The 57,671-nt window shown below is 65.0% G+C and carries 45 protein-coding genes, 1 other RNA gene and 1 pseudogene (1 of these 47 only partly in view); 25 read left to right on the forward strand and 22 right to left on the reverse strand.

What is annotated here, in order from left to right:
- Nucleotides 1–30 precede the first annotated feature (30 nt).
- The 5 genes from E1742_RS10625 (at nucleotide 31) to E1742_RS10645 (ending at nucleotide 5,585) form a co-directional block, all read left to right on the forward strand.
- Nucleotides 31–2,109: a M3 family metallopeptidase gene (locus E1742_RS10625; RefSeq protein ID WP_134384844.1), complete on the forward strand. Its 2,079-nt coding sequence runs from the start codon at nucleotides 31–33 to the stop codon at nucleotides 2,107–2,109.
- Nucleotides 2,110–2,244: 135 nt separating this feature from the next.
- Nucleotides 2,245–2,670, forward strand: coding sequence for a DNA polymerase III subunit chi (locus tag E1742_RS10630; protein WP_134384845.1), 426 nt, complete (start codon nucleotides 2,245–2,247; stop codon nucleotides 2,668–2,670).
- On the forward strand, nucleotides 2,667–3,017 hold the full coding sequence (locus E1742_RS10635; protein WP_134384846.1) for a DUF2486 family protein: 351 nt from the start codon (nucleotides 2,667–2,669) through the stop codon (nucleotides 3,015–3,017). Before E1742_RS10630 ends, E1742_RS10635 begins: the two co-directional genes overlap by 4 nt.
- A gap of 161 nt (nucleotides 3,018–3,178) precedes the next feature.
- Nucleotides 3,179–4,315 carry a branched-chain amino acid ABC transporter substrate-binding protein gene (locus E1742_RS10640; protein ID WP_134384847.1) on the forward strand — a complete coding sequence of 379 codons (1,137 nt, stop codon included), beginning with the start codon at nucleotides 3,179–3,181 and terminating at the stop codon, nucleotides 4,313–4,315.
- Nucleotides 4,316–4,439: 124 nt separating this feature from the next.
- Nucleotides 4,440–5,585 carry a branched-chain amino acid ABC transporter substrate-binding protein gene (locus E1742_RS10645; protein WP_134384848.1) on the forward strand — a complete coding sequence of 382 codons (1,146 nt, stop codon included), beginning with the start codon at nucleotides 4,440–4,442 and terminating at the stop codon, nucleotides 5,583–5,585.
- Nucleotides 5,586–5,722: 137 nt separating this feature from the next.
- Here E1742_RS10645 and E1742_RS10650 read toward each other — a convergent pair whose 3' ends face one another.
- The gene (locus E1742_RS10650; protein WP_134384849.1) at nucleotides 5,723–6,034 is read right to left on the reverse strand and encodes a c-type cytochrome; all 312 of its coding nucleotides are present in this window, start codon (nucleotides 6,032–6,034) and stop codon (nucleotides 5,723–5,725) included.
- 162 nt (nucleotides 6,035–6,196) lie between these two features.
- On the opposite strand from E1742_RS10650, the gene E1742_RS10655 reads away from it, so the two are divergent.
- The 3 genes from E1742_RS10655 to E1742_RS10665 all read left to right on the forward strand — a co-directional run bounded on the left by E1742_RS10655 (nucleotide 6,197) and on the right by E1742_RS10665 (nucleotide 7,161).
- Complete coding sequence (locus E1742_RS10655) at nucleotides 6,197–6,424, forward strand: TIGR04438 family Trp-rich protein (RefSeq protein ID WP_134384850.1); 228 nt, start codon at nucleotides 6,197–6,199, stop codon at nucleotides 6,422–6,424.
- A gap of 106 nt (nucleotides 6,425–6,530) precedes the next feature.
- Nucleotides 6,531–6,749: a hypothetical protein gene (locus E1742_RS10660; RefSeq protein WP_134384851.1), complete on the forward strand. Its 219-nt coding sequence runs from the start codon at nucleotides 6,531–6,533 to the stop codon at nucleotides 6,747–6,749.
- Between the two features lie 16 nt (nucleotides 6,750–6,765).
- On the forward strand, nucleotides 6,766–7,161 hold the full coding sequence (locus E1742_RS10665) for a hypothetical protein (RefSeq protein ID WP_134384852.1): 396 nt from the start codon (nucleotides 6,766–6,768) through the stop codon (nucleotides 7,159–7,161).
- 49 nt (nucleotides 7,162–7,210) lie between these two features.
- Here the strand turns inward: E1742_RS10665 and ilvD are convergent, their stop codons facing one another.
- Nucleotides 7,211–9,073, reverse strand: coding sequence for a dihydroxy-acid dehydratase (ilvD, locus tag E1742_RS10670; protein WP_134384853.1), 1,863 nt, complete (start codon nucleotides 9,071–9,073; stop codon nucleotides 7,211–7,213).
- 118 nt (nucleotides 9,074–9,191) lie between these two features.
- Here ilvD and E1742_RS10675 point away from each other — a divergent pair, with 118 nt between their 5' ends.
- Together E1742_RS10675 and lgt are read left to right on the forward strand one after the other, a co-directional pair.
- Entirely contained in the window at nucleotides 9,192–10,094 is a 903-nt protein-coding gene (locus E1742_RS10675) for a LysR family transcriptional regulator (RefSeq protein ID WP_134384854.1), read from the forward strand.
- Nucleotides 10,094–10,909, forward strand: a complete 816-nt coding sequence (gene lgt, locus E1742_RS10680; protein ID WP_134384855.1) for a prolipoprotein diacylglyceryl transferase — start codon at nucleotides 10,094–10,096, stop codon at nucleotides 10,907–10,909. Before E1742_RS10675 ends, lgt begins: the two co-directional genes overlap by 1 nt.
- Before the next feature lie 21 nt (nucleotides 10,910–10,930).
- Here the strand turns inward: lgt and curA are convergent, their stop codons facing one another.
- The 6 genes from curA to E1742_RS27050 all read right to left on the reverse strand — a co-directional run bounded on the left by curA (nucleotide 10,931) and on the right by E1742_RS27050 (nucleotide 14,015).
- Nucleotides 10,931–11,962, reverse strand: a complete 1,032-nt coding sequence (curA, locus tag E1742_RS10685; RefSeq protein ID WP_134384856.1) for an NADPH-dependent curcumin/dihydrocurcumin reductase — start codon at nucleotides 11,960–11,962, stop codon at nucleotides 10,931–10,933.
- Nucleotides 11,963–12,170: 208 nt separating this feature from the next.
- Entirely contained in the window at nucleotides 12,171–12,635 is a 465-nt protein-coding gene (locus tag E1742_RS10690) for an EVE domain-containing protein (RefSeq protein WP_134384857.1), read from the reverse strand.
- A gap of 108 nt (nucleotides 12,636–12,743) precedes the next feature.
- Nucleotides 12,744–12,923: non-coding RNA, 6S RNA (gene ssrS / locus E1742_RS10695), on the reverse strand.
- A 170-nt stretch (nucleotides 12,924–13,093) separates the two neighbouring features.
- A complete protein-coding gene (locus E1742_RS10700) occupies nucleotides 13,094–13,405 on the reverse strand; it encodes a cell division protein ZapA (RefSeq protein WP_134384858.1) in 312 nt (103 codons plus the stop codon).
- Nucleotides 13,402–13,653 (reverse strand): hypothetical protein, encoded by a 252-nt coding sequence (locus tag E1742_RS10705; protein WP_134384859.1) that lies wholly within the window; start codon nucleotides 13,651–13,653, stop codon nucleotides 13,402–13,404. Before E1742_RS10705 ends, E1742_RS10700 begins: the two co-directional genes overlap by 4 nt.
- Nucleotides 13,654–13,880: 227 nt before the next feature.
- Nucleotides 13,881–14,015 (reverse strand): hypothetical protein, encoded by a 135-nt coding sequence (locus E1742_RS27050; RefSeq protein WP_259772443.1) that lies wholly within the window; start codon nucleotides 14,013–14,015, stop codon nucleotides 13,881–13,883.
- Nucleotides 14,016–14,312: 297 nt separating this feature from the next.
- Between E1742_RS27050 and groES the strand changes: the two genes are divergently transcribed.
- Together groES and groL are read left to right on the forward strand one after the other, a co-directional pair.
- A complete protein-coding gene (groES, locus tag E1742_RS10710) occupies nucleotides 14,313–14,603 on the forward strand; it encodes a co-chaperone GroES (protein ID WP_134384860.1) in 291 nt (96 codons plus the stop codon).
- Nucleotides 14,604–14,638: 35 nt separating this feature from the next.
- The gene (gene groL, locus E1742_RS10715; protein WP_134384861.1) at nucleotides 14,639–16,285 is read left to right on the forward strand and encodes a chaperonin GroEL; all 1,647 of its coding nucleotides are present in this window, start codon (nucleotides 14,639–14,641) and stop codon (nucleotides 16,283–16,285) included.
- Between the two features lie 89 nt (nucleotides 16,286–16,374).
- Here groL and E1742_RS26395 read toward each other — a convergent pair whose 3' ends face one another.
- Nucleotides 16,375–16,791 carry a glycine zipper domain-containing protein gene (locus tag E1742_RS26395; RefSeq protein WP_206076784.1) on the reverse strand — a complete coding sequence of 139 codons (417 nt, stop codon included), beginning with the start codon at nucleotides 16,789–16,791 and terminating at the stop codon, nucleotides 16,375–16,377.
- 25 nt (nucleotides 16,792–16,816) lie between these two features.
- Between E1742_RS26395 and E1742_RS10725 the strand changes: the two genes are divergently transcribed.
- Nucleotides 16,817–18,604: a thiamine pyrophosphate-requiring protein gene (locus E1742_RS10725; protein ID WP_134384862.1), complete on the forward strand. Its 1,788-nt coding sequence runs from the start codon at nucleotides 16,817–16,819 to the stop codon at nucleotides 18,602–18,604.
- A 9-nt stretch (nucleotides 18,605–18,613) separates the two neighbouring features.
- Here the strand turns inward: E1742_RS10725 and E1742_RS10730 are convergent, their stop codons facing one another.
- Nucleotides 18,614–19,081: a GyrI-like domain-containing protein gene (locus tag E1742_RS10730; protein WP_134384863.1), complete on the reverse strand. Its 468-nt coding sequence runs from the start codon at nucleotides 19,079–19,081 to the stop codon at nucleotides 18,614–18,616.
- Between the two features lie 174 nt (nucleotides 19,082–19,255).
- Between E1742_RS10730 and E1742_RS10735 the strand changes: the two genes are divergently transcribed.
- Both E1742_RS10735 and E1742_RS10740 read left to right on the forward strand, forming a co-directional pair.
- Complete coding sequence (locus E1742_RS10735; protein ID WP_134384864.1) at nucleotides 19,256–19,750, forward strand: hypothetical protein; 495 nt, start codon at nucleotides 19,256–19,258, stop codon at nucleotides 19,748–19,750.
- A gap of 23 nt (nucleotides 19,751–19,773) precedes the next feature.
- The gene (locus E1742_RS10740) at nucleotides 19,774–20,433 is read left to right on the forward strand and encodes a hypothetical protein (protein ID WP_134384865.1); all 660 of its coding nucleotides are present in this window, start codon (nucleotides 19,774–19,776) and stop codon (nucleotides 20,431–20,433) included.
- Here E1742_RS10740 and E1742_RS10745 read toward each other — a convergent pair.
- From E1742_RS10745 to E1742_RS10760, 4 genes are all read right to left on the reverse strand, one after another.
- Nucleotides 20,405–21,637 carry an MFS transporter gene (locus tag E1742_RS10745; RefSeq protein ID WP_134384866.1) on the reverse strand — a complete coding sequence of 411 codons (1,233 nt, stop codon included), beginning with the start codon at nucleotides 21,635–21,637 and terminating at the stop codon, nucleotides 20,405–20,407. The two genes, E1742_RS10740 and E1742_RS10745, sit on opposite strands and share 29 nt — an antisense overlap.
- Nucleotides 21,638–21,696: 59 nt before the next feature.
- Nucleotides 21,697–22,248: a PadR family transcriptional regulator gene (locus tag E1742_RS10750; protein WP_229466700.1), complete on the reverse strand. Its 552-nt coding sequence runs from the start codon at nucleotides 22,246–22,248 to the stop codon at nucleotides 21,697–21,699.
- Nucleotides 22,249–22,670: 422 nt separating this feature from the next.
- On the reverse strand, nucleotides 22,671–24,539 hold the full coding sequence (locus E1742_RS10755) for a glucokinase (RefSeq protein WP_134384867.1): 1,869 nt from the start codon (nucleotides 24,537–24,539) through the stop codon (nucleotides 22,671–22,673).
- A gap of 123 nt (nucleotides 24,540–24,662) precedes the next feature.
- Nucleotides 24,663–26,282, reverse strand: a complete 1,620-nt coding sequence (locus E1742_RS10760) for an alpha-glucosidase family protein (protein ID WP_134384868.1) — start codon at nucleotides 26,280–26,282, stop codon at nucleotides 24,663–24,665.
- Nucleotides 26,283–26,613: 331 nt separating this feature from the next.
- On the opposite strand from E1742_RS10760, the gene E1742_RS10765 reads away from it, so the two are divergent.
- The 3 genes from E1742_RS10765 to pulA all read left to right on the forward strand — a co-directional run bounded on the left by E1742_RS10765 (nucleotide 26,614) and on the right by pulA (nucleotide 33,095).
- Complete coding sequence (locus E1742_RS10765; protein WP_134384869.1) at nucleotides 26,614–28,221, forward strand: POT-type proton-dependent oligopeptide transporter; 1,608 nt, start codon at nucleotides 26,614–26,616, stop codon at nucleotides 28,219–28,221.
- 296 nt (nucleotides 28,222–28,517) lie between these two features.
- A complete protein-coding gene (locus tag E1742_RS10770; RefSeq protein ID WP_134384870.1) occupies nucleotides 28,518–30,254 on the forward strand; it encodes a methyl-accepting chemotaxis protein in 1,737 nt (578 codons plus the stop codon).
- A 99-nt stretch (nucleotides 30,255–30,353) separates the two neighbouring features.
- Complete coding sequence (pulA, locus tag E1742_RS10775; protein ID WP_134384871.1) at nucleotides 30,354–33,095, forward strand: pullulanase-type alpha-1,6-glucosidase; 2,742 nt, start codon at nucleotides 30,354–30,356, stop codon at nucleotides 33,093–33,095.
- 178 nt (nucleotides 33,096–33,273) lie between these two features.
- On the opposite strand, the gene E1742_RS10780 is transcribed toward pulA, so the two are convergent.
- The 4 genes from E1742_RS10780 to E1742_RS10795 all read right to left on the reverse strand — a co-directional run bounded on the left by E1742_RS10780 (nucleotide 33,274) and on the right by E1742_RS10795 (nucleotide 40,523).
- Nucleotides 33,274–34,923, reverse strand: coding sequence for an alpha-amylase family glycosyl hydrolase (locus tag E1742_RS10780; protein ID WP_134384872.1), 1,650 nt, complete (start codon nucleotides 34,921–34,923; stop codon nucleotides 33,274–33,276).
- A gap of 20 nt (nucleotides 34,924–34,943) precedes the next feature.
- Entirely contained in the window at nucleotides 34,944–36,575 is a 1,632-nt protein-coding gene (locus E1742_RS10785) for an alpha-D-glucose phosphate-specific phosphoglucomutase (RefSeq protein WP_134384873.1), read from the reverse strand.
- Nucleotides 36,576–36,670: 95 nt separating this feature from the next.
- Nucleotides 36,671–37,990, reverse strand: coding sequence for an MFS transporter (locus E1742_RS10790; protein WP_134384874.1), 1,320 nt, complete (start codon nucleotides 37,988–37,990; stop codon nucleotides 36,671–36,673).
- Nucleotides 37,991–38,132: 142 nt separating this feature from the next.
- Nucleotides 38,133–40,523, reverse strand: a complete 2,391-nt coding sequence (locus E1742_RS10795; RefSeq protein WP_134384875.1) for a glycoside hydrolase family 31 protein — start codon at nucleotides 40,521–40,523, stop codon at nucleotides 38,133–38,135.
- Between the two features lie 122 nt (nucleotides 40,524–40,645).
- On the opposite strand from E1742_RS10795, the gene E1742_RS10800 reads away from it, so the two are divergent.
- Both E1742_RS10800 and E1742_RS10805 read left to right on the forward strand, forming a co-directional pair.
- Nucleotides 40,646–42,487, forward strand: coding sequence for a M2 family metallopeptidase (locus E1742_RS10800; protein ID WP_229466702.1), 1,842 nt, complete (start codon nucleotides 40,646–40,648; stop codon nucleotides 42,485–42,487).
- Between the two features lie 183 nt (nucleotides 42,488–42,670).
- Nucleotides 42,671–44,833 carry a TonB-dependent siderophore receptor gene (locus E1742_RS10805; protein ID WP_134384877.1) on the forward strand — a complete coding sequence of 721 codons (2,163 nt, stop codon included), beginning with the start codon at nucleotides 42,671–42,673 and terminating at the stop codon, nucleotides 44,831–44,833.
- 55 nt (nucleotides 44,834–44,888) lie between these two features.
- On the opposite strand, the gene E1742_RS10810 is transcribed toward E1742_RS10805, so the two are convergent.
- Nucleotides 44,889–45,278 (reverse strand): hypothetical protein, encoded by a 390-nt coding sequence (locus E1742_RS10810; protein ID WP_134384878.1) that lies wholly within the window; start codon nucleotides 45,276–45,278, stop codon nucleotides 44,889–44,891.
- Nucleotides 45,279–45,484: 206 nt separating this feature from the next.
- The gene (locus tag E1742_RS10815) at nucleotides 45,485–48,220 is read right to left on the reverse strand and encodes a TonB-dependent receptor (protein ID WP_134384879.1); all 2,736 of its coding nucleotides are present in this window, start codon (nucleotides 48,218–48,220) and stop codon (nucleotides 45,485–45,487) included.
- A 504-nt stretch (nucleotides 48,221–48,724) separates the two neighbouring features.
- Between E1742_RS10815 and E1742_RS10820 the strand changes: the two genes are divergently transcribed.
- Complete coding sequence (locus E1742_RS10820; protein ID WP_134384880.1) at nucleotides 48,725–48,940, forward strand: hypothetical protein; 216 nt, start codon at nucleotides 48,725–48,727, stop codon at nucleotides 48,938–48,940.
- Nucleotides 48,937–51,426, forward strand: coding sequence for an MGH1-like glycoside hydrolase domain-containing protein (locus E1742_RS10825; protein WP_134384881.1), 2,490 nt, complete (start codon nucleotides 48,937–48,939; stop codon nucleotides 51,424–51,426). Before E1742_RS10820 ends, E1742_RS10825 begins: the two co-directional genes overlap by 4 nt.
- A 16-nt stretch (nucleotides 51,427–51,442) precedes the next feature.
- Here E1742_RS10825 and E1742_RS10830 read toward each other — a convergent pair whose 3' ends face one another.
- Nucleotides 51,443–51,991, reverse strand: coding sequence for a GNAT family N-acetyltransferase (locus tag E1742_RS10830; protein WP_134384882.1), 549 nt, complete (start codon nucleotides 51,989–51,991; stop codon nucleotides 51,443–51,445).
- On the reverse strand, nucleotides 51,988–53,331 hold the full coding sequence (locus E1742_RS10835; RefSeq protein ID WP_134384883.1) for an amidohydrolase family protein: 1,344 nt from the start codon (nucleotides 53,329–53,331) through the stop codon (nucleotides 51,988–51,990). Before E1742_RS10835 ends, E1742_RS10830 begins: the two co-directional genes overlap by 4 nt.
- A 265-nt stretch (nucleotides 53,332–53,596) precedes the next feature.
- Here E1742_RS10835 and E1742_RS10840 point away from each other — a divergent pair, with 265 nt between their 5' ends.
- The 3 genes and pseudogenes from E1742_RS10840 to E1742_RS10850 form a co-directional block, all read left to right on the forward strand.
- On the forward strand, nucleotides 53,597–54,565 hold the full coding sequence (locus E1742_RS10840) for a phasin family protein (RefSeq protein ID WP_134384884.1): 969 nt from the start codon (nucleotides 53,597–53,599) through the stop codon (nucleotides 54,563–54,565).
- A 151-nt stretch (nucleotides 54,566–54,716) separates the two neighbouring features.
- Nucleotides 54,717–56,467: pseudogene (locus E1742_RS10845) on the forward strand (ABC transporter ATP-binding protein).
- Nucleotides 56,457–57,671: the 5' portion of an ABC transporter ATP-binding protein gene (locus E1742_RS10850; RefSeq protein ID WP_134384885.1), read on the forward strand. It continues 600 nt past the right edge of the window; 1,215 of the gene's 1,815 nt are visible here — the first part of the coding sequence; the start codon lies at nucleotides 56,457–56,459; the stop codon falls past the right edge of the window. Before E1742_RS10845 ends, E1742_RS10850 begins: the two are co-directional and overlap by 11 nt.

Here is a 57,671-nt window from a genome sequence, read left to right on the forward strand (position 1 = left end):
CGCCGGTTCGACCAAACAACTGGAAAGACTATGACGACGACCGAAAACCCCCTGCTGGACTTTACCGGCCTGCCCCGTTTCGATGCGATCCGGCCGGAACACGTGACGCCGGCCATCGACGAGCTGCTGGCACACAACCGCGCCGTGGTGGCGCAGCTGGAAGCGCCGAGCGAGGACGTCACGTGGCAGAACTTCGTCACGCCGCTGGAAAACGCCACGGAGCAGCTGGGGCGGGCATGGGGGATCGTCGGTCACCTGAACAGCGTCGTCGATACGCCGGAGCTGCGCGCCGTCTACAACGAGAACCAACCCAAGGTCACAGAGTTCTGGACCGAGCTGTCGCAGAACGAGGCGCTGTTCGCCAAGTACAAGGCCTTGAAGGACAGCCCCGAATTCGCGACGTTGTCGCCGGCGCGCCAGCGCATCATCGACAACGCCATCCGCGACTTCCGCATGGGCGGCGCCGAGCTGCCGCCGGAGCAGAAGGAACGCTTCGGCGCGATCCAGGAGCAGCATGCGGCCGTGTCCACGCGCTTCTCCGAGAACGTGCTGGACGCCACCAACGACTGGACGATGGTCGTCGAAAACGAAGCGGATCTGGCGGGCCTGCCGGACGATGTGAAGCACGCCGCGAAGTCGCTGGCGGAGAAGAACGGCAAGCAGGGCTGGCAGTTCACGCTGCACTTCCCGTCGTACTACCCGATCCTGCAGTTCGCAGACAACCGCGCGCTGCGCGAGAAGGTCTATCGCGCCAACGCGACCAAGGCGTCCGAGCTGGGCGACGTGTTCAGCGAAAAGGACAAGTGGGACAACGGCGGCAATATCGTCACCCTGCTGAAGCTGCGCGCGGAAGAGGCGCGGCTGCTCGGCTACAAGAATTTCGCCGAAGTGTCGCTGGTGCCGAAGATGGCGCAAAGCCCGGAGCACGTCATCGAGTTCCTGGAAGACCTGGCAAAACGCGCGCGTCCCTATGCCGAGAAGGATCTGCAGGAGCTGCAGGCGTTCGCGCGCGAAAACCTCGGCATGGACAGGCTGGAAGCGTGGGACCTGCCCTACGCGTCCGAAAAGCTGCAGCAGCACCGCTATTCGTTCTCCGCGCACGAGGTCAAGCAGTACTTCCCCGAGCACAAGGTGATCGACGGCCTGTTCAAGCTGATCCAGAATCTGTTCTCCGTCGAGATCAAGCCGGACGAAGCGCCCGTGTGGCACAAGGACGTGCGCTTCTTCCGCATCGAACGCAACGGCGAGCTGGTGGGCCAGTTCTACCTGGACCTGTATGCCCGCCCCGGCAAGAACAGCGGCGCGTGGATGGACGACGCGCGCAGCCGCCGCGTCGAGGGCGGCCGCCTGCAGACGCCTGTCGCCTACCTGACGTGTAACTTCACCGAGCCTTCCGTCGTCAACGGCCAGCCGCAGCCGGCCCTGTTCACGCACGACGAAGTAATCACGCTGTTCCATGAGTTCGGCCACGGCCTGCACCACATGCTGACGGCCGTCGAGGAACTGGGCGTGTCCGGCATCTCGGGCGTCGAATGGGATGCCGTGGAACTGCCGTCGCAGTTCATGGAGAACTTCTGCTGGGAGTGGGACGTGCTGTCGCACATGACGGCGCACGTGAAGACAGGCGAGCCGCTGCCGCGCGCGCTGTTCGACAAGATGACGGCGGCGAAAAACTTCCAGTCCGGCCTGCAGACCTTGCGCCAGGTCGAGTTCTCGCTGCTGGACATGCATTTGCACTACGACTACGACCCTGAAGGCGGCAAGTCGGTGCAGGACGTCATCGACGAAGTGCGGAGCCGATTCGCCGTGATCGTGCCGCCGGCCTTCAACCGCTTCCAGAATTCGTTCGGCCACATCTTCGCCGGCGGTTACGCGGCGGGCTACTACAGCTACAAATGGGCCGAGGTGCTGTCCGCCGACGCCTATGCCGCGTTCGAAGAGGCGGCCGAGCTGGAAGGCGGCAAGCTGCCCGTGCAGACCGGCGAGAAGTTCCTGCGCGAGATCCTGCAGGTGGGCGGCTCGCGCCCGGCGCTGGAGTCGTTCACGGCCTTCCGCGGCCGCGAGCCAATGATCGACGCGCTGCTGCGCCACAGCGGCATGGCCGCCTGACGCGGTCCCGCTTCACTTACCCGCTTTATGCGGCGCCATGCCGGCCCCGAAGGTCGGCATGGCGCCGTTTTTACATGTGCCGCCAGATCTTCAGTCAAGCACCGGACCGCGGCGAAATGAATTTACAATAGCGCCATGACCCGAATCGACTTCCACACCAACGTGCCCGACAAGATCGCCTACTGCTGCCGGCTCGTGCGCAAGGCGTACGGCGCGCGCAACCGCATCGTCGTCATGACGGAGGACGCGGCGCAGCAGGCCGCGCTCGATGCCGCGCTGTGGACTTTTTCCGGCCCGGACTTCCTGCCGCACGTGGCGTTCGACGATCCGCTGGCGCCGGACACCCCCATCGTGCTGACGCACAGCGACGCGGCCGAGCTGCCCGAGGCGGACCTGCTGGTGAACCTGGCGCGCCGTGCGCCGGCGCAGTTCGAGAGTTTCCCGCGCCTGATCGAAGTCGTCTCGACCGACGAAGCCGATGCCGCCGCCGGGCGCCAGCGCTTTGTCGCATACAAGCGGCAGGACTACCAGCCCACTCACCTCAGCATAGGAAAATCATGAGCCAGGACGTTCCGTTTGACGCCGGCATTCCCGTGCTGACGGAAGTCGTCAGCATGCCGCCCGGCGCCGCCGCTCCCGCGCCGGCAGCGCTGCCCGCCACTGGCGCGCTGGACGCCGCCGAATGGGAAGCGCTGGAGCGCCGCCTCAACGAACGGATCCTGCAGCAACTGACGTCGCGCGTGGATTTCATGCTGGAGCAGCGCGTCAGGGACGGCATGGCCGCCGTGCTGACCCACGTGCTGCATGACGTGACGACGGAACTGCGGGAAGGCTTGCACGAGACGATCGGCCGAATCGTCACCCGCGCCGTGCAGCAGGAAATCGCCGATCTGCAGGCACGCAAGTAGGGAATCCGTGCATAGGGACAGTGCATCCTGCCCCGCACCGGTGCATGCGTGAAAAAAGCGCGTTCTGCGTCTTTGCCAATTGAAAATTTTGCTGTACCTTCTCGCATTGCAGGCGGCGTTCGCGAGGCGCCGCCGACTTAAAAATCATTGGAGAACGAGACATGCAAACGAAGTTCGTCGCCATCGCAGTTGCCCTTGCCGCCGCCTTTGGCGGTTCCGCATCGGCCCAGGAAGTGATCAAGATCGGCCACGTCGGCCCCGTCTCGGGCCCCCAGGCGCACCTCGGCAAGGATAACGAGAACGGCGCCAACATGGCGATCGCGGACCTGAACGCCAAGGGTATCAAGATCGGCGGCAAGCCCGTCAAGTTCACGCTCGTGCTGGAAGACGACGGCGCCGACCCCAAGCAGGGCACGACGGTCGCCCAGAAGCTGGTCGATGCGAAAGTGAACGGCGTGGTCGGCCACCTCAATTCGGGCACCACGGTGCCGGCGTCGCGTATCTACTATAATGCCGGTATCCCGCAGATTTCGCCGGCCTCGACGATCCCCACGTACACGAAGCAGAAGTTCAACACGGCCTTCCGCATTGTTGCCAATGACAACAAGCTGGGCGGCACGCTGGGCAAATACGCCGTGACCAAGCTGGGCGCGAAGAAGATCGCCGTCATCGACGACCGCACCGCTTACGGCCAGGGCGTCGCTTCGGAGTTCATCAAGGGCGCCAAGGCGCCGGGCGTGCAGATCGTCGACAAGCAGTTCACCAACGACAAGGCAACCGACTTCAACGCCATCCTGACCAGCATCAAGGCGAAGAATCCGGACCTCGTCTTCTTCGGTGGCATGGACGCCGTGGGCGGCCCGCTGCTGCGCCAGATGAAGGCGCTGGGCATCAATGCGAAATTCATGGGTGGCGACGGCGTCTGCACGGATGCGCTGCCGCGCCTGGCCGGTACCGCGGCCGCGGACGGCGTTGTCACCTGCGCCGAAGCGGGCGGCGTGCCGCCGGAGCTGCAGAAGAATATGGACGACTTCCGCGCCCGCTACAAGAAGCAGTTCAACCAGGAAGTGCAGCTGTACGCGCCGTATGTGTACGACTCGGTGATGACGATGGCGCAGGCGATGCAGGATGCCGGGTCAAGCGATCCGAAGAAGTACCTGCCGTTCCTGGCGAAAGTGAAGTATCAGGGCGTGACGGGCCTGATCACGTTCGACCAGTTCGGCGACATCCAGGATGGCGCGCTGACCCTGTTCACGTACAAGGGCGGCAAGAAGACCAGGATGGAAGTCGTGAAGTAACGACTTGAAGTAACAAGGATAACAAGCGCGGAGACAACGCGAGCGGGCCGTCCGGTGAGGACGGCCCTTGTTTTTTCTGCGGCCCCTTATGCGGTGGCCGCATACCGATCGGAGTAAACCAACTATGAACACCAAACTGATTCCCCTTGCCGCCGTGGCCCTCGCCTTCGCGGGCACGCACGTCCAGGCGCAGGAAGTCGTCAAGATCGGCTACGTCGGCCCGATGTCCGGCCAGTCCGCCCATCTGGGCACGGACACCCAGAACGGCACGCGCCTGGCCATCGAGGACCTGAATGCCAAAGGCTTCAAGATCGGCGGCAAGCCGGTGAAGTTCGTGCTGCAGGCGGAAGACGACGCGGCCGATCCGAAACAGGCCACCTCCGCCGCGCAGAAGCTGGCCGATGCGAAGATCAACGGCGTCATCGGTCACCAGACGTCCGGCACTTCCATCCCCGCTTCGCGCATTTACTATAACGCCGGCATCCCGCAGATTTCCGCCTCTGCCACGAGCCCGGTCTACACGCACCAGAAGTTCAACACCACGTTCCGCGTGGTCGCCAACGACAACAAGCTGGGCGCCACCCTAGGCCAGTACGCCGTGCAGAAGCTTGGCGCGAAGAAGATCGCCGTCATCGACGACCGCACGGCCTACGGGCAAGGCGTGGCGGACGAATTCGGCAAGGGCGCGCGCAAGGCCGGTGCCGGCGCCGTGCAGATCGTCGCGCGTGAATTCACCAACGACAAGGCCACCGACTTCAACGCCATCCTGACCAATATCCGCGCCAAGAATCCGGACCTGGTCTTCTTCGGCGGCATGGACTCCGTAGGCGGCCCGCTGCTGCGCCAGATGAAGGCGCTGGGCATCAAGGCCCGCCTGATGGGCGGCGACGGCATCTGCACGGAAGCCATGCCGCGTCTGGCCGGCGCCACCGCGGGCGAAGCACCGATCGTGTGCGCGGAAGCGGGCGGCGTGGCGGCGGGACAGCAGCAGAAGATGGAAGAATTTGCGGCGCGCTACAAGAAGCGCTACAACCAGAACCTGCAGATCTACGCGCCGTACGCCTATGACGCCACGATGGCAATGGTGCAGGCGATGGCGGACGCGAAATCGGCCGATCCGAAGAAGTACCTGCCGTTCCTCGCGAAGGTGAAGTATGCCGGCGTCACCGGCGAGATCGCATTCGATGCATTCGGCGACATCAAGGACGGCGCGCTGACCTTGTACACGTTCAAGGACGGCAAGCGCACGCTGATCGAAGTGGTGAAGTAAAGGGATCGGGGCTGGGCTGGCACCTGTCGCGGCCCCCTGCCACAGGCGTCTGCCCCTGGCCTCGAGACCATCCACGTCGCAACCGTGGAACAAAAGAACAAAGCCGGGCAATGCCCGGCTTTTTTATGACCCGGCGCTTATTTCTGCGCCAGCACCCATTTTGCCAAGGTGCGCGCCTCGGCCTCGCTGACCTGCGGATTGGCCGGCATCGGAATCGCGCCCCAGACGCCGGAGCCGCCTTTCATGATCTTCCCGACCAGCTTGTTTTCGGCATCCTTCTGCCCCGCGTACTTGGCGGCCACATCCTTGTAGGCAGGACCGACCAGCTTGTTCGCTACAGCGTGGCACGCCATGCAATTCTTGGCCTTGGCCAGGTCCGCACTTGCCATCGCCGCCTGCGACACAAGCGCCGAGGCAAACACCGCTGCAACCATCATGGAACGTTTCATCGATTTCTCCAAAGTAATCTGCCGATGATTCTACTCTTTCTGTGAGGCAGAGCAACCGCGGGCAGTCCTCTCCACAACGGCCCGGATCCAAGCCCGTTGACCGTTAAGATGTTACTGCATGTAAAGCTGGAGTTTTGTAAGATGGACGCAAAGGAGCCCACCATGCCCATCATTGTTGTCATCGCTGCATTGTGCGCGCTGCGCTTTTTCGAAGTGTGGCGCTTCGCCGACGTCTCCTGGTGGTGGATCGTGGGCCTGATGGTGTTCGCGTTCGTGTGGTTCCAGTTCGTCGAGCCGCTCCTGGGCCTCGACAAGCGCAAGGCCCACAACGAGGACGACAGACGGCGCAGGGAGCGCGCCAGGAAGAGCCTGGAGAGACCGCGCAAGTAAGGCATACGCGGCTCTTGCCCCACGTCACACAGGCCCACGCAAGGCCTACCTTACGTAAAAAATGCGGGTAATATACACAGTGCTTGTTTATTTTTGAGGTGACATCATGGCAACAAACGCGAAAGTACGTCTGAATGCCGACCTTTCCCCCGCCGTCGCGTCGGCGTTGAAGGATCTGGCAAAGTCACAGAACATATCGTTGACGGAAGCCTTGAGCCGTGCCATCAGCACCGAGTCCGTCCTTGCCCAGCGCCGCAGCCAGGGTGCGAAGGTCGTGATCGACGACGGCAACGGCAAGCTGTCCGAGCTGATTTTCACCCGCTAGTCCCACAGGCAAGACCGTGCCCGAAGACGATGAGGTAGCGGATCCCCGGCAGTCCGCCCCGCCCGCCGGATCCGTGGATCGGCACGAAAACGCCGAGATCCAGGAGACGCTCGACGCAACGGTTGGCGCCGGAAAGCCGGCACCAGGACTGAGCACGCCAGAGGTCACGGGCAATTACGATCCCGGGCGATACCAGGATGCCACCCGATCCTATATCGCCTATTGGCTGCTCGGACTACTGACGCTGATGGTCGTGGGCGGATTCGGCATGCTCCTCGTGGTCCCCCAGGTCACATTCGACGACCTCAAGAGTATTCTGGAGCTGGTCTTTGGACCCATCGTTGCACTGGTTTCCGCAGCCACGGGCTTTTACTTTGGTGCCCAGCAGCCCGGAGCAGGCAAGAAGCCATAGCGGCCGGCGAGTGCTACCCAGCCGGCCGCCGTTGTGCTGTCGAAGCAGGTCAGCGCTTCAGCTGCGACAGGTCGCGCACGGCGCCGCGGTCGGCCGACGTCGTCAGCGCCGCGTACGCCTGCAGCGCCTGCGAGACGTAGCGCTCGCGGCTGACGGGCTTCCATGCATCCGCACCCTTCGCTTCCATCGCGGCGCGGCGGTGCGCCAGCTCTTCGACTGACAGGCGCAGGTTGATGGTCCGGTTCGGAATATCGATCTCGATCGTGTCGCCCTCTTCCACCAGTCCGATCGCGCCGCCCTCCGCCGCTTCCGGGGAGGCATGGCCGATGACGAGGCCCGAGGAGCCGCCGGAGAAGCGGCCGTCGGTGAACAGCGCGCATGCCTTGCCGAGGCCCTTCGATTTGATGTAGGACGTCGGGTACAGCATCTCCTGCATGCCGGGGCCGCCCTTCGGTCCTTCGTAGCGGATGATGACGACGTCGCCCTCATGCACGGTGTCCCCGAGGATGCCGGCCACCGCATCGTCCTGGCTTTCGAACACGCGTGCGCGGCCCGTGAACTTCAGGATGCTCTCGTCCACGCCCGCCGTCTTCACGATGCAGCCCTTTTCCGCGATATTGCCGTACAGGACCGCCAGGCCGCCGTCCTGCGAGAACGCGTGCTCGCGGTCGCGGATGCAGCCGTTGCTGCGATCGAGGTCATTTTCTTCGTAGCGCTCCGATTGCGAGAACGCCACCTGCGTGGGTACGCCACCAGGCGCGGCGCGGAACAGCCGGTGGACGGCCGGATCGTCGCTGCGGCGGATGTCGTATTTTTCGATGGCCTCGCCCATCGTGGCGCTGTGCACCGTCGGCAGCGACGTGTCCAGCAGACCCGCGCGGGCCAGCTCGCCCAGGATCGAGACGATGCCGCCGGCGCGATGCACGTCCTCGATGTGGTACTTGTCCGTCATCGGGGCCACCTTGCACAGGCATGGCACCTTGCGCGAGATGCGGTCGATGTCGGCCATGGTGAACTCGACTTCCGCTTCGTGCGCAGCCGCCAGCAGGTGCAGCACGGTGTTGGTCGAGCCGCCCATCGACACGTCCAGCGCCATCGCGTTTTCAAACGCCGCCTTGGAAGCGATCGAACGGGGCAGCACCGAATAATCGTCCTGCTCGTAGTGGCGCTTGGCGATGTCGACGATCAGGCGGCCGGCGCGCAGGAACAGCTCCTTGCGGTCCGCGTGGGTGGCGACGATGGTGCCGTTGCCCGGCAGCGCCAGACCCAGGGCTTCGGTCAGGCAGTTCATCGAGTTCGCCGTGAACATGCCCGAACAGGAACCGCAGGTGGGACAGGCCGAGCGCTCGATTTCGGCCACGTCCGCGTCCGACACGGTCGAGTCGCCCGCCTTGATCATCGCGTCGACCAGATCGAGCTTGATGATCTTCTGGCCGCCGTTGACGACCTTGACCACCTTGCCCGCTTCCATCGGCCCGCCGGAGACGAAGACGACGGGGATGTTCAGCCGCATGGCGGCCATCAGCATGCCGGGCGTGATCTTGTCGCAGTTGGAGATGCAGACCATCGCATCGGCGCAGTGGGCGTTGACCATATACTCGACGGAGTCGGCGATCAGGTCGCGCGACGGCAGCGAATACAGCATGCCGCCGTGGCCCATGGCGATGCCGTCGTCGACGGCGATGGTATTGAATTCCTTGGCAACGCCGCCGGACGCCTCGATCTCGCGCGCCACCAGTTGCCCCAGGTCCTTCAGGTGCACGTGGCCGGGCACGAACTGGGTGAACGAATTGACGACGGCGATGATGGGCTTGTCGAAGTCGCCGTCCTTCATGCCCGTGGCGCGCCACAGGGCGCGGGCTCCGGCCATATTGCGGCCCTGGGTCGTGGTGTGGGAACGGTAAGTGGGCATGGGTGTCTCCTCGGAACATGCGGCGAAATCGGACAGACAGCGTGCGCTTTCCTCCATCAGTTGTCAAATATATGATTTAATGTTCTGTGATTCATTTCGTATATAAGCATTCCAAACTATGGCCGCCAACATCGAACTGCGTCAGCTGCGTTACTTCGTCACGGTGGCGGAGGAGCTGCATTTCGGCCGCGCCGCGCGGCGCCTGCACATGACGCAACCGCCGCTGTCGCAGACGATCCTGGCGCTGGAGGACATGCTGGGTGCGGCGCTGTTCGACCGCAACCGCCGCGGCGTGGCGCTGACGCCCGCAGGCGAGGCGCTGCTGCCGGAAGCGCGCCGGCTGCTGGCGCAGGCGGGCGAGCTGCCGGGCCTCGTCCGGCGCGCGGCCTCGGGCGAGACGGGCAAGCTGTCGTTGGCCTTTGTCTCGTCGGCCGACTACAGCGTGTTGCCACCGTCGCTGCGGGCCTACCGCGCCGCGTTCCCGCACGTGCAGATCACGCTGCAGGAAGCGACGTCGGACCGGCAGATGGACGAGCTGCTGCAGGGCCGCATCGATGCCGGCCTGCTGATTCCGCCGCTGACCGAGAAGGTCAAGGCGGAACTGGACTATCTGCCGATCCTGTCCGAGCCCTTGATCCTGGCCTCCCCCGCCAACCTGCCGGAACTGCGCGGCAAGCATGACGCCAGCCTGCGCACGCTGCCGCCGCTGCCGCTGATCATCTTCCCGCGTGCGATCGCGCCCGGCCTGTATGATGCCATTCTCGCGGTGTTCCGGGCTGCCGGCATGACGCCGGTGATCGGCCAGGAAGCGATCCAGATGCAGACGATCGTCAGCCTGGTCTCGGCTGGCATGGGTATCGCACTTGTGCCACAATCGGTGTCGAACCTGCGACGCCCGGGAGTAGAATACCGGCCGCTCGCACAGACGACGCCCCTCGTGGAGACGGGCCTGGCCTGGCGCCGCGACAATACCTCGCCCGTACTGAAGGGCTTTCTGGATTTGATGAGGAAGAGACTTTAATGCTGATTCACCCGATGCCCGATCCGGTGGCGTTCCACGTCGGCCCCGTTGCCGTTCACTGGTATGGCCTGATGTACGTGCTGGCATTCGCGCTGTTCATCGCGCTGGGCCGCGTGCGCATCCGCCAGCCGCACATCGCGGCGCAAGGCTGGAAAAACGAGGACCTGGACGACATGCTGTTCTACGGGATGCTTGGCGTGGTGCTGGGCGGCCGTCTGGGCGAGCTGATTTTCTACCGCCCCGAGTGGTTCCAGACCCCGCTTGAGATCTTCAAGGTGTGGCACGGCGGCATGAGCTTCCACGGCGGCTTCCTGGGTGTGCTGATCGCCATGTGGTTCTGGTCGCGCAAGGCGGGCCGCAACCTGCTGGACGTCTACGACTTCATCGCGCCGATGGTGCCGCTCGGGTATGCGTGCGGCCGCCTCGGCAACTTCATCAACGCCGAGCTGCCGGGCCGCGTAACGGACGCCACGCTACCGTGGGCGATGATCTGGCCAAACGTGGACGCCCTGCCGCGCCACCCTTCCCCGGTCTACCAGATGCTGGTGGACGGCCTGCTGGTGTTCGCGATCCTCTGGCCGTTCGCCCGCCACGCCCGCCCGCGCCTGGCGGTGGGCGCCATGTACACGCTGCTGTACGGCTGCGCGCGCTTCTTCACCGAATACTTCCGCACGCCGGACTGGGAAACCACCGTGCTGGGCCTGCCCATCACGTCCGGCCAGGTGCTGTCGCTGCCGATGATCCTGGCGGCGGTCGCGATGCTGGTGTGGTCGTACCGGCGCAATACCTACGGCACCGCGCCGGTAACGGTGTAAGCGCGGGCCCCGGCGCGTCGCTCACGGGGCGACGTGCACCACCAGCTTGCCGAAGTTTTTCCCCTCCAGCATGCCGGCGAATGCCGCCGGCGCCGCTTCCAGCCCTTCGACGATGTCTTCCCGCACCTTGACGACTCCGGCTTCGATCCAGCGTGCCATGTCATGCCGGAAGGCGTCGTAACGCCGCTCGTAATGGTCGAGAATGATGAAGCCTTCCATGCGGAGGCGTTTTTGCAGCACTGCCTTCGTCAATGCCGGCAGGCGGTCGGGGCCAGCCGAAGTAACGGCATCGTTGTAGTGGGCAATGAACCCGCAGACCGGAATGCGCGCACGCAGGTTCAGCAGCGGAAGCACCGCATCGAACACGGGTCCGCCCACGTTTTCAAAGTAGATGTCGATACCATCCGGACAGGCGGCCCCCAGCCGCTGCGCCAGCGCCGGGTCGTGCCGGTCGAGGCAGGCATCGAAGCCCAGCTCGTCCACCGCATACTTGCACTTGTCAGCCCCACCTGCGATACCGACCACGCGTGCGCCCTTGAGCCTGGCGACCTGACCGACAACGGAACCGACGGCGCCCGTGGCGGCGGCCACGACCACGGTCTCGCCCGGCTGCGGATTGCCGATGTCGAGCAACCCGACATAGGCGGTGAATGCAGGCATTCCCAGTCCGCTCAACGCCAGCGCGGGTTGGCGCAAGGTGCCGACGGGCGTCAGGTCCATGCCATCCGACAGCGTGTAATCCTGCCAGCCAGCATTGGCCAGCACCAGCTCCCCCGCCTGAAAGGCCGGATGCCGCGATGCGACAACACGGCTGACCGTGGCACCCACCATCGGTTCGCCAATGCCGATGGAAGGCGCATAACCGGGCCCTGCTTCGTCCATCAGGTTGCGCATATACGGATCGAGCGACAGATAAAGCGTTCGCAGCAGGACCTCGCCGTGGTTCGGCGTGGGTACGCTCGTCTGCTCGAAACGAAAGTGGGCGGGTGCCGGCAATCCCTGCGGACGGGCGGCAAGAACGTAACGCCGGTTGACGGTATCGCTTTGTAGCATGGCTGGCTCCTTCCGATGACATCGATGGATCGATCTACGGCTTGCCAGGACAATGTAGCACCGAATAGACCGGTCGTCTAACAAGACCCCTCTGTTATCCGGGGTTCGTGAGCGGATCGGTCAGCCGGTCAGCCGGTCAGCCGGTCAGCCGGTCAGCCGGTCAGCCGGTCAGCCGGTCAACCGGTCAACCGGTCAACCGGTCAACCGGTCAACCAATCAGCTTGACGATGAAGCGCCATTCCGCAGGCTCGACCGGCATCACGGACAGCCTGCTGCCCTTGGCCAGCAGGCGCATGTGCTCCAGCTCCGGGTGGCTGCGCAGTTCCTTCAGGTCCAGGTAGCGCCCCTTGTGCACGGCCTTCACGTCGATGCCGGTCCAGCGCGGCTGCTCGGGCGTGGCCTTCGGGTCGTGGTAGGGACTCTTCGGGTCGAACTGCGTCGCATCGGGATACGGGGCGCTGACGATTTCGGCGATGCCGGCGATGCCCGGCACGGCGCAGCTGGAGTGATAGAACAGCACGCCGTCGCCCACGTGCATGCCGTCGCGGATGAAATTGCGCGCCTGGTAGTTGCGCACGCCGTACCAGGACGTCGTCTGCCCCTTCGATGCCAGTACATCGTCGAAACTGATATCGTCCGGCTCGGACTTCATCAACCAGTACTGCTTCGGCATCGGCGCCTCCTCCCAACAAAAAGACGAAAAAAAACGGTGGCGCATCCATCGATGCCGCCAACCGCTTCGGTATTGCAAGTACTGCTGATGCCGCTTCGTACTACTGAATAAGGCCCCGCCTGTGCCGCTATGCCGGCATCCCGAACCTTACGGTTCAAGGTGGTCACAGTCAGTTCAACTTCGGGTTCATCGGACTAGCGACGCTCACGCCCGTCGAACTATGTTCCGCAACCGATGCGTGTAAATGGTTCAAGGAATATATGACAATCGCGAACACTGCAGGGTGACACGGAGTTTACTCCTCAATCCGTGTGATTGAAAGCCCTAATTCCAATCAAATTCCTGATCGGAAGCGATGGACGCGGGCTAGCAGCAGGATCCGGGGAGGGACTGGCGAAGGGCTTGACGGCCGCCTGCAGGAGAGCCCGGGAGCGGCCTGGCAGACTCTTGGCGAAGAGTCAGAACAGCGCTTCCTGCGGCGTCAGTGCACTGTCGAGCACACGCTGCATGGCCGCGATCTTCTGCTGCACTTCCAGCAGCGACATGTCCGACAGCGGTCCCGCCGGGGCCTTCGCCGTCAGGAACTCGGCCGCCATGGACAGCGCCGCCATCACGGCGATGCGATCATTTCCCTTGACCTTGCCCGTGTCGCGGATCGTCGTCATTTTCTTGTCGAGCAGGCTGGCCGCTTCCCGCAGCGCGCGCTCTTCACCTTCCTTGCAGACGAGCCGGTACGGCTGCCCCATGATATTGACGTCCACGGGGATCATTGCGCGTCCTCTTTCACGGCTTCGCTTTCTTCACTGGCGGGTTCGACCGCAGGTGCAGGCGGGGAGATTTTCAGGAGCAGGGCCGAAACGCGCTGATGCGCCTCGCCCAGGCGATGCTGGTGGCTGATGTTTTCGGCGACAAGCGCGGCATTGGCCTGGCGCAGCTGGGCGTTTTCGCGACGCAGATTGTGCGTCAGCTCGGCCAACTGTTCGATCTTGTCAGCGAGTTCTTGGAAGTCGGAAATCATCCCGCCACTATAGGCCCGCGTCAAACCGTGGTCAACCGAATATGCCCGCTAATACACTTAATTACATCTTAATGACAATGAGCAGGCTGACAAGATTAAGCCTGACGACGGCGCGGCACGTGTGTGGACAGGCGCGGGCGTGATGGCCCTGCGCCTGCTCACGAACGGGCCCTGCGCCTGCTCACGAACGGGCCCTGCGCCTGCTCACGAACGGCGCCGATGGCCGCTCAACTGGCGGCACCCAGCGCCAGCAGCAGCATCGCGCCGGCCAGAACGCCGAGCGCGGCGCCGGCTGCGACATTGATGGTCACACGCACCCAGTTTGGCGCGTGCATTTCTCGAGGGAACTTGGTATGGAACATCACAGCCTCCGCTATAGATCACTACAACATCGGACGAGGAACTTAGAGTCTGCACTTCTTTCGATTCTTTGTCAAAACACGAAGGGCCCGCGCCCTTGAACGATGCCGGGTCAGTGCCGCCGGCACACAGACGTTGTGACAAGTCAACCGCCGATGTAGCAGAACTTGCAAACAGTTAGGGTTTATGAAAGGACAGGCCTTGAAATAGCCGTGGGGCGTCCCTATAATTGTTGGCACTCGTTAGTAGAGAGTGCTAACAACGATTTTGAACCTCACTGTATAAATAAGGAGTTTTGTATGAACCTTCGCCCTTTGCACGATCGCGTTATCGTCAAACGTCTGGACCAGGAAACCAAGACTGCTTCCGGCCTGATCATTCCTGATGCCGCCGCTGAAAAGCCGGATCAGGGTGAAGTGCTGGCAGTTGGCAACGGCAAGGTGTCGGACGCCGGCGTGCTGCGCGCGCTGGAAGTCAAGGTCGGCGATCGCGTACTGTTCGGCAAATACTCCGGCCAGGCCGTCAAGGTTGACGGCGAGGAGCTGCTGGTGATGCGCGAAGAAGACATCATGGCCATCGTTCAGAAGTAATCTGGCTCACTTAAAGAATTCAGGAGAATACAAACATGGCAGCTAAAGAAGTGATTTTCGGCGACGCAGCGCGCGCCAAAATGGTTGAAGGCATCAACATCCTGGCCAACGCGGTCAAAGTCACGCTGGGCCCGAAAGGCCGCAACGTCGTGCTGGAGCGCTCGTTCGGCGCCCCGACCGTGACGAAGGACGGTGTCTCGGTGGCCAAGGAAATCGAACTGAAAGACAAGCTGCAGAACATGGGCGCGCAGATGGTCAAGGAAGTCGCTTCCAAGACCTCCGACAACGCCGGTGACGGCACCACCACCGCGACCGTTCTGGCACAAGCCATCGTGCGCGAAGGCATGAAGTTCGTTGCCGCCGGCATGAACCCGATGGACCTGAAGCGCGGCATCGACAAGGCCGTTGCCGCCACCGTCGAAGAGCTGGCCAAGATCTCCAAGCCATGCACGACGTCGAAAGAAATCGCCCAGGTTGGCGCGATCTCCGCAAACTCGGACTACTCGATCGGCGAGCGTATCGCCGAAGCGATGGAAAAAGTGGGCAAGGAAGGCGTCATCACCGTGGAAGACGGCAAGTCGCTGAACGACGAGCTGGACATCGTGGAAGGCATGCAGTTCGACCGCGGCTACCTGTCGCCATACTTCATCAACAATCAAGAGAAGCAAGTCGCCATCCTGGAGAACCCGTTCGTTCTGCTGTGCGACAAGAAGATCTCGAACATCCGCGATCTGCTGCCGGTACTGGAGCAAGTGGCCAAGGCCGGCCGTCCGCTGCTGATCATCGCAGAAGACATCGAAGGCGAAGCCCTGGCAACGCTGGTGGTCAACAACATCCGCGGCATCCTGAAGACCTGCGCTGTCAAGGCGCCTGGCTTCGGCGACCGTCGCAAGGCCATGCTGGAAGACATCGCCATCCTGACCGGCGGCCAGGTTGTCGCTGAAGAAGTCGGCCTGACGCTGGAAAAAATCTCGCTGGCAGAACTGGGCCAGGCGAAGCGCATCGAAGTGGGCAAGGAAAACACCATCGTCATCGACGGCGCTGGCGAAGCTGCCGGCATTGAAGGCCGCGTCAAGCAGATCCGCGTGCAGATCGAAGAAGCGACGTCGGACTACGACCGTGAGAAGCTGCAAGAGCGCGTGGCCAAGCTGGCCGGCGGCGTTGCCGTGATCAAGGTCGGTGCTGCCACCGAAGTCGAGATGAAAGAGAAGAAAGCCCGCGTGGAAGACGCGCTGCACGCTACCCGCGCAGCCGTTGAAGAAGGCATCGTGCCAGGCGGCGGCGTTGCGCTGCTGCGTGCCCGTGCTGCGCTGACCGTCAAGGGTGACAACCCTGACCAGGAAGCCGGCATCAAGATCGTGCTGCGCGCGATGGAAGAGCCACTGCGCATGATCGTGCAGAACGCCGGCGAAGAGTCGTCCGTCGTCGTCAACGCCGTCCTGGGCGGCACCGGCAACTACGGCTACAACGCAGCCAACGGCACCTACGGCGACATGGTCGAAATGGGCGTCCTGGACCCAGCCAAAGTCACCCGTTCGGCTCTGCAGAACGCCGCTTCGATCGCCGGCCTGATGCTGACGACCGACTGCATGGTGGCGGAAGTCGTGGAAGACAAGCCAGCCGGCGGCATGGGTGGCATGGGCGGCATGGGTGGCATGGGCGGCATGGACGGCATGATGTAATCATCCGGCCGGCTTCCAGCCAGCGACAAAAAAGCCGCTTCTTCGGAAGCGGCTTTTTTTATGCGCGCAAAGTTCGGCCCGGCCCTGCCTTAATGGTGCTGTCGACGTCGCGCAAGGATGGCGCCGATGGCGCTGCCCAGCCCCACGCCCAGGCCGATGCCCATGGCAAAATTGTCCATTGCAACACCCACCGCACAGCCGATCGCGGCGCCGAGGCTGATACCCACGCCCACATAGCGGCCCATGAAATCGTCTGGTTCCATATCCATACCGAGTCTCCGTTGTTGAGTTGTTGTGCATTTAATATACGCCTGATTCAGCCCCGTTTGCCTTTTTTTTAAGCGAGTGTCCCACATTGGCAACGGTTCCACTAAGGCTGAGCAGACGCTGCGGCGCAGCAGAAAAAACCGGTGACAGGCTCCGATTTTGCGCAATCGGCGCCTGTCACCGGTTTTTTTCTTACGGTTTTTTGGCGTGCGCCAGCGCTGCGGGACGCGCTTTATCATGTAATTTTGGTAACGAGGGACTGACATGGCAGACACCGTAGGCGACTTCCTGTTGCAGCGCATGAATGCGTGGGGCGTGCGTCGCGTTTTTGGTTATCCCGGCGACGGCATCAACGGCATCATGGGCGCCTTCGGGCGGCAGGACGGCATCGAATTCATCCAGACACGCCATGAGGAGATGGCGGCGTTCATGGCGACGGCGCACGCCAAGTTCACCGGCGAGGTGGGCGTCTGCGTGGCCACCTCCGGCCCGGGCGCCATTCACCTGTTGAATGGCCTGTACGACGCCAAGCTCGATCACCAGCCGGTCGTAGCCATTGTCGGCCAGCAGAAGCGCTCGTCGATCGGCGGCGACTACCAGCAGGAGGTCGATCTGGTTTCGCTGTTCAAGGACGTGGCCCACGAATACGTGCACATGGCAACCGACGCCGCGCAGGTACGCCACCTGGTCGACCGCGCTTTTCGCATCGCGAAGGAAGAGCGCACCGTCACCTGCATCATCTTCCCCAACGACGTGCAGGAACTCGACGCCGTGCCGAAGCCGCCACGCGAACATGGCACCGTCCATTCCGGCATCGGCGCCCTGACCCGCAGCCACGTGCCGCCGCTCGACGCGCTGCAGCAGGCTGCCCGCATCCTCAACGAGGGCAAAAAAGTCGCGATTCTGGCCGGTGCCGGCGCGCTGCACGCGACCGACGAGCTGATCGAGGTGGCGGAGCTGCTGGGCGCCGGCATCGCCAAGGCCCTGCTGGGCAAGGCCGCGGTGCCGGACGACCTGCCTTTCGTCACCGGCTCGATAGGCCTCTTGGGCACGAAGCCCAGCCACGACATGATGAACGGCTGCGACACGTTATTGATGGTCGGCTCGAACTTCCCGTACAGCGAATTCCTGCCGAAGGAAGGACAGGCGCGCGGCGTGCAGATCGATATCGACGCACGCCGCGCCAGCGTGCGCTATCCGATGGAGTTCAACCTCATCGGCGATGCCAGGGCCACGCTGCGGGCGCTGATCCCGCTGCTCGAACGCAAACAGGACCGCGCGTGGCAGGACGAGATCCGGGAAGGCGTCGAACGCTGGTGGCGCGTGCTGGAGGGCCGCGCGATGAACGACGCCGATCCCGTCAACCCGCAGCGGGTGTTCTGGGAGCTGTCGCCGCGGCTGCCGGACCACTGCGTCGTTGCCGTCGATTCCGGCTCGGTCGCCAACTGGTACGCGCGCGACGTGAAGATGCGGCGCGGGATGATGACGAGCGTCTCGGGCGGCCTGTCGACGATGGGCTGCGCAGTGCCTTACGCGATCGCGGCCAAGTTCGCGCTGCCGGACCGCCCCGTTGTCGCGCTGGTCGGCGACGGCGCCATGCAAATGAACGGCATCAACGGCCTGATCACCGTAGCGAAATACTGGAAGGGGTGGGCCAACGGCCGGCTGGTGATCATGGTGCTGAACAACCAGGATCTGAATCTCGTCACGTGGGAAGAACGGGCGATGGGCGGCAACCCGAAATTCGAGGCTTCGCAGACGATGCCGGACTTCCCGTACGCCGCGTACGCGGAGCTGCTGGGACTGAAAGGTATCCGCGTCGATACGCCCGAAGGCGTGGCGGCCGGATGGGAAGCGGCGTTCGCGGCGGATCGGCCATGCGTGCTGGAGATGGTCGTCGATCCGAACGTGCCGCCGCTGCCGCCGGACGTCTCGCCCAAGCAGGCAAAGGCCTACTTCTCGGCGCTGCTGAAAGGCGATCCCGACGCGCTGGCAACCGTCAAGGCCAGCATCAAGGAGACGTGGGAGGCGTGGTTCCCGCCGAAGAAATAGCCTGCCCCGTCATCCCCCCTGGCGGCGCAGCGCGATATAGATATCGGCGCTGTTCTCGCCGATGACTTCGAAGTCGCCGCTGTAGCTGCGCTCGATGTCGCGGCGCTGCCAGATGTGCTGCCACGCAGCGTAGATGGCCTTCGGATCGTCGATGCTGAACTTCGCATAGCGCGCCGCCGGCAGCGTCACGCGCTGCAGGCCTGCGCCGACCTGTGCGTCGGCCGGCACGCGGCTGCCCAGGATGACCGTATAGGCGCCCTGCGCATCGCTTTCATAGTCGAAGTAGGCCTCGCAGATCGGGCCTTCGGCGAGGGTTCCCAGCGCGTTCAGCACGCCGTCGCGGAAGAACGCGGCCCACAGCTCCCCGATCTTCTCCAGTCCGGCGGGGCTGTTATCGGTGCGCACCGCGATTCCGGCGATCGTTACGGGTTGAAGGTCGGTCAGCTCATAGCTCATCATGGCGGTGGTCTCGTTCATTCTCTGTTCTTGCGCACGCTGGCGGCAATCTCGTTGGTCTCGCCGGCAATTCTACAATATCGTTATGACAATCAATCGCCGATGGCTGCACGCCGCCGCCGTCGCGCGAAATTGCTGGTGACAGCCCTTTGGTTTAGTATGAGCGCACCCTTACCTGTAGAAAGCGCAGCCCCGATGAGCAAGCCCTCCCGCCTTCCCGCCGTTGCCGGCACGCTTGCCGGCTTGCTGGCAGCCGGACTGGGAGTGCTGTACTTTTATCCGCATGGCGGCAAGACGCCGGCGCCGGCCGCCCTGCCCGCGCCGGCTGCCATGAGCGCGATGTCGCCGGCGCGCCTGACGCGCGAACAGGCGGTCCAGCGGCTGATGGCACTGCCCGAGCTGAGGGCGTGGTCCGCGGCGATCGAGCGCAACTCCGGCGGCGCCCACCGTGGCGCCGTCATCGAATACGATCCCGCGCCGCGCCTCGTGGACGGCAAGCCGTATTATCAGATGAGCTTTGTCGAGAACACGCCGCAGGCGGCCGTGACGTGGCAGGGCTTCCTCGTCGCCGTCGCCGGTGGCGACATCCTCGTCGAGGATGAGGCAAACGACACGCTGCTGGACGTCGAGCGCTGGCGCCGCGAGCAGCAGCCGTTGCAGCGCGTCGCGCCACATCAGGAGACACGGTAACGCCACTGCCGTATCATTGCGCCATGTTCAAAAAATTATTTGCCTCTTTCGGTGCCCGCAAGGCCTTGCCGGGTGCCAGCGCCAAACCGTACAAGACCGATGAGCTGAACCTCATCTACCAGCTGCTGTTCTGCGACGATCCCGACCTCGTCAAGGCGACGCCCGTCCAGGCTTCGCTGTTCGGCGCGGCGCCGGATGCGCGCGTGGTGCAGACGATCGGCGAGGACCCGGCCGAGGAAAGCCGCGTGCGGCTGCTGGCCTGGCACTGGCTGCGCACGTCCGGCCAGCCGATCGCGTCGCGCGAAGTGCTGGGTATCGTGGTCGAAGTGCCGCTGGAAGAAGGCCTCGACGCGCTGGCCGCCTATGCGGACGGCAGCGTACGCTACATCAACCACACGGGCAGCGTGGCCGTCTTCGAAGGCTCGCCGGCCGAGGTGGCGGAACAGGGCAAGCGCCTGGTGCATGCCGCCATTCCGCTGGCCGTGCGGGGCGCTGCCAGAAACCGCATGGCACCGCCGGCCGTCGGCAATGTGCGCTTCTCGCTGCTGACGGCGGACGGCCTGCACGTGCGTGAAGGAACGTTTTCCGACATCGCGCGCGACGCCTTGTCCGGTCCCGCGCTGCAGGAAGCCCAGCGCCTGCTGGACACCATCGTCAGGCAGGGGACGCAGCCGCCGGCCTGACCGCGGCGGCGGTCACCCGGCCGACCCACCACACCGAGAACAGCGCAAGCGCCGCTGCCACCCAGCCATTGATGCCATAGCCGGCGATATGGCCGGCGGCATCCGTGTGCAGCCACTGTCCACCCAGTAGTGCCCCCAGGCCCGTACCGATCTGCACCACCGCCGCGTTCGCGCTGAGGAAGGCGCCACGGCGCTGAGGTTCCGGCACCGTCGTCATCAACGCCTGCAGCGGCACATTACGGCCGGACATCGCCACCATAAAGACCGGGAACATCGCGATCAGCGCGATCAGCGACACCTGCGGCAGGTGCGTAATGCCCAGCATCGGCACGAGCGAAAACAGCGCCATGAAGCGGAATACGCGGTGCTTGCCCACGCGGTCGGCCCACGAGCCGATCATGCGCGACGTGAAGAACGTCGCCAGTCCGCCTGCCAGGTAGATCCACATGATGTCCCCTGGCCGTACGCCGTAATTGCCCACCAGTACGGGGGAGATGAACGGAATCACCAGCATCCCGGACAGCATCGTCAGGAACGACAGCAGGAATGCCCGCAGATGCGCGGACACGCGGAACAGCCCGATCAGATCAGGCAGCACGCGCGCCAGCGGCACGCGCTGGGCCAGATGCGCCGTCAGCGTCGGCAGCACGAACATGGTCAACAGCCAGATCGCCAGCGAAAATACGACCAGCAGATAGAACGGCGACTGCCAGCCAAAGCGCGCCGCCAGCCCGACACCGAGCGGCACGCCGGCGATGGCGGCCATGCTGAACGACGTCATGACGATGCCGGTGGCCGCGCCGCGCCGCTGCGGCGGCACCAGGTCGCCGATGATGGCCATGCCGATGGCGCCCAACACGCCGCCCGTCAGGCCGGCAAAGGCACGCGACAGCACCAGCACGTGGAAGCTGGGCGCCAGTGCGCACGCGAGGTTCGACAGGTTGAACAGCATGAACACGGCCAGCAGCAGGCGCTTGCGCTCGAAGCGGTCGATGTAGGTTGCGGCCAGCAGGCCGGAGAGGCCGGCACACCACGCGTAGGCGGAAACGGCGCCGGAGAATTGCGCCGCGCTGATGTCGAATGCGAGCATCAGCTGCGGCGACAGCGGCATCATGACCATGAAGTCCATGATGACGGTGAACTGGATCAATGCGAGCAGCCACAGGACGAGGCGTTCGCGGGTGTCGGACAAAGGTATTGTCATATTGTTGTCTTTCGTCGGTGGCAGCCGGCGGGCGCGTGCAATCCGCCGCTGCCGGTCGGTCAGTCCAGCTTGCCGATTTCTTCGTTGGCGCGGCGCAGGATCGCGGCAATCTCTTCACGCCGCGCCTGCGGTGCCGCGGGATCGCGTGCGCGCATCACGACGGTTTCCTTCAGCTGGTGCATCACGGCGCGCAGGTCGTCATGCCGGCCGCCCTCGCCGCCCGGCCCGCGGCCGCCGTCCGTCAGCCGCGCCATCATCGCATCGACCATGGCGCGGTTCTCGTCCAGGAACGCCTGGCCTTCCGGCGTGATCGAGTGCAGCTTCTTGTTGCCTTCCTGGCTGATCGACACGTGGCCCATATCGTACAACATCGCCATCAGCGGGTAGATGGCGCCGGGGCTGGGCGCATAGCCGCCGCCGATGCGCGTTTCCAGCTCCTTGATGATTTCATACCCGTGACGGGGCTTTTCGGCGATCAGCTGCAGGACGACATAGCGCATCGCGCCCGAGTCGAACATGCGCGGACCACGCCCGCCCCCGCCACCGCCACGTTGGTGGTGATGGCCGTGCTCGTGCATATGGAAGCCGTGTTTGCGGAACATGTGGAACATTTGCTTCTCCTTTAAGATATATCTTACGTACGATATATCGTAAACGTTTTTCATCAGAGTGCAAGAGATTTTTTCCCGACATTTCCCGGCTGGTCGTTGCCGGATATCTGTCGGAGACCACGGCCGGCCGACGCCTTTTCCGTGAAAGTGGTCTCGCGCACAGTACGTGCCCACGACCTGACGGCACAATGGCTCCATCAACCACGGGAGGACTTATGCGCAAGATGATCATGATGGCAATCGCCGGCTTTATCTGGAAAAAGGTGCAGGCGAAGATGGCCGGCCGCGCGGCGGTGCGCCAGCCGATGGGCCGCCGCTACTGAGGCTGAGAAATAAAGCTGCAGTAATCGAAGCGGCAAAACGAAAAAAGGCGCTGTTCAGATGAACAGCGCCTTTTTTGCGCCCTTTGCGAGCTCCCGACTTTAACTATCCAGGTGCGAGATCAGCATGCGCGCCTTGTCCGGCGTGGCGCCCTTGCGCTCCAGGACCAGTGCCTTGTTCGACTCGTCCAGCGAGATGCCGACGGTGAGGATGTCGATCAGCAGCAGTTGCAGGATGCGCGAGATCATCGACAGGAACGTCGTGCTGTCCTCGGTGTGGTCGACGGCCAGACAGACGGTCGCCTTCTTCGCCAGCGGCGACTGGCTGGTGGTGATGGCGATGACGTCGGCGCCGCAGGCACGAGCCGTGTCGATGGCATCGAGCAGCTCCGGCAGCTTGCCGGAATTGGAGATGGCAATGACGACGTCTCCCGGTTGCAGCAATTCCGCCGCGAGCGACAGCAGGTGCGAGTCACCATACGACGCCGTCGGAATACGGAAGCGGAAGAACTTGTGCTGGCCGTCCAGGCCCACCACGCGCGAATTGCCCATCGCGTAGAACTCCACTTTCTTCGCCTTCGACACCAGCGCGATGGCGCGGTCCAGCGCGCGCACGTCCAGCTGGTCGCGGAACTTGAGGATCGCGGAGACCGTGTTGTCGACCACCTTGGCCGACAGGTCGTGCGTGCTGTCGCTCACGCGCACCTGGCTGTGGCGCACGGGAATGGCGCCCGTCAGGCTGCTGGCAAATTTCAGTTTGAAATCGGCCAGGCCGAGGAAGCCCAGCGAGCGGCAGAAGCGGATCACCGTCGGCTGCGACACCTCGGCCATCCGCGCGATATCGGCGATCGGTTCGTTCAGCACGAGGCGCGGCTGTTCCAGCACCAGCTGCGCCACCCGCTGCTCGGCCGGCGTCAGCTCATGATGCAGGTGCTGCACACGCTCCATCAGCGTATTGGCGCCGCTGCGCCCGCGCAGGTGTTCGGACAGGATCGTCGCCACGCCGTAGAACGCAGGGTTGGGCGTCGTGATGACGTAGGTCGGAATCTCGGCCAGGTAGGACGAGAAACGCCCTTTCGCTTCGAAGCGCGTGCGGAACGGCGACTCCTTGAACCACTCGCCCATGCGTGGCACGATGCCGCCGCCGATAAAGATGCCGCCGAAGGAACCCAGCGTGACGGCCAGGTTGGCGGCAGCGCCCCCCAGCATCGCGCAGAAGCATTCCAGCACTTCCACACACAGCGGCTCCTTGTCCTTCAGCGCGCCGGCGATGATCTGCTGCGACGTCAGGTCGCGCACCTGCCGGCCGTTGCGGCGCGCAATCGCCCGATAGATGATCTCCATGCCGGGGCCGGAGATCAGGCGCTCGTTCGACACGTGCGACCACGTCTGCCAGGCGTATTGCAGGATCGCGTATTCGCGCTCGTCCGCCGGCGCGAAGTTGTTGTGGCCCCCTTCCGAGCCCAGCGTGACGAAACCGTCGACGGTGGGGATGACGCCGGAGCAGCCCAGGCCAGTGCCAGGCCCCAGCACGCCGATGACGGAATTGGCCGCCGGCGTGCCGCCGCCCACCTGCATCAGGTCCGAAGGCTGGAACGTGGGGATCGCCATCGCCAGCGCCGTGAAGTCGTTTACGACCAGCAGCGTGTGCAGCCCCAGCTCGCGCCGCACTTCGTCGGTGGAAAACTGCCAGTCCCGGTTCGTCATGCGGATGTAGTCGCCATGGACGGGATTGGCCAGCGCCAGCGCGCCGTGATTCAGGTTGATGTCGGGATGGTCGGCCAGGTAGCTGCGCAACAGGGGGACGATGCCGGTGAAGTCGTCGCACTGGAGCACGCGCACGGACTGGTATTCGCCGGGCGCCGTCTGCAGCGCGAAGCGGGCATGGGTGGCGCCGATATCGGCCAGCAGGCGGGGGCCGTCCGCAAAGGCGGTGCGGCTCAGTTTTTGGTCTACATCCAGTTGTTTCATCGTCTCTTCTGTTCTCGTGGGATTTTCTGTACTTTTGTTACCACCGAGGCCGCAGCATACCGCAAATGGCGGGTACAAAAAAGGCGAGGCCCGGTCGGAGCCGGGCCTCGTGCCTTGGGCGCCTTACGCCGCGTAGCCGAACCACGCGCCGCATGGGGGCAGCGTCACTTCGCCATCCGCCGCGCTCCCCGGCAGGCCGGGCTGCGCCAGCGCCTCCGCGCCGCGGGCCTGCGGCAACGTGAAGCGCACCTCATCTGCGCCCAGGTTGAATACGCACAGCACGGAACGCTCGCCGGCCAGGTCGCGGCGGAACGCCAGCACCGGCTCGGGCGCGTCGAGGAATTCGATCTCGCCGCGGGTCAGCTGAGGCATCGTGCGGCGCCACGCAATCATGCGGCGCGCGAAGTTCAGCGGCGAGTCCGGATTGCCTTCCTGTCTGGACGCGGCCACCGCGATATGTTCCGGCGCCACCGGCAGCCAAGGTTGGCCCGTCGTGAAGCCGCCGTTCGCGCCATCGGTCCAGGCGATCGGCGTGCGGCAGCCGTCGCGGCCCTTGAACTCGGGCCAGAACGTGATGCCGTACGGGTCCTGGATCAGTTCATACGGCACGTCCGCTTCGGTAAACGCCAGCTCGTCGCCCTGGTACAGGCACGGCGTGCCTTTCAGCGACAGCTGCATCGCCAGCGCCAGCTTGCCGAACGCCGCGGCGTCCTTGCCCTTGCCCCAGCGCGTCGCCACGCGCGGCACGTCATGGTTGCCCACCGACCAGGAAGCCCAGCCATCCTTTACGCGGCGCTTGAAGTCCTCGACCTGCGTGCGGATGTGCTGCGCGGAGTGCTCTTCCGTCAGCAGGTTGAAGCTGTAGGCCATGTGCAGCTTGTCGCCGCCTGCCGTGTACTCGGCCATGAAGGCCAGCGCGTCGTCCGCACCCACCTCGCCGATGGAGACGGCGCCGAATTCGTCCAGCACCTGGCGCACGCGCTGCAGGAAGGCGACGTTCTCCGGACGGCACTTGTCGTAGATGTGGGCCTGGAAGCCGTACGGGTTCACGTCCGTGACCGTGGCGGTGTCGCGCACGGTGGCGGGTGGATTGCTGCGCAGTTCCTTGTCGTGGAAGTGGAACGTGACGGCATCGAGCCGCACGCCGTCCACGCCGCGCTGCAGCCAGAAACGCAGGCTGTCCAGCATGGCCTGCTGCACTTCCGGATTGTGGAAGTTCAGGTCCGGCTGGCTGGTGAGGAAATTGTGCATGTAGTATTGCTTGCGGCGCGAGTCCCACTGCCACGACGAGCCGCCGAACACGGACAGCCAGTTGTTGGGCGGATTCCCGTCCGGCAGCGGATCGGCCCAGACGAACCAGTCGGCCTTCGGGTTATCCCGGCTGCTGCGGCTTTCGACGAACCACGGGTGCTGCTCCGAACAATGCGACATGACCTGGTCGATCATGATCTTTACGCCCACGCTGTGGGCCTTGGCGACCAGCCGGTCGAAGTCGGCCAGGGTGCCGAAGAGCGGGTCGACGTCGCAGTAGTCGGCGATGTCGTAGCCGAAGTCCTTCATGGGCGACTTGAAGAACGGCGAGATCCAGACGATGTCCACGCCCAGTTGCGCGATGTAGTCGAGGCGGTCGGTAATGCCATTCAGGTCGCCGACACCGTCGCCATTCGTGTCGAGGTAGCTGCGCGGGTACACCTGATAGATGATGGCTTCCTGCCACCAGGTCGGGGACGATGCTTGGGTCATGTCGATTTCCGGGGTCGATTGCGGGTTGTGTGCAGAGAGATTGTAGAGAATATACATCAACCATATGAATTTCTCAACGCATCCATAGGCACAAGTAGTCAGCTATAACTTATATAAAACAACGGCTTACACTCATAATCAAAAATAAATGCTCGCAAATCGGTAGTCAAACTACAGATTCGGCTATAAAACGTCGGTCGCTCCGGCCAAATTCCCGGGTTGCCAGACGGTTGCCGTTCCCATAGCATCCGTGCCACACAACACTCATGCGCGACACGCACGCCATCCGGGCCACCCCCTGGCACGCGTCGCACACTTAACGGGGACACCTATGGCATTGGACCACACCGAGGGCAACGGGCCGCTACCGCGGCAGATACCGTACATCATCGCCAACGAAGCGGCGGAGCGCTTTTCCTTCTATGGCATGCGCAATATCCTGACGCCTTTCCTGATCAGCACCCTGCTGCTGTTCGTGCCGATGGAAGACCGCACCGGCGAAGCAAAACACGTGTTCCACACGTTCGTCATCGGCGCCTATTTCACGCCGCTGCTGGGCGGCTTCCTGGCCGACCGCTTCTTCGGCAAGTACAAGACCATCTTCTGGCTCAGCCTTTTCTACGTGCTGGGTCACGCCTGCCTGGCCGTCTTCGAGGACAACCTGAACGGCTTCTACTTCGGCCTGTTCCTGATCGCGCTGGGCGCCGGCGGCATCAAGCCGCTCGTCTCCGCGTTTGTCGGCGACCAGTTCGACAAGACCAACAAGAATCGCGCCAAGGTCGTCTACGACGCCTTTTACTGGTGCATCAACTTCGGCTCGTTCTTTGCCTCGTTGCTGATGCCCTTGCTGCTGAAGAACTACGGCCCCTCTGTCGCCTTTGGCGTGCCGGGCATCCTGATGGCGTTCGCCGTGCTGATCTTCTGGCTCGGCAGGAACAAGTACGTGCACGTACCGCCTGCGCCGCCCAATCCCGATTCGCTCACCCGCGTCGCCCGCACCGCCCTGCTGGCACGCCAGCCCGGCCAGGGCCGGCCGGGCCTTGCCGTGGCCGTCCTCGGTGTCGTGGGCGCCGTCGTTTCCCTGCTGATGTCGTACTCGTGGGGCTTCGTCATCGGCGCGTGTACGGCTCTCGTGCTGTTGCTCGCGTTCGGCGGCATCGGCACCGGCATGCAGCTCGAACGCGCACGCGGCAAGCATTCGGACGAGGCGGTGGAAGGCGTGCGCGCCGTGCTGCGCGTTCTCATTGTGTTCGCGCTGGTGACGCCGTTCTGGTCGCTGTTCGACCAGAAGGCGTCGACCTGGATCGTTCAGGCCAATGCCATGACCAGCCCTGTGCTGAACGTCTTCGGCTGGGAGTTCCAGGTGTTGCCGGCGCAGATGCAGGCACTCAATCCGCTGCTCGTGATGCTGCTGATCCCGTTTAATAACCTGGCCATCTTCCCGCTGCTGCGTGCGATCGGCATCGAACCGACAGCGCTGCGGCGCATGACGACGGGTATCGCCCTGTCCGGCGCTGCCTGGCTGGTGATTGGCTGGATCCAGCTGTCGATGGATGGCGGCACGCCGATGTCGATCCTGTGGCAGCTGGCGCCGTACGCGCTGCTGACGATGGCCGAAGTACTGGTCTCCGCCACCGGCCTGGAGTTCGCCTACAGCCAGGCGCCGGCATCGATGAAAGGTTCCATCATGGCGTTCTGGACGCTGGCCGTCACCGTCGGCAACCTGTGGGTTCTGATCGTCAACGCCAGCGTCAAGAACGACGCGGTGATGGGGCACATCGAAAACAGCGGACTGTCGCCGATCGCGTTCCAGATGTTCTTCTTCGCCGGTTTCGCGCTGGTGACGGCCATCGTGTTCGCGTTGTACGCGATGCGCTACAAGATGGTCGACAACTACCGGGGTGGCAACGGCGGCAAGCCGGCGCAAGTCGCTCAATAACCGGGCGGCCGGACGGCCGGGAGCAGTCGGCGTTGATCGCGCAACGATGTGCGTGACATCCCGCCAATGCACCGGCCGCCACCGGCTTTTTTTGTGGTTCTCTTGCGGCACCGGCGCAACAAAACAAGACTTGCGCTGATGCAATTAGCCTATAATCTTCATAGCTTTTGACTGAACACTTTTGGCAGCGCCCAATCTTCGCGCCGCCATTGCCTGTCCGCCCTATCGCGGTTTTGCAGAACGACATCTCGTGCAGCGCACGTGTTGCGCGATAACTTCCTATCACTATGAAAAACATGAAAGTCGGCACGCGGCTGGCCATAGGCTATGCGCTCGTGCTTTGCCTGATGCTCGCGATCGTCGCCACCGGTCTCCTGAAGATGCGCGAGATGAACGAGCGCACCCGCACTATCACTGAAGTCAACAACGTGCAGATCGCGCTGATCGCGACGATGCAGGACACGGTCACGGATCGCATGATCGCCCTGCGTAACCTGATTCTGTTCACCACGTCGGAGCAGATGCAGCCGGAGACGAAGCGCATTGCAACGCAGGAAGCGCTCTACACCGAAGCGTTTGCCAAACTGCAGAAGACGTTCGAGGGCCCGGAAACCACGCAGGAAGAGAAAGCATTCGCCGTCAAGCTGCAGGAACTGTCCAGCAAGGCCGCGCCGCTGATGGCCAAGTCGATGGAGCTGGGCCTGGCCAACAAGGCCGAGGAAGGCACCGACTACCTGATCAACCAGTTGCGCCCCGTGCAACGCGAGTGGCTGGCAACCCTGAGCGACCTGGTTGCGTTTGAAGACAAGCTCAATGCGCGCGCCGCAGCCAATGCGCAGGCGGCCTATGACGGCGCCGTCAAGCTGATGCTGATGCTGGGCGGCATCGCGCTGGCGCTGGGTGTCGCCTCGGCCACGACCATCACGCGCGGCCTGCTGCGCCAACTTGGCGGTGAACCGAACGACGCGGCCGCCATCGCCACCGAGATCGCCAATGGCAACCTGACCGTCGACGTGCCGGTGAAACCGGGCGACCAGTCCAGCATGCTGTACGCGATGCGCACGATGCGCGACCGCCTGGCCGCCATCGTCACCGAAGTACGCACCGGCACCGACACGATCGCCACCGCCTCCGGCCAGATCTCGGCCGGCAATGCCGACCTGTCGTCGCGCACGGAAGAACAGGCCAGCTCGCTGGAAGAAACCGCGTCGTCGATGGAAGAACTGACGTCCACCGTGCGCCAGAACGCCGACAACGCGCAGCAGGCCAGCGCCATGGCCGCATCGGCATCGGAAGTGGCGGCGAAAGGCGGCCAGGTCGTCGCCCAGGTGGTCGATACGATGGGTGCCATCAACGAGTCGGCGCGCAAGATCGTCGACATCATTTCCGTCATCGACGGCATCGCGTTCCAGACCAATATCCTGGCGCTGAACGCCGCGGTGGAAGCGGCCCGCGCGGGCGAACAGGGGCGCGGCTTTGCCGTGGTAGCGGGCGAGGTGCGCAACCTGGCGCATCGCGCCGGCACGGCCGCCAAGGAAATCAAGGCGCTGATCGACGACTCCGTGCACAAGGTGGACGAAGGCTCGCAGCTGGTCGGCCAGGCCGGTGCGACGATGGAAGAGATCGTCGGCAGCGTGCAGCGCGTCACCGACATCATGAGCGAGATCTCGGCCGCCAGCCGCGAGCAGAGCAGCGGCATCGATCAGGTCAACCAGGCCATCGCGCAGATGGACCAGGTCACGCAGCAGAATGCCGCCCTGGTGGAGGAAGCCAGCGCCGCCTCCGAGTCGATGCAGGACCAGGCCGCCAAGCTGGCGCAGCTGGTCGGCACGTTCACGGTGCCGCAATCGGCGGCCGGTCCTGCGCCGGTGGCGGCGGTGGCGGCGCGTGTCGTTGCCGCGAAGCCGGCCAGGCCGCTGGTGCAGGGGCCGGCACCCGCCGCCGCCCCGGTCAAGCCCGCCAAGGCGAAGGCAGCGCCGCAGCCTTCCCGCAAGGTCGCGGCAACGGCCGAGTCGGAGTGGGAAGAGTTCTGACCTGCCGGCGCAACCGCCCGGTTGCGCCGTGCTTTCGCTGAAGTAGTAAAACTACATCACATCGATTACCATACGTGCCAACTCAAACAGGGGGCACGTATGGTCATCCGCAAGTCCACCGGGGCAGCAGCCGCAGCCCTCATCCTCGTCAGCGCTTCGCCCGCCCACGCGGCAGGCGATCCCGCCATGTGCAATGCCGACGGCATCCCGGCCGTCCTGTCTCCCGCCGCAGCCCTGTTCGACGCGCGCGCTGCCTGGCTCGATCGGCGCAGCCTGGTCTGGCCGGCCGCGCCTGAGGGTATCTATCGCCTGTATCACAGCACCACCGCTGGCATCGTCGCGCAAGCCGGAACGCCGGTGCGCGGTGCCGACGGCGCGCTCCCGCTGGCTGCCACGGCCACTGCCATTCCGGCTGCCTTTGCATGGCTCGGCAAGGGTCCGGTGTTGATGCTCGGCGCGGCCGATGAATCGCGCATCGGCACGCTGCACAAGGGCCAGCTGGTGCTGGTGCGCGAGGATGCGCAAGGCAAGGTACTCGACGCCACGCACGTGCAGGTGGCCGGCGCACTGGACGACCTGTACGCGACTGCGGAACGGCTCGCCGACCTGGGCGCGACGCCGGCGCAAGGCCGTACCGGCTTCAAGATTTGGGCACCGACCGCACGCAACGTGGCGCTGTGCACGTACGATAGCGGCACAGCCCCGGCCCGCGCGGCCACGCCGATGCGCTTCGACGCCGCGACCGGCGTGTGGTCGGCCACCGTCCCGGCCAACCTGAGTGGCAAATACTTCAAATACGCCGTCGACGTTTACGCCAACGGCAGCGGCATTGTGCGCAACCTGGTCACCGACCCGTATGCCGTCAGCCTGACGACCGACTCCCGGCGTGCCTATATTGCCGACCTGGCCGACCCGCGCCTGCGGCCGGCAGGCTGGGAGCGCGATGCGCCCCCAGCGAACAAGGTGCAGGCGCAGCCGGACATGTCGATCTACGAACTGCACGTGCGCGACTTTTCCGTCAACGACGCCACCGTCAGCGCCGCCAACCGCGGCAAGTACACGGCATTCACGGAAAAGACATCGGACGGCATGCGCCACCTGGCGGCCCTGTCGCGCGCCGGCCTGACGGACGTGCACCTGCTGCCTGTGTACGACATCGCCACGGTGCCGGAAAGCGGTTGCGCCGTGCCGGACACCGCCCGCCTGCGTGCGCTGGCGCCGGACAGCGACGTGCAGCAGCAATTGACGGGCCTCACGCGCCAGACCGATTGCTACAACTGGGGCTACGACCCGTATCACTACAGCGCGCCGGAAGGCAGCTACAGCACGGACGCCGCCGATGGCGCCAAGCGCATCGTCGAGTTCCGGCAGATGGTGATGGCGCTGCACGGCATCGGCCTGCGGGTCGGCATGGACGTGGTGTACAACCACACGTTCGCGGGCGGCCAGGACGGGAAATCCGTGCTGGACCGGATCGTGCCAGGCTACTACCACCGCCTCGACGCGAAAGGCGCCATCGAGCGTTCCACGTGCTGCGACAACACGGCCACCGAGCACCGCATGATGGGCAAGCTGATGATCGATTCGGCCGAACTGTGGACGAAGCACTACCACATCGACTCCTTCCGCTTCGACCTGATGGGCCACCAGCCGCGCGCGACGATGGAAGCGCTGCAGCGCCGCGTGGACGCCGCCGCGGGCCGGCACGTCAACCTGATCGGCGAGGGCTGGAACTTCGGCGAGGTGGCGAACGGCGCGCGCTTCGTGCAGGCCTCGCAGCTGTCGCTGAACGGCAGCGGCATCGGTACCTTCAGCGACCGTGGCCGCGACGCGGTGCGCGGCGGCGGCGCGGGCGATGCCGGCAACGACATGCTGGCGCGCCAGGGCTACGTCAACGGCCTGTTCTACGCTCCCAACGGCAGCGCCATGCAGACGAAAGAACAGCTGATGAAGGCGGCCGACCTGGTCAAGGTGAGCCTTGCCGGCGCAGTGCGCGGCTATCCTTTGACGACGTACACGGGCGCGGTGCGCAAGCTGGAAGACATCGACTACGGCGGCCAGCCCGCCGGCTACGCCGCCGCGCCGGGGGAGACCGTCAACTACGTGGAGAACCACGACAACCAGACCCTGTACGACCTGAACGCGTTCCGGCTGCCTCTGGCCACCAGCGCAGCCGACCGTGCCCGCGTTCAGATGCTGGCCGCGGCCATCAATACATTCAGCCAGGGCGTGGCCTACTTCCACGCCGGCTTCGACATCCTGCGCTCCAAGTCCCTTGACCGCAACAGCTTCGAGTCGGGCGACTGGTTCAACCGGCTGGACTGGACTTATCGGGACAATTACTTCGGCACGGGCCTGCCGCCCGCCGCGGACAACGGCAAGGACTACGCGCTGATGCGTCCCCTGCTCGCCAATGCGGCGCTGAAGCCCGCTCCGGCCGACATCGCGTTCGCGCGTGATACGTTCCGCGACCTGCTGAAGATCCGCGCCGGCAGCACGCTGTTCCGGCTGCGCACGGCGCAGGACGTGGCGCAGCGGCTGCGGTTCCATAACACGGGACCGGCGCAGGTGCCGACCGTCATCGCGGCGCAGCTGGACGGCAGCGGATATCCCGGCGCGGCGTACCGGTCGATTGTTTATCTGATCAATGTGGACAAGGTCGAGCGCAAGATTGCGGTGCCGCAGGAAGCGCGCCGGCCGTATGCGCTGCACCCGGTGCAGCGCGCCGCCAATGCCGGCGACCCGCGCGCCGCGCAAGCGCAGTACGACCGCGATACGGGAACGTTTACGGTGCCGGCGCGGACGGCGGTGGTATTCGTGGAGGCGTTGCCGCGCAATTGAGCGGGCCGTTGCATCGGGCCGCTACGTCGGGGACAGGCACCCGTTGCAGGGCATTCGCCCTGAAACAGGAGCCTGTCCCCGCACGCTGCTGCCGCGGACTGGTGAGCCGCCTGGAGCGGCTGATCCGCGGCCCGCGAGGTGCCTGTCCCCGACGTGAAAGCGACCGGCGTCGCCAGCCCTAGCGCGCCGCTTCCAGCAATACCACGCCAGCCTTGCCGCCCGTCGCGACCTTGCCGTTGCGGACGGTGTACGTCACGCCCGAATAGGCATCGCGCACCCGCGTACCGTTGGCAAACACGGAGCCGACACTGACCGCAACCGGCTTCCCGACCGGCACATCCAGCGCCACGACAACCTTGTCGTTACCGAAGATGCGGGCAAACGTGTACGGCTTGTCGGCCAGCTTGCGGTGCTCCCCTGCCCCGATCGACAGGTGGTTCTGCCGGAATAGTCCCAGCTTGCTCCAGTGCGCGCGCACGTCGGCGATGCGATAGCCGTCGCGGGCAGTATTGTGCGCCAGCTCTTCCCAGTTCATGTAAGAACGCAGCTTCGCGTCGCCCGTCGCTTCGGCCATGTCCAGCCGGCGCGCCGTCTCGTCGCCGTAGTAGATCTGCGCGGCGCCTGGCGCGAGCAGCAGCTTGTTGGCCGTTTCAAACGGCTTCGTACGCGCGGCGTCGAACGGGTTGCCATCGTCGTGCGAGTCCATGTAATTGAGCACCGACTTGCCGCGCAGCGGGCCATGCAACGCCGCCGCGTACTTGGCGAAGATGCTTTCGTAATCGCCCTTGCCGTCCGATGGCAGCGAGAAGTTGATCAGGGCGTCGAAGCCGTCCGCATAGAAGTCGACCTTTGCGGTGCTCATGTCGAATTCACGGCCGTGGCCGATGCTGTAGTTGTACACCTCCGCCACCGTGAAGAACTTGTCGCCCAGCGCCTTGCCGGGATGGGCCTTCCTGTAGTCCTCGAACGCCGCGTCGGCAACCGTGCGCAGCTCCTTCCATACGCCGGGCTCCGTGTGCTTGACGGTGTCGGCGCGGAAGCCGTCGATGCCGTACTTGCGCACCCAGTCGGCGTGCCACTTCATCAGGTAGTAGCGCGGTGCGCGCGGGTAACCGGTGCGGGAGAAGAATTCGTCCAGCTCCTTTACCTCGCGCTCGTAGCGTCCTTCCTTTTTCCACTTCTCAACGAGCGCGGGCGGCAGCGCCACGTTCTCATTGCTTTCCGTGCGCACGTCCGGCAAGTTGGCGACCAGCGCGCACGTGACCGTAGTCGCCACGTCCTTGTGCGTGCAGACGGGGTCCATGCGCACCCAGTCCGCCGGCCAGTTCGGGTCCTGCCCCGTCACCGGGCCGATATGGTTCATCACCACGTCGAACAGCACGCGGATGCCGCGCGCATGGGCCGCCTCGACGAAGGCGCGGAAGTCCGCCTCCGTGCCCAGGTTCGCATCGATGGCGGTAAAGTCGCGCGCCCAGTAGCCGTGGAAGCCGTAGGACTTGCCGGTGCCTTCGTCGGTGCCCGCATGGATCTGCTCCACGGGCGGCGTCAGCCAGATCGCATTGACGCCCAGGCTGTCGAAGTAACCTTCCTTCACCCGGGCCGTCAAGCCTTTCAGATCGCCGCCCATGAAGCCGCGCAGCGGTGCCGCATCGGCCTTGCGGCCGTAGGGGAAGTCGTTCGACTTGTCGCCATTGCTGAAGCGGTCCGTCACCACGAAATACACGGTCGCGTTTTCCCACATGAATGGCTTGGGTGCTGCATGGACTGCCGATGCTGCCAGCAGCGTGGCCAGTGCGATGGAACTCGGCTTGAAACGACCAGTATTCATGGGCTTCCTTTAGGATGACGTCAGGTGATCACGGTCGGGTTGCTCCGTCCCGTGTTGAGGGCGATGCTTGCCACGCTGTCGGCAATGGCGATCAGCGGCGCGAGCGCCTGCTGGGTTGGAATATTGTGCAGCGCCGGATCGGCTTCGTAGCGCTCCAGGTAGACACGCAACGTGGCGCCCTCCGTGCCCGTGCCGGACAGCCGGAAGACAATGCGCGAGCCGTCCGTCATCACGATGCGGATGCCCTGCTGCGCCGACTGCGCGCCATCGACCGGATCGGTGTACGAAAAATCGTCGGCGTAATCGACCTTGTACAGGTTCATTTCCTGCCCGGCCATATTGGTCAGCTTGACGCGCAGGTCGTCCATCAGTACCTGCGCCGCATGTGTTTCGATGGCTTCGTAGTCGTGGCGCGAATAGTAGTTGCGCCCGAACCGGGCCCAGTGTTCCGTCACGATCTGCTGCACGCTCTTGCCCGTGACGGCCAGCAGATTGAGCCAGAACAGCACGGCCCACACGCCATCCTTCTCGCGGATGTGGTTCGAGCCGGTGCCGTAGCTCTCCTCGCCGCACAGGGTGGCGAGGCCGGCGTCCAGCAGATTGCCGAAATACTTCCAGCCCGTCGGCGTTTCGTACAGCTTGATGCCCAGCGCCTCGGCCACCCGGTCGGCCGCGCGCGACGTGGGCATCGACCGGGCGATGCCGGCGATGCCGCCGCGGTAGCCCGGTACCAGCTGCGCATTGGCTGCCAGGATCGCCAGGCTGTCCGACGGCGTGACGGCGAAATCGCGCCCGACGATCATGTTGCGGTCCGCATCGCCGTCCGACGCGGCGCCGAAGTCCGGCGCGTCCGGGCCGGCCATCAGCTCGATCAGCTGCGCGGCGTTGACGGGGTTCGGGTCCGGATGCAGGCCGCCGAAATCTTCCAGCGGAATGCCATTGATGACGGTGCCGGCCGGCGCGCCCAGGCGTCCTTCCAGGATCGCGTGCGCATACGGGCCGGAGATGGCGCTCATCGCGTCGAAGCACATGCGGAAGCCGCCCGCAAACAGCTTGCGGATGGCATCGAAATCGAACAGGCCTTCGAGCATGTCGGCATAGTCCTCCACCGGGTCGATCACCTCGACCTGCATGCCTTCCATGTAATGGCGCCCGATCGCGTCGATGTCCACGTCCGGATCGTCGCTGATGCGGTACTGGGCGATGGTCGTGGTGCGCTGGTAGATCGCTTCTGTCACGCCTTCCGGGGCCGGGCCACCGTTGCCGATGTTGTACTTGATGCCGAAGTCGCCATCCGGGCCGCCGGGATTGTGGCTGGCCGACAGGACGATGCCGCCCAGCGCCTCGTGCTTGCGGATGACGCACGACACGGCGGGCGTGGACAACAGGCCGCCACGGCCGACCAGCACGCGCGCGACGCCGTTGGCCGCCGCCATGCGCAGGATCGTGTGCACGGCCGCGCGGTTGTGGAAGCGGCCGTCGCCGCCCAGCACCAGCGTCTTGCCGGACAGGTCGCCCAGCGTGTCGAATACGCTCTGGACGAAGTTCTCCAGGTATTGGTGCTGGCGGAATACCGCCACTTTCTTGCGCAAGCCGGACGTGCCCGGACGCTGGCCGGGGATGGGATTGGTGGGTACGATCTGAATTGCCATGTTCTCTCCGCCGTATAGTGGGCTACCGTTAAAAGTTGCCACTAGAATAACGCGAACAGGCGCGCCGCGGCGCGCGGGTGGACCGCCGGGTCAGCTCAGGCGACCGCCTTGGCCTCGTCCCGCACCCACAGCGTCAGCACGCCCGCCAGCGCCATCGACGCCCCGCCCAGCGCCAGCGTGTTGGCCGTGTGGCCGCCCAGCAGGTGCGTGGTGACGAAGCCCAGCAGCGCGCCGCTGAGGATCTGCGGGATCACGATGAAGAAATTGAACACGCCCATGTAGTAGCCCATCCGGTTGGCCGGCAGCGCGCCGGCCAGGATGGCATACGGCATGGTCAGGATGCTGGCCCACGCGATGCCCACGCCCACCATCGGCACCAGCAGCATCTGGCGGTCGTGGATCGTGAAGATGCTGGCCAGGCTGATGCCGCCGACGATCAGGCAGACGGTATGCACCATCTTGCGGCTGGTGACGCGCGCCAGCACCGGCAGGATGAACGCGGCGAGCGCTGCCACGCCTGAATAGACGGCGAACATGATGCCGACGTAGTTGCCGGCATCCTGGTACAGGGCCGACTGCGCATCGGCGGTGCCGTAGACGTTTTCGGCGATCGCGGACGTTGTGTAGATCCACATGGCGAACAGGCCGATCCACGTGAAGAACTGCACCAGCGCCAGCTGCGCCATCGTCCTGGGCATGTGGAAGAAGCCGTCGATGATTTCGACGATGCCGTGGCCGATGCCCTTGCCGCTCTCGCGGCGGAACGCCTCCATGTCCTCCGGCGGACGCTCGTCGCTGGTGAACACGGTCCACAGCACGGACAGCAGGAACACGGCGCCGCCGGCATAGAACGAGTAGCGCACCGTGTCCGGCACACCGCCGTCGACGGGAACGTTACTCACGCCAAGATAGTCGGCAAAGATCGTCGGCAGCAGCGAGGCGATGACGGCGCCGCAGCCGATGAAGAACGTCTGCATCGCAAAGCCCGCGGTCTGCTGCGAGGGATCGAGCTTGTCGCCAACGAAGGCACGAAATGGCTCCATCGAGACGTTGATGGCGGCATCCATCATCCACAGCACGGCCACGGCCATCCACAGCACGTGCGAGTTCGGCATCAGGAACAGCGAGATGGACGCCAGCACGGCGCCCAGGAAGAAGAACGGACGGCGGCGGCCCCACTTCGGGTGCCACGTATTGTCGGACAGGTAGCCGATGATCGGCTGCACCAGCAGACCCGTAACGGGCGCTGCGAGCCAGAACAGCGCCAGTTCATCGTGGTTGGCGCCGAGCGTCGAGAAGATGCGGCTGGTGTTGGCGTTCTGCAGTGCGAAGCCGAACTGGATGCCGAAAAAACCGAAGCTCATGTTCCACAACTGCCAGAACGACAGCCGGGGCTTGTTGGTGGTGGAATGCATCTGCTGTCTCCGATGTGTGCCGGCGCCTGCGAGACGCCTTATTTGTAGCAAAATAACATGCAAGAGTTACCGTGTCAAATGGCTCAGACGCCCAATCTCACAGGGGATCGACCGTTCGCCTGTAGTCAAACAACAGGAAAATCTACAAACTCAGCACTAACTGCGCGGACATTGCGGCGCGCGCCGGCAGCTTGACCGTCGCCACGCCCGTCTTGCCGTCCCAGCGCACCGCCAGCGGCTTGCCATCCAGGGTGGCGGCGCGCGGCTTCGCCGTTACGTTGTGCACGTGCAGGGCGTAGGCGCGCGCAAGCGCCGTGTACTGCCGGCCCGTCTCCGTCGCAATGCCGATGCGCAGTTCGCGGCCCTGCACGGCACTGGTGAAACGCGCCAGTTCGTAGCGGCCCTGCTCATAGGCTTGCGCCGTCTTGCCGTCGTCGTCATACAGCATGCCGGCCGATTGCGCGACCGTCGCGTCGTGCCAGTAGTGCAGCGCCACGTCTTTCGTCGAGTAGTCCTTTGTCGACTGCACCACGTCCACCATCGGCACGAAGGCGCCGGCCCGCACATAGACAGGAATGCGCTCCGCCACAACGGGTACCGTCTCCTGGATGCCGCCGCGATGGCGCTCGCCCGTATGGAAGTCGAACCAGGCGCTGTCCTTGACGGGGAAGTACACATCCTTGCGCGTGGCGCCCGGCTCCGTGACCGGCGCCACCAGGAAGCTGTCGCCCCACAGGTAGGTGGAAGCGATCGTGCCCGTGTCGATGGTGGACGCGCTGCCGTCGTCGGCAAACAGCACGGGGTGCATGAGCGGCATGCCGGTCCGGCTGTTCTCGAAACCGGTCGTGTAGTTATACGGCAGCAGGCGATAGCGCAGGCGCACCGCTTCGGCCGCCAGCGCCCTGGCACGCGCGGCGCGGTAGACCGGCTCCGCGGCCACCGCTTCCTGCGCGTGCGGACGGAATACAGGCTGGAACACGCCGTACTGCAGCCAGCGCACGTACAACTCGTCGTCCAGCACGGGGCCGGCGAAGCCGCCCAGGTCCGAGTGCATGTAGCCCAGACCCTGCATCCCCATCTGCAGCGCGATCTCCATCTGCGACTGCAGGCCGCCCCAGCTGCGGCCAACGTCGCCCGACCACGGGATCATGCCGTGGCGCTGCGAGCCGGAATACCCGGCGCGCATCAGGATGAACGGCCGCTCGCCCGGGAAGTCCTTCCTGTAGCCGTCGGCGATCAGGCCGGCCCATTCGTGGCCGTAGACGTTGTGCACCGCATCGGCGCTGCCGGCCACGTGACGCAGCCCTTCCGGATGCACTTCCGGTTCGCCCAGGTCGCCCCACCAGCCGCCCACGCCCTGCAGCTTCAGGTCCTTGTAGATGTTCCAGAACCAGTCGCGGCCTGGGGTGCCCGTGATGTCGACGAGACCGGTATTGCCGAAGTAGAAGTCATAGGTGTACGGCGTGCCGTCCGCCTTTGTCGCCAGCGCCTTCTTGTCCACCGCATCCTGCCAGCGGCTCGATGTCGTCAGCACGAACGGCTCCGTGATCAGGATCGTCTGCACGCCCTGTGCGGCGAAGTCCTTCATCATGCCTTGCGGGTTCGGGAAGTTTTCCTTGTCCCACGCCAGATTGCCCATCGTTCCCTGGACGGTCTTGCCGAACCAGTACAGGTCCAGCACGATCGCATCGAGCGGGATCCTGTCTTTTGCAAATTGCGCGACGGTGGCGCGCGCCTCGGCTTCGTTGCGATAGCCGAAGCGGCTGGCGAAATTACCGAACGCCCAGCGCGGGGGCAGCGGCTGGCGGCCCGTCAGGCTGGTGTAGTTCGCCATCACGTCGGACCACGCATCGCCGGCAATGATCTGATAGGTCTTGCGCCCGCCCGTCGTTTCGTAACCGAGCGTGCCGTCCTTGCGGCTGTCGAAATCGAGCCAGCCCGTGTACGGGTTGTCGAAGTGGATCGCATAGCGCTTCGACGACAGCGCTAGGGGAATCGTGAAGTTCAGCAGCTGCGAGCGGTTACCGTAGCCGTAGTCCGCCTTGTTGTACAGCTGGAAGCGGTTGCCGCGGCGGTTCATGCCCACGGCGCGGGCACCGGCGCCGTACAGCGCTTCGCCGTCGTCCAGCGCGAACCGGATGGCTTCCAGCTTGCCCGCTTTGGTGTAGCCGTCCTTTTCCGCCACCAGCGGCTTGCCCTTGTAGGCATAGCTGATGCGCAGCGGCTGCTTGCGCACCGTGACGGTGATGCCCGGCGTTGCATATTCGATGCTTGCGCCGGCGTCCTTCAGGGTTGCACCGACCGCCACCGGCGCCAGCACGACGGCATGCGAACGCGGATCGTATCCCTCCCCTTTCGGGATGAACGTCGTCTCGACGATCGCCGCCGAATACGGCTTGATCAGGTACCGCCCGTCGCTGACGACGATGTCCAGCGTATTGCCGTTGACGGCAAAGCTTTCGAGCCGGCGTTCGGCCGCATGCACGGAAGAGAAGGCGAGAAGGGACAGCAGAGCAATCGATTTCGGGGCCATGGTCGCGTGTAGTTTAAGTACAGATTGACAGCATGACAGAAAGCGGCGCCGGAATACAGTCCCCGCTGCGTTATATTAGCGGGCGCAGTGCAACCAAAACACCCACAAGGGAGAGATCCATAGTGCAGACCAAACTCAAAACAGTGTACACACCGCTGGCACTGGCCGCGCTGCTGGCGCTGACCGCTGGCGCGGCCAGTGCGCAGGCAAAACCGCAAGCCGCCGGCAAACCGACTGTCGCCGAAGCCAAACGCTTCCTGGCGGAGACGGAACGGAAATTCGAGAAACTGGGCATCGAAGGCGCCCGCGCCGACTGGGTCGGCTCGAACTTCATCACGGACGATACCGAAGCCATTGCCGCCTACTTCGGCGAGCTGCAGCTGGACGCGTCCGGCCAGGCCGCGCTGGCCGCGCGCCGCTACAACGGCCTGAAACTGGGCGAGGACGATGCCCGCAAACTGAAGCTGCTGCAGCTGACGCTGATGCTGTCGGATCCAAAGGAGCGGGCCGAGTACGCATCGGCGAAGGCGGCGCTCAATGGCGCCTACGGCAAGGCCAAATACTGCCCGCCGCAGAACAGCGTGCTGGGCAAGGACTGCCTGGCGCTGGGCGAACTGGAAAAGGTGCTCGCCAACAGCCGCGAGCCGGCGAAGCTGCAGGAAGCATGGAGCGGCTGGCACAGCCAGGCGCCGTCGTACAAACAGCGCTACGTGGACTTCGTCGCGCTGTCGAACAAGGGCGCGCGTGAAATGGGCTTTGCCGACACGGGCGCGCTGTGGCGATCGCAGTACGACATGCCGCCGGAGGCCTTTGCCGCCGAAATGGAACGCCTGTGGCAGCAGGTGAAGCCCCTGTACGACTCGCTGCACACGTACACGCGCTACAAGCTGCGCGCCGCGTACGGCCCTGAAGTGGTGCCGGCGACGGGTCCGATTCCCGCCCACCTGTTCGGCAATATGTGGAGTCAGACGTGGGACAACATTTACCCGCTGCTGAAACCTGCCGGCGACACGGCCGCCTTCGACCTGACGAAGGTACTGGAAGAGCGCAAGACGACGGCAAAGGAAATGACGCAGTATGCCGAGGGCTTCTACACGTCGCTGGGCATGCAGAAGCTGCCGGCGTCGTTCTGGGAGCGCTCGCTGCTGACCAAACCGCGCGACCGCGACGTGGTCTGCCACGCGTCGGCCTGGCCGATCGACGGCAAGGACGACGTGCGCATCAAGATGTGCATTACGCCGACGGCGGAAGACTTCACCGTCATCCACCATGAGCTGGGCCACGTCTATTACTTCCTCGAGTACAAGGACCAGCCGGTCCTGTTCCGCAACGGCGCCAACGACGGCTTCCACGAGGCGATCGGCGATACCGTGGCGCTGTCCATCACGCCGGGCTACCTGAAGAAGATCGGCCTGATGAAGGAAGATCCGGATCCGAAGGGCGACATCCCGCAACTGCTGCAGCGCGCGCTGTCGAAAGTGGCAATCCTGCCGTTCGCGTATTCCGTGGACCGCTGGCGCTGGGACGTCTATGCCGGCAAGACCCAGCCGGCCGACTACGACAAGACGTGGTGGCAGCTGCGCGAGCAGTACATGGGCGTGAAGCGTCCGGCGCCGATGCTGCCGAATGGCTTCGACGCGGGCGCGAAATACCACGTCGCCGCGGACGTGCCATACGCGCGCTACTTCCTGGCCGACCTGTTGCAGTTCCAGTTCCACCGCGCGCTGTGCCGCGAGGCCGGCTACACGGGACCGTTGCACCAGTGCTCCATCTACGGCAACGAAAAGGCCGGCAAGAAGCTGCAGGCGATGCTGCGGATGGGCACCAGCAAGCCATGGCCGGAAGAGCTGAAGGCAATCAGCGGGGAAGACCGCATCGACGGCAACGCGCTGATCGAATACTTCGCGCCGCTGAAGGCGTGGCTGGATGAGCAGAACCGCATCCTGGCCTCGCAGCAAAAGTAATCCTTCGCGGGACAGGCACCTGCCACGGGCCGCAAGGCCTGTGACAGGTGCCTGTCCTCGACCGTTCAAGATTATCGCCTGCCCAGCTACTTGTAATTCCCGTACCCGAACGCTATAGTTGAGAATTATTCTCATCCAGACAGCCAGCCGCCGCCAGCCCGTCTTCCAAACCAGGAAGGGTTCATGGCGCAGTTTCTCTCTCCGGCAGCAGCCGGCAATGCACGACATCCCAAACTTCATCCACTGGTGCTCGCCGTGCTGCTGTGCGCGTACGGCGCGAGCGTCGCAGCCGCCGACGAACCGGAGGACGCGGAGCCCGTCACCGTCGTCACCGTCGAAGGCCAGCGCGCCGATGACGGCATGGTCGCGAAACGGGGCAGCACGGCCACGAAGACGGATACGCCGCTGATCGAGACGCCGCAATCGATTTCCATCGTCACCAACGAGCGCTTCCTCGACCAGGGCGCGCAGACGGTGCGGCAGACGCTCAGCTATACGGCCGGTCTCGTCGCCGTCTCGTTCGACAGCCGCGCCGACAGCGTCTCCTCGCGGGGCGGCTCGCCCACGCAGCTGGTCGACGGACTGCAGAACAACTTCGGCTCGTACAACACGACGCGTCCCGACCCGTTCATGCTCGAGCGCGTGGAAGTGCTGCGTGGGCCGTCCTCCGTGCTGTACGGCCAGGGCAGCGTCGGCGGCGTCGTCAACTATGTGCAGAAAAAACCGCTGGCGCAGCGCGGCGGCGAGGTGCAGGTGCAGGTCGGGAACCGCCAGCGCAGGCAGGTCGCCGTCGACGTCAACGAAGTGCTGGACGACGCGGGCCACTGGCGCGCGCGGGTCGTCGCCATCGCCCGCGACAGCGGCTCGCAGGTCGAGCATGTACCGGATGACCGCCTGGTCTTCGCGCCATCGCTGACGTGGGCACCGGACGCGAATACGGAACTGACGCTGACGGCGCTGCGCCAGCACGACGAGAGCGGCTCGCTGATCGGCTTCTTCCCGTGGCAGGGCACGCTGCTGGCGTCGCAGTACGGCCGCATTCCCACGTCCACGTTCACGGGCGAACCGGGCTGGGATGCCTACGACACCGACCAGACCGCGTTCGGCTGGCAGCTGCGCCACCGCCTCAGCGACACATTCGAGCTGCGCCAGAACGGCCGCAAGGCGAAGGGAAAGTCGGACTACCGCAGCGCCTATACGAGCTTCACGGAAGTGAAGGCGACGGGGCGCCCCGCCCGCCCCGTGTTCAATGCCGACAACCGCACCGTCAACCGCGACCTGATCCAGCAGGCCAACGAACTCGATACGCTGCTGGTCGATACGCAGCTGGAGGCGAAGTTCGCGCTCGGGCGCTGGCAGCACACGGTGCTGGCCGGCGTGGACGTGCAGCGCGCCGAAGTGCGTCAGGCCACGGGCCGCGGCATGGCCGCACCGCTGGACCTGTATGCGCCCGTGTACGGGAACTATACGGTACCGACGTCACTGGCGCACTCGCCCACGTCGCTGCTGCACCAGAAGGGTTTGTACGTGCAGGAGCAGGCCAGGTTCGATGAGCGCTGGGTGGGTGTGCTGGGCTGGCGCCACGACCGGGCCGAGAACGATATCGAAGGCCGGCCCGCCGCGCGCACGGACGATCGCGCCAACACCGGCCGCGCCGGTCTTGTCTACCTGGCCGACGACGGTTGGGCGCCGTATGTCAGCTATGCCGAATCGTTCCTGCCGCTGGGCGGCGTCGACGTTTACGGCGAGCCGTACAAACCGCAGCGCGGCCGGCAGTGGGAAGCCGGCGTCAAATGGCAGCCCGCCGGTGGCCGCGTCACATCGGCGCTGGCGCTGTACGAACTGCGCGACACCAACCGCAAGACCACGGACCCGGCCAACCCGCTCAACAGCCTGCAGATGGGCGAAGTCAGGGTGCGCGGTGTCGAGCTGGAAAGCACGGGCGCCCTGCCGCGCGGCTGGAACTGGACGGCGGCCTACACGTACACGGACGCACGCATCGCGCGCAGCAACGGCGCGGACCTGGGCAAGCGCGTTTCCGGCATCCCGAAACACAATGTGTCGGCGTGGCTGGCACGCGACTTCGCCATTGCCGGCGTGGGCGGCTTCACGGCAGGCGGCGGCGTGCGCTACCTGGGCACGTCATGGGACGGCACCGACAGCCTGCGAACGCCATCGGCCACCCTGCTGGATGCCATGCTGTCGTACAGCACGGGCAACTGGCGCGTGGCAATGAACGTCGTCAACCTGGCCGACAAGGTGCAGATCACGACGTGCCTGGCGCGCGGCGACTGCTTCTACGGCCAGCGGCGCACCGCCATGCTGACGGCGCGCTACGCCTGGTAGGCGATGTTCCCGGGACTGCCCCGGCAACATCCGAACCGCCGCGGCGGGCCGTGGGTCAGCCGCCGACGCGCGTCAGCCGCAGCGTGTATTCCTGCTCGCGGCCGTCGGCATTCCAGCGCTGGGTGGCGTCAAGCGTCGCATCGTCCACCACCTGCCAGACAAACGTACCGGGCGCATTGACGGGTGTAAACGTGGCGGAGTCGGGGTGAATCTCGGCGGCGCGCCACGTGAACTCGCCCCAGCGCGACAGCACTTCGCCGTCGTTCAAGCTGATCCGCGCGCTGTCGGCGCCGTCCGTAAACGCGGCGCTGTCGTAGCGGCGCGACTGCAGCACGCCGGGCTCCGGCCGTTCGTACTCTTCAAAGAATTCCTTGCCGTCCGGGCTGGTGCCCTTCCAGCGGCCCTGCAGGAACTGCAGCTTGGCGAAGTCATCGAGGCTGAACATCGTGGTCTCCTTTCCGTGGGAGCTGCGACTGTACACCGCACGCGCCGGCTCGGGCGCGACGTTGCCAGCGGGGCAGGGTCGATGCCGGGTCGGACCGGCGCGGCCCGTGACAGTTTTCGTGCCTGGCCCCGATGTTGTCATGCCTGCGCGATGAAAAAAGCCCCGCCGCTTGCGCGGACGGGGCTTTGCCGAAGCCGGGTGCTGGCTTAGAACTTGTAGTTCACGCCCAGCAGCACGGTACGGCCGTATTTCTGGTATTCGAGCTGCTGGTTGCGCGAGCCGTTGTACGTTTCGTAGGCGGCGTTGCGCAGGTTGTTCGCCTGCAGCACGAAGCCGACGTTCTTCAACGGACCGTCCTGGAACGTGTAGCCGATCTGCAGGTCGAGGATGCTCTCGCCCACCACGTAGCGCAGCGAACGCTCGGCAGCGAAGTTGCCGATCTCGCCGACGAAGTCGGAACGCTTGCGCTGCGACAGGCGCGTCTCGAAGCCCGCCTTCTCGTAGTACACGGTCAGGTTGGTCGTGTGCTTGGACAGTCCCGGCAGCGGGATGTTCTGGCCGATGCTGCCGTCCGGATCCTCGATCGTGATCGCGCTGTCGGTGTACGTGCCGCTGGCAATGATGCCGAAGCCGTCCAGCACTGGCGTCAGCATGTTCAGCGGCAGCGAGCCGGACAGCTCGACGCCGCGCATATTGCCGCCCTTGCCGTTGTACGCCGACTTGTAGTCGCCAAAGGGCGTATTGGCCTTCGTGCCCGGGATGTACTGCGAGAAGTCGTACACCTGCGTCTGCGTGAAGATGTAGGTGTCCAGCTTCTTGAAGAAGAACGCCGCGGCCAGGTAAGCCTTCTTGCCGAAGTATTTTTCGTACGAGACGTCGAACGCCTTTGCGCGCCATGGGTCCAGCTGTGCATTGCCGCCGCTGGCGCCAGGCTTGAGCGTGACGTCGCTGACGCCGAAGTCCAGCGCGGAACGCAGCTGGTCCACGCGTGGGCGGGCGATCTGCTTGGCCATCGCCACGCGCACGGTCTGGTCGTTCGGCAGGCCGAACGACAGGTTCATGCTCGGCAGGTAGTCGTTGTACGATTTGCCGTCGTGGACCGGTTTGACCTGCTGGCCGGCGGGCGCCGTGCCGTCCCAGTAGTTGGCATCGGACGACTGCTTCGTGTGCTGCGCCTGCACGCCCACGTTACCGCGCAGCGTGAACGCGCCGAAGTCGTGGTCGATGTTGGCCTTGACGAAGGCGGTCGAGATTTTCTCCGAAACGTCCCACGCCTTCGAGATCAGGTAGTTCTCGGTGGACGTCGGATTGAACGACATGTACTGCGACACCACGCCCGGCACGTTCCATGCGGGGATGTAGCCGACGCCGGCGAAGCCCAGGCCAACCGGCTGGTACTGCAGGTCGGAAGCGACCGTGGTCGGTTCGCCGCGCAGGTTGATCGCGCCTTCAGGCTGACGCTTGAATTTCGAGCGGTCCGAATAGTTGGCGCCCACGTCGAAGCCGGAGAACCAGTTTTCCAGCGCGCCCGTGGCGGCGATGTTCGCCGTCAGCTTCAGGCTTTTCAGCTCGTCTTCCACATAAGGCGTCTTGCCGTAGCCGGTCCCGTACACCGTGTTGCGCACGTACAGCTGCGACGGATCGCTGTAGTCGCGACGCGGCGCCATCAACGGGTAGGTGCCCTGGTTGAAATCGAGGCCGATGGAATCGAGGTTGCCGGCCAGGCTCGTGGCGCCCAGCTGCAGGTTGTTTTCCAGCTGCGTTTCGTCACGCTTGGCCTTCGACCAGCTGGCGTCCGCCACCAGCGTCACGCCACTCAGGCGCAGTTCGTTGTTCCAGCCCAGCGCGCGGATGTCGTCCTGGCGGCGGGTGTACATGCCGCGCACCAGCGGGTAGACGTTGTTGATCGTGGCACTGGCCAATGCGCCGTTGTCGGTAACGAGGTCGCTTGCCGAGATAGGACCGTTGCTGCCGTTGTTCGTCATGCTGATTTCGAACTGGTTGGCGGTGTCTTCGTGCTTGGCGCGCGATGCGTACAGGTCCAGCATGCTGGTCCACTGCTTGTTCGGACGGTACTGGATCACGCCCATCAGGCCGTCGCGGCGGTTATAGCCGCTGCGGCCCAGGGCCTTCATGCCTTCGGTGAACGCGGTGCCGGCCGGGACGCCGGTGACGCCCACGGTCTTCTTCCACGGCTCGTAAATGCCCGTTTCATAGGCCACGACCGGCGAATCCATGTGCGCGTAGCCGATCGCCACGCCCAGCGTGCGGTTCAGGAACTGGTCGATATAGCTGACGGAGAAGCGGTCGCCCTTGCCGTCCGTGTTGGCCAGACTGCCCAGCGAGTTCTTCTCGCCGCGCAGGTTCATCGACACGGTGCGCTTGGAGAAGTTCAGCGGACGCACAGTCTGCAGGTCCAGCGTGCCGGACAGGCCCTGGCCCACCAGTGCCGCATCGGGCGTTTTATAAATGGTCACGCCCGACAGTAGCTCGGACGGATACTGGTCGAATTCGACGCCGCGGTTGTCGCCGGTCGACACCTGCTCGCGCCCGTTCAGCAGCGTGGTGGCGAAGTCGGGCGACAGGCCGCGCACGGAGATCACCTGGGCACGGCCGGCGACGCGCTGGGCGGCCAGGCCTGGCAAGCGGGCGATCGATTCGGCGATCGACGCATCCGGGAGCTTGCCGATGTCTTCGGCGGAAATGGCTTCCACGATGGACGTGGCGTCCTTCTTGACGGAGATGGCATCCTCGATGCCGCGGCGGATACCCGTCACGGTGACGGAAGCCATCGGCGCGGGCGAAACGTCGGCCTGGTTGTTCTGTGCTTGCTGGGCGAAGGCCGGATTGGCCAGCGCCGCGACGAAGAGCGCGCAGCCGGCGGCTACAGGGCTCAGTTGCATGGCTGTGCGCGTGGTGCGCTCAGGCGCGAAGAATTTCATCAAAGTCCCCTCACTAAACTAACGATTTTTCCCGCACCAGCTGCGCATGAGCCTGAAAGCCTGGCCGGAGATCGATGCGATACGCCGGCCTAGCTGAACTACACGGGAATCCAAGATGTATGGCCGTTCTTTTGGACGTCCTGCAAGAATTTTGTACTAAAACTAGATTTGGTGTCAATTAAAGTTCAATCCGACTACGTGGAAATATGCGGCTCTTCCGGGCATAGCCCTGTCACTTCCTGCAGGCCGTTGTATTTGCGGTACATCCCCGCGTCGGGCAACGTGTAGTGGGACTACATCAAATCCGACATTAGGCCAACGATTACGCCGTTTTTGTAGCAATTCCGTCAAACCGGCCATGATGCTGTATCTTGACTAGAAGTTCCATAAGAATTGTTCCATAGGGTTTGATAGGCGCCCGTGGGCATAGTATTCTTGGCCGCATTGCAGCCTCAGCAGGGCAACAAAGACCCTGTAGTTCCACTACTTCCCTACGGAGACACCATGAAATGCCATGCCCTGGCACTGCTCGCCGCCGGTACGCAGCCTGTTGCCACACCCTGCCACGCTTGCACCGCTTGCCGCATCGGGCATCTGGAACCCGCGTGCTGGTGGACGGGCATGCAGCAGGGCCGCGACGTGGCCGCCGGCACCGTCCACCGCCTCGAGGGCACCGTCAAGCTGCCGGCCTGCAGCGCCCTTCTCCTGGAATGCCAATGACCCGAGCGACACCGATTGCCGCCGCCGTCCTGGCCCTGCTGACCGGTTCCTCCCTGCTCGCCCGGGCCGACGACATGACCGTCGCGCTGGGTGCCTGGGGCAAGCAGGCGAAAGTCCGCTTCGGCGACGCAGGCGCCGAGGCCGAACTGCGCAGCTATACGCACAGCACCGACCTGGCGCTGCGGCCAGGCGACCCGCAGGAGGTGCGCTACGTCGAGCGCGCCGATGTACCGCGCGTGCGCAGCGGTAAACTGGCTTTCGATGCCCTGTTCGCAATGGCCGGCGACGAGATGAAACAGAATGCCGTCTCCGCCATCCGCGACGACAGCTACAACGGTGGCCAGCCGATTGCCTGCGAATGCTTCGAGACGGGTGAAAAATGGCATTACGTGTGGACGCGCGACCTGTCGTATGCGGCCGACCTTGGGCTGGCGCTGCTGGACCCGGAGCGGGTACGCAACTCGCTCCAGTTCAAGCTGTCCGGCTACCGGCCAGGCGTGACGAAGGCACGGCAGGTGCCGGGCACGCCGGATGGCTTGCAGATCGTGCAGGACACGGGCAGCGGCGGCAGCTGGCCGGTGAGTACGGACCGCGTGACGTGGGCATTCGGTGCGGATGCGGTCTTGAAAACGCTGGCGCCGGCGCAGCGCAGCGCCTTTGCCGCGACGGCGCTGAAGGCCTTGTCCAACACCATCGAGATCGACAGGGTCGCGGCGTTCGACGCCACAGTCGGCCTGTACAACGGCGAGGCGTCGTTCCTCGACTGGCGCGACCAGACCTATGCCGCCTGGATCCCGGACAACTTGCCGTTCATGGCAACGTCGAAAGCGCTGTCCAGCAACGTGGCGTACTACCAGGCTTTGCGCCTCGCTGCGCGGCTGGCGCGCGAAGCGGGACAGGAGGCCGATGCACAGCGCTGGGAAAGCTGGGCGGCGGCGTTGAAGGACGCGATCAACGCCCGGTTCTGGCTCCCGGACGCGGGCATGTACAGCAGCGTCACCGCCGGCCACTTCGACGGCGCGCCGTTGCACAAATTCGACTGGCTGGGCCAGTCGCTGGCCATCGTCGCCGGCATCGCCGATCCCGGGCAGGCGCGCAGCATCATGGCCCGCTATCCGCACGGCCCCATGGGCGCGCCGGTGATCTGGCCGCAGCAACCCGGCCAGGCCGTCTACCACAACCGCGCGATCTGGCCGTTCGTCACGGCATACGGCCTGCGCGCGGCGATCGATGCAGGCAACGTAGCCGTTGCCGACGCGGCATACGACACGCTGATCCGCGCGGCCGCCGTCAATGGTTCCAACATGGAGAACCTGGAATGGCTCTCCGGCCAGCCGCTGTTGCAGCATCCCGGCCACGACGAACTCGATGGTCCCGTCGTCAATTCCCGTCGGCAGTTGTGGTCCGTGGGCGGCTATCTCGGCGCGGTGATCGGCGGAGTGTTCGGTATCCAGGCAACGCACGACGGGCTGGCGGTAAGACCGTTCATCACGGCAAGGCTGCGTGGCGACATACTGCAGGGCAGCTCCAACCTGACCCTGTCCCAGCTCGTGGTGCGGGGCAAACGCCTGACCGTCAAGGTGGCGCTGCCGCCGCCCGCGCAGGCCGACGGCTACTACCCGGTCAGCGCCATCACCCTCAATGGCAAGCCGGCCGACTTCCCTGTCGCATGGGACGCCCTGCCGGATGACAGCACGATCGCCGTCACGCTGGGGGAGCTGCAGCCGGGCCGGCAGGAGATCACCCGCGTGGCCGCGGCGCCGCTGGCCGTGGACAGCAAGGTGTTCGGCCCGCCCGAACCGGTCGTGGCAAGCGTGCGCGCCACCGGGGGCAAGGCCGTATTGACGATCGGCGGATCGATGCCGCCGGGCGTCGCGTTCAACGTCTACCGCGACGGCAAACAGGTCGCCGCCGCCCTGGCGGCACGCAGCTGGACGGATACCCGTCCCGGCGCCGCATCGTGCTATGCGGTTGAAGCGGTGTACCGGGACTCGGGCAACCGCAGCCACCACAGCGCGCCGGCGTGCCTGGGCGAGAAGGATGCCATCGCCGTCACCGGCAACTGGAATAACTGGGGCGGCCAGGATGACCGCATTGCCGTCAACGATGTCGTCGTCACGAAGGCCGGCACGTACGGGGTGCAGGTCCACTACCGCAACAACGCGCATGCGATCAACCTGGGCATCAGCGGCGGCGTGAAATGGCTGCGCGTGGCCGATGGGGCGGGCAAGGTAGTCGCGCAGGGCGTGGTGCAGATGCCGCACTCCCCCGCAGCGAAGGCGCTGTATTCGACGCCGCTGGCTGCCAGCCTTCAGCCGGGCCGCTATTCGCTGCAGCTGTCGGACTTCACCAACATGAGCTACTTGCAATCGAACGCGACGTACAAGGATGCCGGCGGCGTTGCGGGGCCCTCGAACCGTGTCCACATCCTCGGCCTGCGGCTGCTGCCCACCAGTGCGCCGCGTGTGGCGCCGGCAACCAGGTAGAACCGCCAGAGCCCTCTCAGGCTGGACCGTCCTGGGACCGAAGCCGGTTTCCGGTGTTGAAGTCGATGCGGTAGACGTTCGTCAGCCGCGTCTCCTCCCCCAGCCGTGTCAGCTCCACGAACCGCAATCCGAGCTTCTGCAGCATCGCGTTCGATGCGAGGTTCCCTGGCGAGGTGATGCCGTACAGCCGCCGCAGCCGCAGCGTATCGCGCGCATGCGCCAGCACGGCGGCAGCCGCTTCGTACGCATAGCCCTGGCCCCAGTACGCCGGCCGCAGCGCATAACCGATATCCGTATCGGGCAGCGTGTCGCGGCGGATCAGGCCGCACAGGCCCAGCGGCGCACCGTCCTCGCGGCGCTCCACCATATACAGCGAATAACCCAGGCGCCGCTGCATCTGCATCGCGCCGGAGACGATATTGGCGCGTGCTTCCTCCAGCGTGCGGATGCCCTTGTCGCCAATATGCTCGATCCACGACGGATCGTTGATCAGCTCCAGGTAGAACGGCGCGTCGTCCGTGTGCAGGGTGCGCAGCACCAGGCGCGCGGTTTCCAGGACGATCATTGCGGACGGGCCACGCCTGGCCGGGCCACGCCTGGCCGGGCCACGCCTGGCAGCATCGCCGCCGGCCGCGAGCCGAGACGGAAGTCGGCCGCCGCCGGGCGGCCCGGCAGGTCGAGCGTGGCGACGGCGCGCGGCGTTTCGGCCACCACCTTCCCGCGCCGCATGACGAGCCGGCGCGCCGCGCGCAGCCGGATCGCCTCGACGGGGTCGGCCGCATCGAGCAGCACGAGGTCCGCATGGCAGCCCGGTTCCAGGCCGTAGCCGTCCAGACCGAGGATGCGCGCCGGCGTGGCCGTCACCGCGTCGAAGCAGGCGCGCATGCCCTGCTGGCTCGTCATCTGCGCCACGTGCAGGCCCATGTGCGCCACCTCCAGCATGTCGCCGGAACCCATGCCGTACCAGGGATCGAGCACACAGTCGTGGCCGAACGCCACTTCCACGCCGGCCGCCATCAGTTCCGGCACGCGCGTCATGCCGCGCCGCTTCGGATACGTGTCGTGCCGGCCCTGCAAGGTGATGTTGATGAGGGGATTGGCAATCGCCGCGACGCCGCTTTCGGCGATCAGCGGTAGCAGTTTGCTGACATAGTAATTGTCCATCGAGTGCATCGACGTCAAATGCGAGCCGGCCACGCGGCCATGCAAGCCGAGCCGGTGGGTCTCGGCCGCCAGCGTCTCGATATGGCGCGACAGCGGATCGTCCGACTCGTCGCAATGCATGTCCACACGCAGGCCCTGCTCCGCCGCGAACTCGCACAGGATGCGGATCGACTCGGCGCCATCGGCCATCGTCCGCTCGAAGTGCGGGATGCCGCCGACGACGTCGACGCCCTGGCCGATGGCCCGTTTCAGGTTGGCCAGCGCCGTGGCGCTGCGCAGCAGCCCATCCTGCGGGAACGCCACCAGCTGCAGATCGAGGTAAGGCGCGACACGGCGCTTCACCTCCAGCAGCGCCTCCACCGCCAGCAGGCGATCGTCGCAGATGTCCACGTGGCTGCGGATCGCCAGCAGCCCGCGTGCGACCGCCCAGTCGCAATACTGCATGGCCCGCTCCACCAGCGCCTGCTGCGTCAGGTCCGGTTTCAATTCGCCCCACAGCGCGATCCCCTCCAGCAGCGTGCCGCTGGCGTTCACGCGCGGCAGGCCATAGCTCAGCGTGGCGTCCATGTGAAAGTGGGCGTCGACGAACGGCGGCGTGACCAGGTCGCCGCCGGCGTCGATCTCGCGCCCGGCCTGTACCGGCAAGACCGGTGCGACGGCGACGATGCGGCCGTCCGTGATGGCGATGTCGATACCGGTCCTGCCGTCCGGCAGCGTGGCGTTGCGGATCACTGCGTCCATCGTGCGCTCCATTGATAGGGTAGGCTGATTGTAGGCAGAGCGGACGGCTTCGTGCAAACAATTGCTGAAGCTGGCGCGCGGCCTGCCGCAATGTTGCAGCGCATAAATTTGTAATACCGGACCCGGCCGCGCGCGGGGCGAAATCGCTTTGCAATGCGTGCAATCGTCGCTAAAATAGTTTTATTGCATTGCACCATTCCGTGACGCACGACGTGACGCACAGGGTGACGCAAGATACCGATTCCCTATCCTTCCAGGAGTGCTTATGACTTCGATTACCGAGCAATTGTCTGCAACGAGCAAGTCGCACATTGAAAGCCAGCTCAATCTGATGGATGCGGTACTGCGCAAATCCGTCGAGGGCATGCAGCAGGTCGTGGCACTGAACCTGCACACGGCGCGCAGCGTGCTGGAGCGCAGCACCACCACGGCGCGTGAGCTGCTGGACGCCAGGGATCCACGTGAAGTGCTGACGCTGGCCACGAAGCCGCTGCCTGCCGTGGAAGGCCTGCTGTCGTACGGCCGCGAACTGTACGGCATTGCCAGCCGCGCCCAGGTCGAGCTGCTGCAGTCGGCCAGCGCCCAGTTCCGCACGCTGCCTGGCAAGCCTTCGGCTCCCGCCCAGGCGCCGCTGCGGCTTGCCACAGAAGCACCCGCGCAGGCGGCGGCTCAAGTGATACCGCAAGTGCGCGACGTAACGCATGAGGTGATCGACAACGTGGCCGCGGCCTCGGAGGCGATCGAACACAGCGCCGCGCAGGCGACCCACGCGGCCACCGAGGCGACAACGCAGGCGGCGCAGGAAGCGGCAGCGGCAGCGCGTGAGGCGGCCCGCGAATCGGCCCGCGAATCGGCCCATGACCTGGCGCGTGCTTCGGCCGAAGCAGCGGCGCCGGTGCAGCAGGCGACTGAAAACGTCGCCGCCGCTGCCAGCGACAACGTGCAGCAGACCACTGAAAGCGTTGTAGCTGCCGCCGATACCGTGCAGCAGGCTGCGAAAAGCGTGGTGGGCACGGCCAGCGACAATGTGGAGCAGGCCACCGCCGCCATCGCCGCCGCAGTGGCCGAAGCGGCCCCGGTGACGCCGGCAGCCGAGACGCCGGACGACAGCATCCCGGCCCTCAAGACGAGCCGTGGCAAGCCAGCGGCCAAGCCGGTCGTCCAGGCACTGGCGGAACTGGCCGACAAGGCACCGGCGAAGTCCGCACCCGGCAGGAACCAGCCTCGGAAATAATCGCTCGCCGGGCAGGACCGGGGACGGGCGCCAGAGGTGCCTGTCCCCGACTTCCAGAACCGCCCGTTGCCGCCATCCGTCCCGCTGCCGGGCCCGCCCGGCAAAAACCACCTCGCTGATGTATCCTGACGGCCTTCGTCAAGGATATGTCATGAGTTTATCGAGGCTAATCAGCGGCTTCGTACGGTCGCACTGGCGCGCGTACGCGGGCGCCGCGGTCATGCTGGTCGGCGTGGCCCTCATCGCCATCTGGATTCCACGCAAGGTCGGCGCAATGATCGACGCGCTGGCCGCACATCGGCTCACGCGCGACGAGCTGCTCGTCGATATCGGCCTGCTGTTGCTGGTCGGCGTGGCCAATTATGCGCTGCGCGTGGCGTGGCGCATCCGCCTGTACTCCGCCGCCTACCGCCTCGGCGTCGAGCTGCGCACGCGCTTCTATCGCCGGCTGTCGCTGCAGGGTCCTGCGTTCTACCAGAAGCAGCGCACGGGCGACCTGATGGCACTGGCCACCAACGATATCGACGCCATCGAGATGGCCGCCGGCGAAGCCATGCTGGCCGGCTTCGACGGCGCCCTGACGCTGGTGATGGTGCTGGGCGTGATGACCCTCGGCGTTGACTGGCGCCTGGCGCTCGTCGCCCTGCTGCCCTTCCCGTTCATGGCTTATGCGTTCTGGCGCATCTCCAGCCACATCCATACCGCTTCCGCCGATGCGCTGAAGCGCTTTTCGGCGCTGAACGACCATGTGCAGGAAACGTTGACGGGCGTGCGCACATTGCGCACCCTCGGCCTGGAGCGGCGCAGCGCCGCCACGTTCGGCGAGCTTGCCGGCAAGGCTGCCGATGCCACGCTGACGGCGCAGCGCTGGGAAGCGGCGTACGAACCGTCGGTCGGCCTCGCGCTGACCGCGGCCACGGGCCTGACACTGGGCGTCGGCGGCTACCTCGTCTGGCAGAACGAGCTGACGATCGGTGCGCTGACCAGCTTCTCGATGTACATGGGCCAGCTGATCTGGCCCATGTTTGCCGCGGGCTGGGTACTGTCGCTGATCGAGCGTGGCCGCGCCGCGTGGGCACGCCTGCATCCGATGCTGGATGCGCCGCTGTCCATCGACGACCGGGGCAGCGTGAACGCGCTGGTGCCGGGCACACTGGTGCTGGACGACGTGACCGTCTGCTACCCGGGCCAGAACGAACCGGCGCTGGCCGGCGTGTCGCTGCGCCTGCAGCCGGGCCAGACGCTGGGTCTTGTCGGCCCGACCGGCGCCGGCAAGTCCACCCTGCTGCGCGTGCTGCTGCGCCAGCTGACGCCGCGCACGGGCAGCGCGCGCTGGGGCGCCCATGCGCTCGACGACTACACGCTCGAGGCCCTGCGCGGCGCCATCAGCTGGGTGCCGCAGGAGTCGTTCCTGTTTTCCGCGTCGATCGCCGAGAACATCGCACTGGCGCGGCCAGATGCGACACGCCAGCAAGTGGAGCACGCGGCCGATCTCGCGGCCATCCATGACGACATCAGGCTGTTCCCCACGGGTACGAGACGGAAGTCGGAGAGCGCGGCATCACGCTGTCCGGCGGCCAGCGCCAGCGGGTGGCGATTGCCCGCGCGCTGCTGTCCGATAACGACCTGCTGCTGCTGGACGACGCGCTGTCGGCCGTCGATACCGGCACCGAGACGCGCATCCTGGAGCACCTGGAAGAACTACGCCGCGCGCGTCCCGAGCGCAGCGCCATCATCGCCAGCCACCGGCTGTCGGCCGTGGTCAACGCCGACTTCATCGTCGTGCTGAAGGCGGGGCGCATCGTGGAATCGGGCACGCACGAAGAACTGCTCGCGCAGGACGGCTGGTATGCCAGCCAGTGGCGCTATCAACAACTGGAGGCCAGCCTCGATGCGCTCTGACCCGCAACAGACCCCTGAAGAGAAACGCGCCCAGAAGGCGCAGATGCGGCGTGCGTTCGGCCTGCTGCGCCGCGCCGCCAAACCGGACCGCCACCACCTGGGCTGGGCCGTGCTGTGGCTGATCGTCGCGGCCGCGCTGGAGGTCATCGGTCCCCTGCTGGGCAAGCGCCTGATCGATGAGCACCTGCTGCCGCGCGCACTGGACTGGAACGCGATCGGCATGCTGCTGGGTGGCGTGCTGCTGGCCGGTGCCGCCTCCACGTGGCTGCGCTATCTGCAGCTGTCGCGCCTTGCCGGCCTGGCGATGCGCTCCGTGCAGCGCCTGCGCGAGCAGGTGTACGGCCATGTGCTGCGCCTGCCGATGGCGTTCTTCGACCGCGCCATCACGGGCCAGCTGGTCTCGCGCGTGACCAACGACACGGAAGCGGTCAAGGGCCTGTACATCCAGGTGCTGTTCGTCATCCTGGACAGCACCATCGTGCTGGTGGGGACGATCGCCGCGATGGCATGGCTGGACTGGCGGCTGATGCTGATCGTCGTCGCCCTGATGCCGTTCGTGCTGCTGATTGTCTGGCTGTACCAGCGCCTGTCCGCGCCGGCCGTGACGCGCGCGCGCCAGCTGCGCAGCGACATCAACGCGCAGATGGCCGAATCGATCGGCGGCATGACCGTGCTGCAGGCGAACAATGCACAGGCGCGCTTCGCCGAGCGGTTCGCCGCGACAAACCAGGAGCATTACACGCAGCGCGTGGCCGAGATCCGCGCCAACGCGTGGCTGCTGCGCCCCGCGCTGGACATGCTGAACGTCGTGCTGCTGGCGGCCGTCATCTACTTCTTCGGTATGCGCGGCGGCAGCAACGCCATGAGCACGGCCGAAGTGGGTGTGCTGTACGCCTTCATCAACTACATCGCCCGCGTGATCGAGCCGCTGATCCAGATCACCATGCAGTTCAGCCAGTTGCAGCAATCGGTTGTGGCCAGCGCGCGCGTGGCCGGGCTGCTGGACGAAACAGGGGCGCTGGAACATGGAAAACCACGCCACAGCGCCGCCGCCAACGAAGCGCCCGCCGGCAGTCCCGCCATCTCGATCCGGCACCTCGACTTCGCCTATATCGACGACCAGCGCGTGCTGCACGACCTGTCGCTCGATATTGCGCAGGGCGCGTTCGTCGGCATTGTCGGCCACACGGGCAGCGGCAAGTCG

It is taken from the genome of Pseudoduganella plicata (assembly GCF_004421005.1).
In the GTDB taxonomy this organism is placed as follows: domain Bacteria; phylum Pseudomonadota; class Gammaproteobacteria; order Burkholderiales; family Burkholderiaceae_D; genus Rugamonas; species Rugamonas plicata.

Coding starts and splice junctions, on each gene's coding strand:
- E1742_RS10770 (WP_134384870.1), top strand. CDS start 28,518: ATGAAAGTCGGCACGCGGCTGGCCATAGGCTATGCGCTCGTGCTTTGC.
- E1742_RS10675 (WP_134384854.1), top strand. CDS start 9,192: ATGGCCGCCAACATCGAACTGCGTCAGCTGCGTTACTTCGTCACGGTG.
- E1742_RS10835 (WP_134384883.1), bottom strand. CDS start 53,331: ATGGACGCAGTGATCCGCAACGCCACGCTGCCGGACGGCAGGACCGGT.
- E1742_RS10825 (WP_134384881.1), top strand. CDS start 48,937: ATGACCCGAGCGACACCGATTGCCGCCGCCGTCCTGGCCCTGCTGACC.
- lgt (WP_134384855.1), top strand. CDS start 10,094: ATGCTGATTCACCCGATGCCCGATCCGGTGGCGTTCCACGTCGGCCCC.
- E1742_RS10820 (WP_134384880.1), top strand. CDS start 48,725: ATGAAATGCCATGCCCTGGCACTGCTCGCCGCCGGTACGCAGCCTGTT.
- E1742_RS10640 (WP_134384847.1), top strand. CDS start 3,179: ATGCAAACGAAGTTCGTCGCCATCGCAGTTGCCCTTGCCGCCGCCTTT.
- E1742_RS10645 (WP_134384848.1), top strand. CDS start 4,440: ATGAACACCAAACTGATTCCCCTTGCCGCCGTGGCCCTCGCCTTCGCG.
- groL (WP_134384861.1), top strand. CDS start 14,639: ATGGCAGCTAAAGAAGTGATTTTCGGCGACGCAGCGCGCGCCAAAATG.
- E1742_RS10795 (WP_134384875.1), bottom strand. CDS start 40,523: ATGGCCCCGAAATCGATTGCTCTGCTGTCCCTTCTCGCCTTCTCTTCC.
- E1742_RS10635 (WP_134384846.1), top strand. CDS start 2,667: ATGAGCCAGGACGTTCCGTTTGACGCCGGCATTCCCGTGCTGACGGAA.
- E1742_RS10660 (WP_134384851.1), top strand. CDS start 6,531: ATGGCAACAAACGCGAAAGTACGTCTGAATGCCGACCTTTCCCCCGCC.
- E1742_RS10625 (WP_134384844.1), top strand. CDS start 31: ATGACGACGACCGAAAACCCCCTGCTGGACTTTACCGGCCTGCCCCGT.
- curA (WP_134384856.1), bottom strand. CDS start 11,962: ATGCTACAAAGCGATACCGTCAACCGGCGTTACGTTCTTGCCGCCCGT.
- E1742_RS10840 (WP_134384884.1), top strand. CDS start 53,597: ATGACTTCGATTACCGAGCAATTGTCTGCAACGAGCAAGTCGCACATT.
- E1742_RS10760 (WP_134384868.1), bottom strand. CDS start 26,282: ATGACCCAAGCATCGTCCCCGACCTGGTGGCAGGAAGCCATCATCTAT.
- E1742_RS10705 (WP_134384859.1), bottom strand. CDS start 13,653: ATGATTTCCGACTTCCAAGAACTCGCTGACAAGATCGAACAGTTGGCC.
- E1742_RS27050 (WP_259772443.1), bottom strand. CDS start 14,015: ATGTTCCATACCAAGTTCCCTCGAGAAATGCACGCGCCAAACTGGGTG.
- E1742_RS10765 (WP_134384869.1), top strand. CDS start 26,614: ATGGCATTGGACCACACCGAGGGCAACGGGCCGCTACCGCGGCAGATA.
- E1742_RS10815 (WP_134384879.1), bottom strand. CDS start 48,220: ATGAAATTCTTCGCGCCTGAGCGCACCACGCGCACAGCCATGCAACTG.
- E1742_RS10650 (WP_134384849.1), bottom strand. CDS start 6,034: ATGAAACGTTCCATGATGGTTGCAGCGGTGTTTGCCTCGGCGCTTGTG.
- E1742_RS10735 (WP_134384864.1), top strand. CDS start 19,256: ATGAGCAAGCCCTCCCGCCTTCCCGCCGTTGCCGGCACGCTTGCCGGC.
- E1742_RS10745 (WP_134384866.1), bottom strand. CDS start 21,637: ATGACAATACCTTTGTCCGACACCCGCGAACGCCTCGTCCTGTGGCTG.
- E1742_RS10740 (WP_134384865.1), top strand. CDS start 19,774: ATGTTCAAAAAATTATTTGCCTCTTTCGGTGCCCGCAAGGCCTTGCCG.
- groES (WP_134384860.1), top strand. CDS start 14,313: ATGAACCTTCGCCCTTTGCACGATCGCGTTATCGTCAAACGTCTGGAC.
- E1742_RS10630 (WP_134384845.1), top strand. CDS start 2,245: ATGACCCGAATCGACTTCCACACCAACGTGCCCGACAAGATCGCCTAC.
- E1742_RS10730 (WP_134384863.1), bottom strand. CDS start 19,081: ATGAACGAGACCACCGCCATGATGAGCTATGAGCTGACCGACCTTCAA.
- pulA (WP_134384871.1), top strand. CDS start 30,354: ATGGTCATCCGCAAGTCCACCGGGGCAGCAGCCGCAGCCCTCATCCTC.
- E1742_RS10790 (WP_134384874.1), bottom strand. CDS start 37,990: ATGCATTCCACCACCAACAAGCCCCGGCTGTCGTTCTGGCAGTTGTGG.
- E1742_RS10700 (WP_134384858.1), bottom strand. CDS start 13,405: ATGATCCCCGTGGACGTCAATATCATGGGGCAGCCGTACCGGCTCGTC.
- E1742_RS10785 (WP_134384873.1), bottom strand. CDS start 36,575: ATGGCAATTCAGATCGTACCCACCAATCCCATCCCCGGCCAGCGTCCG.
- E1742_RS10690 (WP_134384857.1), bottom strand. CDS start 12,635: ATGCCGAAGCAGTACTGGTTGATGAAGTCCGAGCCGGACGATATCAGT.
- E1742_RS10810 (WP_134384878.1), bottom strand. CDS start 45,278: ATGTTCAGCCTCGATGACTTCGCCAAGCTGCAGTTCCTGCAGGGCCGC.
- E1742_RS10655 (WP_134384850.1), top strand. CDS start 6,197: ATGCCCATCATTGTTGTCATCGCTGCATTGTGCGCGCTGCGCTTTTTC.
- E1742_RS10780 (WP_134384872.1), bottom strand. CDS start 34,923: ATGAATACTGGTCGTTTCAAGCCGAGTTCCATCGCACTGGCCACGCTG.
- E1742_RS10755 (WP_134384867.1), bottom strand. CDS start 24,539: ATGAAACAACTGGATGTAGACCAAAAACTGAGCCGCACCGCCTTTGCG.
- E1742_RS10725 (WP_134384862.1), top strand. CDS start 16,817: ATGGCAGACACCGTAGGCGACTTCCTGTTGCAGCGCATGAATGCGTGG.
- ilvD (WP_134384853.1), bottom strand. CDS start 9,073: ATGCCCACTTACCGTTCCCACACCACGACCCAGGGCCGCAATATGGCC.
- E1742_RS10805 (WP_134384877.1), top strand. CDS start 42,671: ATGGCGCAGTTTCTCTCTCCGGCAGCAGCCGGCAATGCACGACATCCC.
- E1742_RS10750 (WP_229466700.1), bottom strand. CDS start 22,248: ATGTTCCACATGTTCCGCAAACACGGCTTCCATATGCACGAGCACGGC.
- E1742_RS10830 (WP_134384882.1), bottom strand. CDS start 51,991: ATGATCGTCCTGGAAACCGCGCGCCTGGTGCTGCGCACCCTGCACACG.
- E1742_RS26395 (WP_206076784.1), bottom strand. CDS start 16,791: ATGATAAAGCGCGTCCCGCAGCGCTGGCGCACGCCAAAAAACCGTAAG.